The organism is Salipaludibacillus keqinensis (genome assembly GCF_003226325.1).
GTDB lineage: Bacteria > Bacillota > Bacilli > Bacillales > Salisediminibacteriaceae > Salipaludibacillus > Salipaludibacillus keqinensis.
Window position 1 is genome coordinate 288358 of record NZ_PDOD01000004.1, and the last position, 57671, is coordinate 346028.

Genomic DNA, 57671 nt, shown 5'->3' on the forward strand with positions numbered 1-57671 from the left:
AGGAAGTAATGGGAATTTACACACTCATCTCCATATGCAAAATAAAGTCATAGAATCACCATTTGATATTAAAGTCGATGAAACAGAAATTCCATGGATGATTGGCGAAGCATTGGAGAAGAAGGGTTTTTCTAATCTTATTGATTACTTCCGAAACGAGTTTGCTGATCCTGAAACTGGAAAGAGTCCTGAAAATGAAGAAGAATTCAACGAAATTGCCACAAAAATGTATACTCAGCCACTTTGGGATCTTTCCTATGAAAAAGAAGGAGACAAGATCAATGGATGGGAAGAATTAAAAGAAATAGGAACATGGAATTCGATTCCATATCGGTTCCGTCAAAAATGGGATGGAAATTGGGGAACAGAGACCGGGCAGTTTGAATTTTACAGTGAAACGTTAAAAGCGGCATTGCAAGAACATGCAGATAAACATAATGCAACGATTGATGAGGTTATGGAAGCAGCGATGCAAACTGAACGAGGAGAGATGGCTTTCGTTCCTCATTACGAACCGGCTTATCGTGTAGGCGATGATGAAAAAGATAAATATCCATTCATCTTCTCTGAGCACCGTTCAAAATTAAACAGAGAAGCGCGTTCTGCTAATACGTCATGGTATCAAGAATTCAAGGATGTAGATCCAGGAGATGAAGCTTGGGACGATGTTGTAAAAATAAACCCTAAGGATGCTAAAGAATTAAGAATTCAAAATGGAGACAACGTAAAATTAACAACGCCAACAGGTACGATAACGGTCAAAGCTAAACTATGGGAAGGCACTCGCCCGGGTGTCGTTAGTAAGTGTTATGGTCAGGGACATTGGGCATACGGTCATATCGCATCTCTCGATCGAAAAAAACAAATTGCTCGTGGTGGAAACAACAATACAATTTTAGCTCCAGTTCATGAAGCAATGAGTGGAAGCGGAGCGAGACATGGTGGTCAGACGAGAGTAAGAGTCGAAAAAGTATAGTCAAATCTTTTAAAAGGTATGGAGGTGACGGTAATGACTAATAAAAATTATGCCATGACGATCGATTTACAATCATGTATAGGCTGTTCGTCATGTGCGGTTGTTTGTAAAAATGAGAATAATACCGATACAGGGATGAACTGGATGCATTTTATTAAAAATGAATCAGGAACTTTTCCCAATGTGAGTTATGAATATATTCCTGCTTTGTGTAATCACTGCGATAATGCTCCTTGTGTGAAAGCTTGTCCTGTTACCGCAATGTATAAAGACGAAAATGGTTTGACCTTGCACGATGCTGATAAGTGTATTGGCTGTAAAGCTTGTATGGCTTCTTGTCCGTACGGTGTTATCTCCTACAATAAGAAAGATCCTCATGATTACTGGTCTCAGCAGGAATCTTGGAGTGAACTGTCTGCAACACCTGCTGAAGTTCAAGAAAAATCAGGGGCCAAATTGCCATATTACAATCCAGAGCGGGATTACAATTATGAAGCCATTCGCTATCGAGGAATCGTTGAAAAATGTCAGCTTTGTGATCATCGATTAGCCAGAGATGAACAACCTTATTGTGTGACGAGGTGTCCTTCGGAAGCGATGTACGTGGGAGACTTGAATGATCCAGATGACAAAATTCATCAAATCTTATCCGATGATCATAAAACGTTAAAAGATGAATTAGGAACAAAACCGAAAGTATTTTACGTTAGAAATTTTAAATAAGAGTTTAGAGGGTGTGAGTAACGATGGAGCAGCAAATCTTAGGGGAGTTTCATTATAAAGCAAATGTGTTCAAAATTCTAAGTGAGTTATTTAAAAAGCCGGCGGAAGAACATAAAGAGCTCTTTCCTATTTTAGATGAAGCAATGTATTCAATTTACCCAGAGCTTCAAAAAGAAAGTACAAAGTTAGCTGAACTATTTGACCAAAATGAACAGATGTTAATTGATTATGCGAAACTATTTGTTGGCCCTTTTGATATGCTAGCCCCCCCATACGGATCTGTTTATTTAGAAGAAGGAAGAAGGTTGCTGGGTGAGTCTACTGCACATGTTCAAAAGCTTTACGAACAAGCAGGAATCGAAAAGATGGAATCTTTTCATGAACCGGCAGATCACATATCTGTGGAGCTTGAATTTATTTACTATTTGTACTTTAAGTACATTGAAACAAATGAATTGAAATATTTGAATATATTAAAGGAATTTATCGATCGGCACTTAGGACGGTGGATTAGTCTTTTCACAGATAAAATGGTCAAAAACTCAGTTCATAGCTATTACAAGCAATTAGGCATTCTCACAAAAAGTATTTTTGAAGCAGAAAAGAAAGTTTTGCGTCCAGCAACAGTTTAAGACCTAATAGTAATTCCAAAGTGAACTTACAAATCATTCGAGGAGGTGAAGAAGATGTGGCAACGGTTGTTCTATCGCAGAGTGAAAGAAAGATCTTCTATTCGTTTCAATGAAAAAAGTTGTTTGCGAGAAAGGTATAAAAACAGTACTTGTGATAAGTGTGTCGCTGTTTGTCCTAATGAAGCTTTTTCAATTGTAGATAACAAAATCAAATTGGAAGAAGACCGTTGTCACAATTGTCACCTTTGTGTTCATTCATGCCCAACCGAAGCTTTGTACTACGAATCTGAGATGATCAGTAAATATGAAACGCGAATCGCACAAAAAGAGTCTGTCACGTTTACATGCCAGCGCCAAGCGTCAAGCGAGGGGAATGATGTTGCACTACCTTGTTTACAAGCTTTGACGCCTGAATATTTTATGATAAGTGAGTTGTATGATAAGACAAGTGAAGTGTTCTGTGACGGTGATATATGTAAGACATGTGAAATGAAATGGGACCCTTTAGAGGGATTGGTTTGGTTGAAAGATTGGAATGAACAATTGAAAGGAGAAAGAAGAATAACTGTTTCTTCAGATGAAAATATGAAAATAGGTAAGAAAAGAACATACAATCGAAGAGAGCTTTTTAAGATGACTTCTGAAGAGACGAAAAGTCAAATAGGTGACTTTGTCTTAGGTTCGTATGAAGAAATCGCTAGTTTTAAAGATAAAATCAACCACACCCAGAAAAGAAAGTATCTCCTGGGCTTTCTTCGAGCTAACGAACAATACCTTAACCAGGGAGATTTAGGTGTACTTCCACAAAAACTTCAAGCGACAAAAATAGAAGTAGACAACAAATGTACAATTTGTCAAAAATGTTCCAGTATTTGTCCGACGGGAGCGTTAAAAGTAGTTGAGGGGGAAGAAGCGGCGTCTTTGCAGTTTTACACAGATCAATGCATTGATTGTGATATTTGTGAAGCTGCTTGTAAACATGTTTATAAAAAGCCGGTTAGAAGATTGTCAGATCTATTGGAAAGTCATGTGTTACAAATTATTAATCAAGATACATGTCCAAAATGTGGTTTCAAGAAAAACGTTAACCATCCTTCATGTGAAGATTGTGAAGTGAAAGAAGAAAAGAAACGGTCATTATTATCTGACTGGTGAGAAAGATTCAAAGGAGGGAGTTCAAATGGCTATGAAATGGCAGGGGAAAAGTTTAGTAGGCTTAGCTATTTTGCTTATCATTATAGCGGCTGGTTTGTTTGGAATGGGAAACACTTTAATACAAGGTCAAGTGTTGTTTGGTTCAACTGAGCTAATACCGTGGAATTTATTAATTGTCGCTTACGTTTTTTTAGCTTTAATGGCCAGCGGAATGTGTATGATCGCTTCAGCATCGCACGTGTTAGGGTTTAAACAATTTGATTTTCTAGGTAAACGAGCAATTTTTTTAGCATTAGCGGTGCTAATTCCTGGCTTATTAGTGTTATCAATGGACTTAGGTAGACTAGATAGGGCATTAAATTTCATTACGTCACCTAATCTCCAAGCACCAATGTGGTGGATGGGAGCCACTTATGGTGTTTACGTTGTATTGTTGCTGGTTGAATTCATTGCAATGCACACTAAAAATGAAAAAATCATGCATTATGCTTCTTACTTTACTCTAGCAGGTGCAGTGGCGGCAACGAGTATTCTTGGAGGGATCTTTGCTATCGTTGTTCAACGTCCCCTTTGGTATGGCGGAGCGACAAGTGTATTCTTTGTTTTATCAGCAGTGATTACAGGAATTGCTTGTTTAACAATATTTACTTATTTTACTTTTAAATTCAGTAGCGAAAAACTACCTCTTAAAGTTGATAACGCAATAAAGGGGTTATCTAAATTAATGGCTATTTTATTAGCGGTGGCTTTAGGCTTTAATGCTTGGCGGTTAATAACCATGTTCTACACCGCAACACCTGACTTTGCATTGATTTTCAATGGTGAATATGCTGTTTTATACTGGGGTGGGGCATTGGCATTAGGGCTGATTATCCCTTTACTTATGATCATGTTTAAACGTAGTAGTGGTATGGCTGTTGTAGCTAGTATCCTAGTTTTATCAGGCATGTTTTTCGATAAATATGTGACGGTTATTGGTGGACAATTAGTTCAGCCCTATGGGGAAGTGACGTCATATAGTTCGACAATTACTGAGTGGCTTATATTTGTAGGTGCCATTGCAGGGACAATCGTTATTTATAGTGTTGGAGTCAAACTTTTAAAGCTCGATGAATCGACTCATATGGAAGCGGAACAGGATAAAAAGAAGAAACTGCGACCGAGTGCAGTTTAATCATTGAAGAGAGGCTGACTTTTCGGAGTCAGCCTTTGGTGTTTTCTCATCTAAATAAGAGAAGATAAACTATGTGTCAAATTATTCATCAATACATAAAAGAATCATTATATAACGTATTGATTATATAACGACAGAGATATATAATGAAATCGTTATATAGTGTTCTGCAAACATTTTATAAAAGAATAACATAAATATTATGCCATAAGATATTCCATTGGTTGATTTTGGAAAAAATAAGATATGAGGAGTTTTTCTAATGAATAGACTACAACCAAGTGATATTGCAAAGACACGTCATTTATTTTTCACTGGTAAAGGTGGAGTTGGTAAGACCTCCACAGCATGTGCTACAGCAGTAGCATTAGCGGAAGAAGGAAAAAAAGTATTGATTGTAAGTACGGATCCAGCGTCTAATCTGCAAGATGTGTTTGGAATCGAACTGAAAAATGAACCAACGAAAATAGAAGAAATTCCAAACTTATTTGCTGCAAATTTAGATCCTGAGGAAGCAGCTTACCAATACAGGGAGAAAATGATTGGTCCCTACCGAGGAGTCCTTCCCGAATCGGCATTAAGAAGTATGGAAGAACAGTTATCCGGAGCTTGCACGGTGGAAATTGCGGCTTTCGATGAGTTTACAAATTTGTTAGCCAACAAAGAAACGACAGAGCAATTTGATCATATTTTATTTGATACAGCGCCTACGGGCCATACGTTACGACTCCTTCAACTTCCGACAGCATGGAGTGACTTTTTGGAAGGCAATGAAAACGGAGCATCTTGCCTCGGACCGCTTGCAGGACTTGAGAAGAAGAAAGCACTTTATGCAAAAACGGTTGAAGCTTTGTCAAATGGAGAGGAGACCATCCTCGTTTTGGTATCCAGACCTGATTCCTCCTCATTAGAGGAAGCGGAGAGAGCCGGACAAGAATTAGCAGAGATCGGAATAAAAAATCAATCTTTAATTATAAACGGTGTATTTGACCGGCAGTCAGATGACGGGTTGGCCATTAAATTAGAAGGTAAACAGCAAGAAGCTTTAAATAATATGCCTATCGCACTTCAAAAGACGCCTACGTTCTATTTACCATTAGTACCTTTTAATTTAACTGGGATGGATGCAATGAGAAAATTTTTCCAGTCAAACGTTGAATATGACACTAAGTTAAATACACGTAAAGCATCCCATGATCTCCCCTCGATCAAAGCCATTGTGGATGACCTTGAGCCAAGAGGTCATGGTGTGTTTATGACAATGGGTAAAGGTGGTGTAGGAAAAACAACGATGGCTGCAGCCGTTGCTGTAGGCTTAGCTGAGCGAGGTCACAACGTTCACTTGACCACTACGGATCCGGCTGCCCACTTAACTCATGTGTTAAACGAAGAATCTTTCATAGGTACACTAAATATCAGTAAGGTAGATCCAAAAGCGGAAGTAGAAAAATATAAACGAAACGTACTTAATAAGGTAAGCAAGGATTTAACAGAAGATGAATTGGCCTATATTAAAGAAGATCTAGAATCTCCTTGTACAGAGGAGATAGCTGTCTTTCATGCTTTTGCTGAGGTCGTAGACAAAGGTGAAGGGGCTTTTGTAGTCGTTGATACAGCTCCTACTGGTCATACACTGCTCTTGTTAGATGCAGCCGAGTCTTATCATCGAGAGGTGGAAAGAACAGCCGGAGATATGCCAGAGTCCGTGAAGAAGTTATTGCCGCGACTTCGCGATCATGAACAAACTTTGGTCTCATTAGTAACGCTACCAGAAGCTACGCCAGTATTTGAAGCGAGCCGTTTGCAAGAAGATCTTCGAAGGGCTGAAATTGAACCAGCTTGGTGGATTATTAACCAAAGCTTTCAAGCTACCGATACAACAGACCCTGTGTTAAAAGGTCGATCATTTGCAGAGCAGCAATGGATAGAGAAAGTAAACAATGAGTTATCTAAGCAAACGGTTATTGTCCCGTGGCAAGCAGATCAGGTTATTGGCTTAGAAAAGTTAAAAACGCTGGTCTACTAATATTATTGTATAAGCTGTGTATATCAGGTTACCTTTGTAAACACACTTCAAAAGGGAGAGGGATTTCTGTATCCACTCTCCTTCATCTTTAAAGACATTAGAAAACGTATATAATTTAATTGATTTCAAAGTACAGGAGGAACATCATGACATCAGTCGTATTAGCATCAGCTATTTTCATCTTTACTCTAGTTTTAGTTATTTGGCAACCCAAGGGTTTGTCTATTGGATGGTCAGCCTCAATCGGAGCTGTTCTAGCTCTCTTAGTAGGGGTGGTTAGTTTCCAAGACGTCGGTGAGGTAACAGGGATCGTTTGGAATGCAACTTTAACGTTTATTGGAATTATAATCATTTCGCTTATTTTAGATGAAATTGGATTTTTCGAGTGGGCTGCTTTGCATATGGCGAAAGTAGCGAAAGGGAATGGAGTGAAGATGTTTGTCTTCGTCTCTCTATTAGGCTCAGTAGTAGCAGCATTATTTGCTAATGATGGAGCGGCATTAATTCTTACTCCAATCGTGCTTGCAATGGTAAGAGCATTGAAGTTTAAAGAGGCGATGATTTTACCGTTTATCATGGCCAGCGGGTTTATAGCAGATTCCACCTCATTACCGTTAATTGTAAGTAATTTGGTTAATATTGTTTCAGCCGATTTCTTTGGAATTGGCTTTATAGAATATGCCACTTATATGATCGTACCTAACTTTTTTTCCTTAGGAGCAAGTATTCTGGTTTTATATATCTATTTTAGAAAAGACATTCCTAAACAGTATGATATGTCCATGTTAAGAACGCCGAAAGAAGCGATTAAAGATCATAAAATGTTCAGGATGTCTTGGTTTGTATTAGGTCTATTATTGATTGGTTATTTTGTCAGTGAGTTTGTCTATATTACAGGGCCTATTTCAGGAGAACAGATGACCTTTCCAGTTTCTTTCGTTGCTATGACGATTGCGATTTTCTTCTTGCTGATGGCTCGCAGAAGTCCCGCAGTCAATACGGGCCAAGTGATGAAAGGTGCACCTTGGGCAATCGTAGTTTTTTCAATAGGTATGTATGTGGTTGTTTATGGGCTTAGAAATGTAGGATTAACTGATGTTTTAGCAGGCGTACTTGAGAAGTCAGCTAGTGGAGGGTTATTTATTGGTACTCTCTCCATGGGCTTCATTGCAGCTTTTTTATCGTCAATAATGAACAATATGCCTACAGTGATGATCAACGCCCTTGCTATTAATGATGCCGACCTTACGGGACCTATGAGAGATGCGTTTATTTATGCGAATGTGATTGGATCTGACTTGGGACCTAAAATCACCCCCATCGGTTCATTAGCTACGTTATTATGGCTACATGTTTTATCTCTAAAAGGAGTGAAAATTTCGTGGGGATATTACTTTAAAGTTGGTATTGTCATAACGATCCCAACACTATTTATTACGTTAACAGGACTATATTTGTGGATGCTGATTATTGCTTAAAGAAAAACGGTTATTGAAGAATTTCAAAGACTGGACTTAAGAGTTCTTCTCAAGTCCAGTCTTTCAAGTTTAGCGCGAAAAAGAATTTTTTTTTGTTTTCTTATGTTAACTCTGAAATTAAGTAAGTCGAGAAGTCAGTTTATCTGATATAATATAGGTTATTAATGTAAGAGATTGGATGGTAGATATGCTACGAACTGCAATATGGTTTATTTATTTTTTCATTTATTTAATCGTTATTTCCCCGGGGCTAATTAAGGCCAAGCGCTTAAAAGATCAAGGGAAGATGGAAGAATTTCATGCTTACATAAGAACTAAATATCAAAATTGGGCTAGGCGACTTGTAAAACTGGCAGGAGGAAGGGTTCATATAAAAGGTCAGGAACTGATTCCGAAAGATGAACCGGTGCTGATTGTCAGTAATCATCAAGGGAACTTCGATATTCCAATCCTATTAGGCTATCTGGATTTGAAAATCGGTTTTATTTCCAAAAAAGAAGTAAAAAAAATTCCAATGATCGGTAAGTGGATGGAATATATGGGCTGTGTTTTCATGGATCGGAAAGACCGCAGACAAGCAGTCAAGTCGATTATTGAAGGGGCAGACAAACTCCAGAACGGCTATAATCTTGTAGTGTTTCCAGAAGGGACTAGAAGCAAGGGAGGACCTGTTGCCTCATTTAAAAAAGGTACCTTTAAGCTGGCGACAAAATCAAATGTAACGATTCTGCCAGTGACGATCGAAGGTTCATATAATATGATGGAAGCAAACAAAAATAAAATTACTCCAGCAGATGTATATGTAACGATTTCTGAACCTATTCGTATTCATCAACATAGTTCAGTAGATGGGCAAGATCTTGCGGATCAAACTCAAGCACAAATTGTTAGCAAGATGAATAATAATGAATAAAAAGTGAAGTCCCTTGTTTAAAACAGGGGACTTTTTCAGGTCGTTTTATAGTATAATGAATAAATGAATGAACATTCAATCATTTTGAAAGGGTGATGAAACATGTCAGTTGAAAATACGTTTGAGCAATTAACAATGAAAATGAATCAGGATCCAAGTCATTTAGATGGTTTATCTTATGTTTATCAATTTGATCTTAGCGGTTCAGATGAGGGGAAGTACCAATTGAAAGTGGAAAATAATCAAGCGGAGTTTAAGCTAGGTGAGCCATGGGAGCCTCGTCTGACTTTAGCAATGAGTGATAAAAATTTCATCAAACTGGCAAATGATGATTTAAACCCTACGATGGCTTACATGAGCGGTAAATTGAAGGTTCAAGGAGATTTGGGGCATGCCCTGAAATTACAAGCTTTAATTAAGAAGTATCAATAAACTAAGATATACAAAAAAGCTGGACCAGTATTTTTGGAGGTTCAGCTTTTTATGGTTAATATTCGTTCCAATGTAACATGGGCACGCCACTTTTTATGCTTTTTGAAGATTACTACCGTCATATTTTTGATCTATCTTCTTCTCAATTTGACGGAGTGCTTTTTGATCTTCTATAATTGCTTGCTTATTTTCCTTTACTAATTCTTCGAAACTTTTGTGAAAACGTTTTCTCATAACTGACCATCCTTTAATCGAAATTTTCTTACAATTTAATTATACACTTAAATCTATGCCGAAAACACGTGAAAATTGTTACAATTTTGCGAACATTGTAAACAAAATGTTTATAGTATTTATGCACGGGATTAATTTTAAAGTGAGTAACATATTTCCCGTATAAAAAACAAACTTTTGATTTGTTTTTATCCACAAAGTTATTAACATATCATTTATTGTTTAAAGTTTATATGTGAAACTTATCCCCAATGTTAACAACCTTGTGGATAAGTGTGCTGGGGATAAAATTAGTTGAGTTATTTTGAAAGTTTATTTTAATAAGGTACAATAGAATGGAAAAAGTGAATAGCCATTCATTTAGGGGGATCGCAGAAATGAAAACATCTTTAAAGCAACGTTCCAAAGAGATTTATCAGATTACTATACCTACACCGTTTTTAGTAGGGCCAATAAATACATTTCTGATTCGGGGAGATGCATTGACCTTAGTGGATACAGGGCCTAAAACGGATGATGCGCTCACTCAAATGAGAAATAAATTAGCCGAATGCAATGTAAGGACGAGTGATATTGACATTGTCGTGTTGACTCATCATCACCCAGATCATATTGGGCTTGTCCAGGAATTTTTGCCAAATGCTAAATTAGTTGGGCATCCGAAACTTCGTCCGTGGCTTGAAAGGGATGAACAGTTTTTATTGAATACAAGGAATTACTTCTATAATTTTTATGAAGAACATGGGGTTCCAATGAATTGGATAGAGGAAATGGATCGTATTCATAATAATTATTTAAAATACACAACGAAAGTTCCGTTAGACTTAGAAGTGTCGGAAGGAGATACAATCGACGGTTTACCTCACTGGAGAGTCATTGAGACTCCAGGACATGCTCAAAGTCATATTTCGCTTATTCATGAGCAAGATGGTACAGCGATCGCAGGAGATCATCTCATAGCTCATATTTCGTCAAATGCTATTATTGAAGCACCTTATTGGAATGAAGTAGAACGGCCGAAAACATTGATACAATATAGAGAGGCGCTAAAGAAGTGTTTGCATACTTCATTTATCTATTCAGGACATGGGGATGGTATTGAAAACCCTAGAGAGTTGATTGAAGAAAGATTAAAAGGGATGGAAGAAAAGGCTCAAGTATTTAAGCGGAAAATGGGAGAAGAACCAATCCAAGTATTTGATTTAAGTAAAAAACTTTATCCTAAAATTTATCAAAAACAAACAGCTTTAACATTCTCTGAAACATTAGGGCATTTAGATTTATTAGAAGAGCAGGGAGAAGTCACCTCTTTCAGTGAGAATGATCGGACTTATTATCGGAAAACATAATGACGAAGGATAGACATACGACCTAGATAGCCCATTTTTTTATTACAATTTCATGAGTTTTTTTAAAACAATTGTTTGCTTTTTCATTTTACTGGTAAAATGGGTAGAGAGATGTCGAAATTACTATTCGAATGGAGGAACGTGTATATGGAAAATCAAACAAAGAAATGGGCTATAGGTGGATCAATTGTAGGTGTTCTTGCAGGAACTATTTACATCGCTTCTAACAATAAAGCCAGAACAGGAGTGGTGGATTTTGTAAGTAGTACCACGAATCAAACAAAACATTGGGTGAAAGTGATTAACGAAAATCGTGATACAGTGGTCGATCAGATCCGTTCTTCTGGTGAGAAAATCTCAGCAATTGTCGAATCGGCTTCAGATGACATAGAGAAACTCATGGAATCATCACAAAACATGAAGGCCCATGTGTTTGATTTGCTTGAAGCGGTCCAAGATTCTACGAATGAATTGAAAGATTTAAAAAATAAACTTCAGCAAGGAGAGGCTGTGGAAACAGAAGCTCTTCCAACCCCTGATGAAGAATTGCGAAGAATCGAATAGCAATTAGATTATTACATGAGGCTGTTCCCTTTTAAGAGGGAGCAGCCTCATTTTTATACCCAGATTCGTCCGACACTGACTCTATCCACGCGATCTTTAGTTTATTTTCTGGGTAGCCTTTTTATAAAAAACCTTATCAACATAGATATTTAAGAATCTCCATAGCTTTTATAAATTGGACGAATTACCACTTATTTAGAAATTCTACGTTTTAACGATAGATAATTCGGATACAGAAATGTACAAGATATAGTAAGGAGGAATCAGATATTATGGCTTTACAAAATGAGCTTAACTATTTAAAAGACTTCCAGTGTGAAGATGAAAATTGTGTTCTCTCAGTTTATTTAAATACTGATCCAACTGATCCTGATCAACAAAAAGGTGAGTGGAAAATTCGCTTAAAAAATGGACTGAAACGAATTCAAGAATACTTAGATGCTTCAGGAAATGAAGAGCAAATGAAAAGTTATAAAAAGCTGAAGAAAAAAGTCGATGATGAAATCCAATCAAACCGCACTGAGCTTCAAAAAGGCGTCATTATTTTCGCTTCAGAACATGATGATTTATGGTCTGTTCATTATTTACAAGTGCCTGTTGAAACAAGTTTTCATTGGGAAAACCACCCAGTCCTTGATCAATTAACAGATCTTCAAAAGCAATATCCACGCTCAGGAGTCATTTTACCTAACTTAGATGAAGTAAAGGTGATTGATACTTCATTAGGAGAAATTAATGACGAGCGCACGTACACGTTCGATCCTGGCAGCGAAGAATGGACATTTAAAGAAGGTCTTGCTTCAGGTGATAGAACAGCTTCAGGTGCCAGTCACGTGGACAAGATCCAACAACGTTTTGACGAAAATTTAAATCGGTTTTACAAGAAAATGGCAGGTAATGTTGAGCAATTGAAAAAAGATCGGGAATGGAGTGAAATCCACCTCGTTGGTGACACAGAAATGATTCGATCTTTTGAAAGTAGTCTCCGGACAAAACCTGCAGGAACAGTCGGCAAAAACTTAAATAATTCTGAGTCAACGAAAATCCTCGACGAAGTGTTTAAATAAATAGCGAATGACCCTTGATGAGCTGCCAGCTTCTCAAGGGTCATTTTAATAAAAGGGATAAGTACACTATATTGATCGTCTCTTGGGATCAGAATGGATGGAAATTCCATAGATGAAAGCGATAAAGCAATTTAAATTACTATTGGATGAGCTAAAGAATGACCAAAGTTTATGCTGCTTGATTGTTGATTGCATTTTGTTTTTTTAACTGTATTTGAAAGAGCAATCCAGCTGCAAACATGACCGCAAGCATTGCACTTATAGAATAATAGATGGCGCCTTGACCGACTATCTCAATTAAAAACCCACCTACAACGGGTCCAATCATACTTCCTACGGCAAATAAAACTGCCGTCATGACATTGCCCGTTGGGAGGAGATTGGCAGGGACAAGGTCAGCTAAATAGGCTATTCCTAAAGAGAATAATGATCCTAAAAGCATGCCTGCGATGATAAATAAACTTAGGAGAAGTGATGGGATATGTTCGATAAATGACATGAAGAAAAAGATTATCATACCAGATGCCATTAAACCGAGCAGAACTTTGCTTCTACCAATCTTATCACTAAGAATTCCTAACGGTAATTGAGTGATTAAGCTACCGAATACAAAACTAGGAAGAAGAAAGACGGTAACGAATTGAATGTCGATTCCCATTCGTAAGGCATAAACCGGATAGTTTCCGTGTAGGGAAGCTTCTAAATAACCAAAACAAAAACCAGGTAATAAGGCAAACCAAGCAAGCTTAAGAACTTTTTTGTAACGAGTGATGGTATTAAGTTGAGATGCTGTTTCAAAGTCACTTGCTGGCCACTCATTTTTGAGAAATAACATAAATATCCAAGCGATTACGCTGGCAGATGATGCAACGATAAAGGGTAAATAATCATTCACTTCAAGAAGTCTAGTCATCATAGGTCCAAGTCCGAATCCCATCCCGAAGGCTAATCCATATAAGGAAAGTTGCCTTCCTCGTTTTTCAGGGGTACTTGTGGTACTGATCCATACTTGTGTGGAAAAATGGATTAAATTATCGGCAATCCCAACGATTAATCTTAACGCAAACCAAAACCAAAAGGCTTGCCATAGAGGGAAGAGCATTAAGGAGATACAGAGAATGATCAACCCGACTACGATGACTGGTTTGTATCCGTATTTTCGTACAGGCTTTTCAATAAATGGAGAAATTAAAATAATTCCTATATATAATGCTGCAGCATTTAAACCGTTTGCAGAGGAAGAAACACCAGAGCCTTCAAGCATTACGGCTAAAACAGGCAGGAGCATTCCTTGAGAGAAACCGGCTATAAGCACCATTCCAACAAGAACCCAATAGCGGTACACGGGGTTATTTTTTGGATGTTCAGTCATACGTATCATCACTCCTTTCGTGGGGAATTTAAAGGAGAACGCTCTCTCCCACCATCCATTGTAGTTTGTTTTTATAGCTTTGCAAGAAGATAAAGGCGTTTTACGTGACGAGAATAAGTAATACGATTAAAATATAAGAACGAAAATCGATTTCAGGAGGAAGATACAAATGAAATTTCACTTTAACCATGACGAAGGATTTGAAACAGAATTCGAATTCGGAAAGCTTACAGTGTCTGGAAACGAAGAAAAAGGATATCGACCTTTTCAACTTATGGTGAGTTCAATTGCCGTATGTAGTGGGTCTGTTTTAAGAAAAGTTTTGGAAAAACAAAGAATGAGCGTAGAGGATCTTCAAGTTGAAGCAGATGTAACTCGTGACCCTGAAAGGGCCAACAGGTTGACTCATATAAAGCTTCACTATGTTATCAAAGGTGAAGGATTAACAGATAAAAAAGTTGCAAAGGCAGTAGAACTAGCAAGCAAAAATTGTCCTATGGCACAAACAGTCATTGACTCAGTGGAGCTTACGGAAACATTTGAAATTAAATAAGATTTAAAGGAAGGGGTTCCCTTCCTTTTTTTCGATATTTGAAGAATACTCGAGTCGATGAATAAATATATTCTAGATTTTACTATCAGGGGCGATGTTGATACCGCAGTGGCGAGGAGAAGGTCTATATGAGTGCACAACAATATGATTTTACAGAAGGCAGTATCATGAAGAAAATGGTCTTATTCTCTTCTCCAATTTTCTTAACTAATATTTTACAGACATCATACCAGGTGATCGATTCCATTTGGGTTGGAAACCTTTTAGGTGCTAACGCTTTAGGAGCTCTAGCAATTTCTAGTACGGTCGTTTTTACGATCCTCTCGTTCATAATCGGAATAAATACTGCTGCCTTAACAGTTTTGTCTCAACATAAAGGAGCAAAAGATGATGAAGGTCTAAAAAAATCATTAAATGGCTTTGTCGTTGTGTTAGGTTCCTTGACTATTATACTTGGTTTGATTGGCTTTTTTGTTTCTGGTCAAATTCTCCAATGGATGGGTACACCTGATGAAATCCTTCCTTTAGCTACACTTTATTTAAGAATTAATTTTGTCGGGATTTTGTTTTTGTTTGGATATAATTTTATCGCTACCGTCTTAAGAGCTTTAGGAGATAGTAAAACACCTATTCGTTTTGTTTTGCTTGCTGTGATCTTGAATACCGTACTTGACCCTATTTTCATCTCAGTGTTTGATTGGGGAATCGCCGGAGCAGCCTATGCTACGATTGTCTCTCAAGGGACTGCATTTTTGTACGGATTAATTTATTCCGTTTATAAAGCAGGTGTTCCTTTCTCCATTCCCTTTATGCCTGCGATGAAGCAATTAAAACGGATTTTCAAGTTGGGGCTTCCTTCGGGACTGTCTATGATGGTTATTTCAGGGGGAGTATTAGCGATTATGACGGTCGTCACTAGTTTTGGCGAAGAAGTTGTCGCAGGATTTGGAGCGGCCCAGAGATTAGATAGTTTGATCATGCTGCCAGCGTTAACACTGGGTTCAGCGATAAATAGTATGGCAGGACAAAATATTGGAGCGGAGAAGTGGGATCGTGTAGGGGAAATATCCAAAAATGGATTAATCCTGATTGCCACTGTTTCATTAACTATGAGTGCGCTTGTTTTTTTCAACGCAGAACGAGCGGTCTCTTTGTTTGTACAAGACCAGGACACGGTGGCTTTTGGAACGATGTACGTGCAGACAGTTGCCTTTTTCTATCCATTCTTAGGGGTCAACTTCGTTTTAAACGGCGTTGTACGTGCTGCAGGTGCTATGTTTCAAGTATTCGTTCTGAACGTTTTATCCTTTTGGGTGCTTCGGTTTCCCCTCACTTATTTGTTCTCTTTATGGCTTGGCGAACGAGGAATTGGCGTTGGAATGGCGGTAAGTTTAGTACTTAGCAGTGTGCTTGCTGTTGGATACTATCACTATGGAAAGTGGCGTGAAATAAAGGTGATAGAAAACGAAAAATCCGACGAATAATCATTTAATTTATAACATAGCTATTAAAATGGACAAAAATCAGCTAAAATTTACTTAAGAATATTCTCAATGTGCGTCGAAAAAATACAATTTGTGACGAATAGTATGAGGATAATGTTTCATAGAGGTTGCTTGACGAGAAATTATCTCTAAATTTGCAACTTACAGGAGGGAAGAACCATGAACATGGAAGAACACTTTATAAACAAGACTTACTTTCAAACATTAGTGGACGAATCCAGCCTAAAATATCCAGTGAAAGCACTAGGTACATCATATTACCATGAGCAAATGAATGAGGGAGATGATTTATCATCGATTCGCTTTGCTCAAGGTGAGGTTTATTACCATCATAAGGATATGGAAGCGGCTATTTATAAATGGGGAAATGTAAAGGGAGATCATAGTCCTTGGGCGAAGAAAAATATTGGAGACGCTTATTACGATTTAGGGTGGCTAAAAGAAGCAGAAAAAACGTACACTAGCATTCAAACCGACAGTACCACTTTGTCTGTTGAAGTAGCTTTGCAGCTTCTAGCTCTATATTCTGAGCAAAATCAACAAGATAAAGCCCTAAAATATATTGAAAAAGCGTTGACGATTAATCCTGATTACCCAAATGTAACAGACATTGCCCGTACTTTTTATGAAGATCGACAAGATTGGTCTAAAGCAGTTGATCTCGCAGCAAAGGAGGCTGTTCGAACAGAGTCATTAAATTGGTTCATAATATTAAATGAATATGTTGAAAACGGGCGGACACTAGATTTATCTCCTACGTACTTCGAGAAAATCCTGTTATCTCTATATGAGGTGAATAAGCAGCAATTCTCAATCATGGTCAAATCATTGTGGCATAGTTATCAAGAAGGGCCTTCTAGTTTAGCATGGTTAAAAACAATGAATGATATTTTTAACCGTGTAAACGTATCATCAGAAGATGATTGGAAAATCATTGCTCAGCTTCACTATGATAGTTACCTGCAACTTATGAGCGGTCAATACTTCATCTCTGATTTGAAAACAGTTTTACCAGGTCTTGTTCGTAACTGGTTAAATCTCACAACAGGTCCTGCAACATTGTTCCCAGCAACCGCTTCCCTCGCATGGGACGAGTTCTTTCCAAATACGCTAGATGAAGGAACACTACAGAAAGCTGAAAGAATGATTATCCACCGAGCACCTTCGAATGAAAAGACAAGAGAAATGACCGACCTTTTAGATACGATTCTTATTTGGGCTGAAGTGAATGAAGTAAGCATAGAGCCTAAACAGAGTTGGCTATTATCGCAAATTCGTCAGTTCAATAAGAAGTTTTTACTTATTAGAGGTTTGGATGGTAAGAGCTCTCATTCCGTGATGAACGTGCTTCTCGGTGAGGATTTATTGACAAATGATGAATTGACGACCTTTATTCAGCCAGGCGCAGATCGGGCTGAAATGAATGAAATTTCTGAGACAGGAATGCATCCTGTAGCAGATATGAACGAATTAAATAAAGATGCTGTGGTTGAATTAAGCTGGCCAACTTCTTTGTTAAGAGATTTAAATGGAACAATCATCCACGCAAAGTCTACAAAAGAAGCAAAGCTTGATTCTCAAAACATCGCTGATGGAATTCTATATGTTGTTGAAGGTGGGAAATCAATTTCGGACAGAGAATATGATCACTTGAAAAAATGGAAAGAACGAAACAAGCAAACCCCTGTTCATTTTGTTATAAATGAAATGGATAGAGAAATTCAAGGTGCCGGTCTAGATAGAGTTCTATTAGAGCTTTTCCCTTCTGCTAAGCAGTTTATTATATCTTCAAGAAGCGACGGAAGAAAACTGCAAGAATTTATCTTAGCTCATTTCTCCTTTCATCCAATGAAAGCAGAGCAACTACAGCCAGCCAAACTATTGTATTTGATTCGTTCATCATTGACTTATTTGCTACAGCAGCGTGTCACGAAAGAACACGATTATAAAGAAGATGTATCATTTAATGATGAAGTAAGAAATAAATTAAAGGGTTTGATTAATCATCTGGAAGATTCTAAATCAGAAAAAAGTACAGAATTGATGAAATCATATCAATCATTGAAAGAAGAGATGAAAAAGAAAGTGTGGGATGATATTCCGCCGCTTCTTCGTGCTACTTCAGAAGAGTTAGATGAAGAGAGTGATTTCAGGAAAATTCATGCTGAATTAAACGAAAAGATGAATCGTAAAATAGATAATTATCTCTCTGGAGATTTGATCCCTTCTTTTCAAGCAGGTTTAAAAGCGTGGCTACTTTCGTCCAGAACGGAGATGTCAGAGACTCAACAATACTTGAATGAGATGAGTGACGCGTTTAATAAGATGTATGGTGATGCGCGTATGAACTTGCAATGTGATTTTCAAGTGTTGGAGGACTGGAAGCGTGACTTAACGAGGATGATCAATAGAGCAGAAGTGAAAGACATTAATATTATGAACCGTTTGAATCCTTCGCAAATCCTTCTTAAAAGCGCAGGTAAATTACTTGGAAATATGCAATCAAATAAGCAAGTTTTATATCAACAATACCAAAAGTACATTAAAAACGACAGTTTCGATCATGTAGCTCATGACCTTATAGAGCAATTTTTCATTGAGTTCGATATGTTTGAGAAAGCTTTGAAATCAGACATCATCATGGCCTTTGATGAACCACTTGATCAAGTAAGAGAGTTTATTGATGAAGCTGAATCAGAGATTGTTACTGCGAAAGAAAAACTTGAAGTGATGAAGGAAAATCCTGATTCTTTCTACGATCCATTAAAAGTATTTGAAGTTAGATATCTTCAATATGAGATGATGGATGAAGTAAGTGAAAAGCACACAATAAAAGAATATTAGTGATTATTTTTATCCCTGCAATCATGCAGGGATATTTTTTTTGTTTTAAGAAAAACTAACGACACAAAGTGAGTACTGAAGGAGGCGTAAATATTGTGAATTTATTAGTTCGTGGGTGTTTTGTTCTTTTCTGCAGTTTATTTGTCTTTATGGCTCAGCCCGTTTTAGCTAATGATCTTAATGATTCGAATCGTTCGGTGGGGGAGATTCCAGATTCGGCAATGAGTATTTCTAAAGAGAACACTTATCCGAATCCCGCCCAAGACTTGCCTCGATTGCAACCTAGTTCTTTAGCTGAAGAGCTACTGCAATCGACAGAAATAACCATTGATAATCCAGAACTGTTAAGAATGATGAATGAGTCATCGATTCGTGGGTCTAAACTGGCACTCGGAATGAACATGTCCATTTATCTTGGGCAATGGCCTTTATCGTATCAATCAGAAGAAACAAATGTGAATTGGGATTATGAGAAAATTAATACAAACATGGTTGATAATCGTGGAGGTCAAGGTCAAAAAAAGATTCAATACAGTCAACAACAACAAAAACGGGTGAAAGGAGGTTTGACAGCTGAGATTCCTGACCCAGAAATGGTGAAGAAAATGATGTTAATGAAAGCGTCAGAAAAAACCAAGCTGCCATTAAGTTTTTCTACGACTATTGGTTTTGGAACTCAAACGGATCGAATTTATCATGTATCTCCTGCAAAAATGGGTTATTTAAACACATATGCCTCAGCCGTTAATGAAAAAGGGAAAGTGACTTATGGCGAAGTTTATCTAAAGGTAAAGAGGGATAAAGCTTCTTTGGAAGTTAAAAATGTAACCCAGCAAGGCGTAGGAGCTTGGATTCCTGTCCAAGATTATGTCAATTTCAAAATGGAAGCTACGTCTGAACCTAAATCGTGAGTGTAAAACGCCCGCACCTTTATCAAGGCTAACTTGAAAAAGATGTTGGGCGTTCATTCGTTAACTCCCACACGAGATAAGAAAAATCCTCTATTATTTTCATCAATGATCCATAACCAACGTTCCAAGAAGTCAGTCACAAATCGATAAAAAAGTAAACTTTCTCTACTTACGTAGAATTTTTATTATTTCAATATATAGATAACTGTCCTAGGTATATTCTCAAAAAAGTAAGTAATTAGTCGTATATGTAGAATTATGTAATAATAATAGATGAAAATCTAACAAAAACCTTGACTTTACAAATTTGGGGAAAATTCTAAAAACTCTTTGTGAATCGAAATATATTTTGATATAATTGCTTAGAAGTCAGAAAAGATGGTTAGTTAAGGAGGAAGATAAAGAATTTATATCTATTATATGAATAAGTTCAGATGTCTAGTTATCTTATTCATTGTTCTGTTCTAATATAATTTACCAAAAGTAAACTAGTGTTCATCTTTAACATAAGGAGGGATGATTTACGTTGTTGAAATACATATTTAAGCGGTTTTTATGGATGATCCTGACTATATGGATTATCGTTACACTTACTTTCTTCTTGATGCATGCTATTCCTGGTGACCCCTTAGACGTTGCTGACGTGGGAAGTTCAGATGCTGCCAGTGCCAATTTAGCAGCTTATTATAATTTAGATCAGTCTTTACCGATGCAATATGTGACCTATTTAAAAAATGTTGCAACATTTGACTTCGGTCCATCAATGACTTCTAGATCAAGAACAGTAAACGATATGCTTGAGAGTGGCTTTCCAGCTTCACTCCAGCTAGGCTTAGCTACGCTATTTTTCTCAGTAATCTCAGGGGTTGCTTTAGGGGTATTTGCAGCTTTACGACATAATAGAATGATAGATTACGTGACTATGATATTGGCTGTCATTGGTATTTCAATACCAAACTTTATTCAATCCATGTTGTTTATTAATTATATTGCAGTGAATATTGAATTTTTTCCGATAGCAAGATGGGGGACCTATAGGCACGTTATTTTGCCTGCGATCGCTCTGGCTTCTGGTCCAATGGCTATCATTGCCCGGTTGACTCGATCGAATATGTTGGAAGTGCTTACTCAGGATTACATCCGGACAGCAAAAGCAAAGGGATTATCTGCTAGGAAGATCGTTGTGAAACACGCCTTACGTAATGCTTTGTTACCAGTTGTCACAATCATGGGTGCTTTGACGGCAGCAGTATTAACCGGAAGCTTCGTTGTAGAACGGATTTTCGCCATTCCAGGGATCGGTCAGTATTTCGTTAGTAGTATTAGTAATAGAGACTATCCAATGATCATGGCTACAACGGTCATTTACAGTTCGATTTTAGTGGTGATGATGTTTATTGTAGATATTTTGTATGGCTTCATTGATCCAAGAATTAAATTACACGCGAAGGAGGACTAGGATGGCTTTGACTCAGAACCGGACGAATAAACAAAAGATAGATGACAGTTTATTTGTCCCTTTAGATAAACATTCAGCTGAGCTAGACGTTATGGTCCGACCTAGTCTTGGATTTTGGCAGGATGCTTGGAAAAGGTTACTTAAAAACAAATTGGCAGTCTCTGGTTTATTTTTAATCGTGCTACTTACAATTATGGCGATCATCGGGCCGTGGCTCACTCCTTATACATATTCTGAACAAACGCTTAGCAATCAAAATATGGGTCCTTCAAGTGAACACTGGTTTGGGACCGATAATCTTGGCAGAGATATGTTTACAAGAACGTGGTACGGAGCAAGGATTTCTCTATTCATTGGATTTTCTGCGGCATTAATTGAATTTATCATTGGTGTTATTTACGGCGGGATCTCAGGATATAAAGGTGGTCGGACAGATAATATATTAATGAGAATTATTGATATTTTATATGGACTGCCATACTTATTAGTCGTTATTCTTCTCATGGTCGTAATGGGACCAGGGCTGTTTACGATTATTATTGCCTTAACATTAACTGGTTGGATTGGTATGGCGAGAATTGTTCGTGGACAAGTTCTGCAATTGAAAACGAATGAATACGTGCTAGCTTCGAAAGTGTTAGGGGCAAATACTTCAAGAATCATTCGAAAGCATTTGCTACCAAATACAATGGGTCCTGTTATTGTATCTATGACGTTAACAGTTCCAGGGGCTATCTTTGCAGAAGCGTTTTTAAGCTTTCTTGGATTAGGTGTTTCAGCGCCGATAGCCAGCTGGGGTTCGATGGCAAATGATGCTTTAGGGGTACTCAACACTGGATACTGGTGGCGATTATTCTTCCCTGCTTTCTTCATCTCCCTTACAATGCTTGCGTTTAATGTATTCGGTGACGGATTAAGAGATGCTCTTGATCCTAAGTTAAGGAGGTAGACTTATACCATGTCAGGAACATTACTTGAAATAAATGATCTTGCCGTTTCCTTCTCTACTCAAGGAGGAGAAGTTCAAGCAGTAAGAGGAGTCAGTTTTGCAGTTGGACCGGGAGAGACAGTGGCGATCGTAGGCGAATCCGGTTGCGGGAAAAGTGTTACAGCTCAAAGTATTATGAGGCTTATTCCGGAGCCTCCTGGTCGGATTAAACATGGAAGTATTCATTTACATGGGAAAGATCTCGCTTCTTTAACTGAGAAACAAATGAGAAATGTCCGTGGAAAGCAAATCGGAATGATTTTCCAAGATCCGATGACAAGCTTGAACCCTACATTAACAGTAGGAGATCAATTAACTGAAGGAATTTTAACTCATGAAAAAATGAGCCAGAGAGAGGCGAATAAAGAGGCTATCGAATTGCTTCATCTCGTCGGAATCGCTAACCCTGATGAACGTTTAAAGCAATATCCCCATCAGTTTAGCGGGGGGATGAGGCAAAGGCTCATGATTGCCATGGCGCTTATGTGCAAACCAGAATTATTAATCGCGGACGAACCCACAACCGCCCTTGATGTGACGATTCAAGCTCAAATTATAGATTTATTTAAAGAAATTCAGGAGAAAACAGGGGTTGCAATCATTATTATTACACACGATTTAGGAGTGGTAGCGCAGATTGCTGACCGAATTAACGTGATGTACGCAGGTGAAATTGTGGAGTATGGAACGGTAAAAGAAATTTTCTATCAACCAGAACATCCATACACTAGAGGATTGTTAACATCTGTTCCCCGTCTCGATGGAGATCGGAGTCAACCGCTTATTCCGATTGTTGGGACGCCACCAGATCTATTTGCACCACCTGTAGGATGTGCGTTTACTAGCCGGTGTAAATATGCGATGAAAGTATGTCAGGCTCACGATCCAGAAGTGACTGAATTAAGTGAACAGCACTATACAAAATGTTGGCTACAAGATGACCGAGTGGAAAAGCCTTACTAAATCAGTTTAACTATGTTTATCTGCGAATAGGGAGCGTTGACCTTATTTATAACAACTTACAGTACAGCCTACTAATGATTATTTTCATAATAGACATAAAGGTAGCGAATCGTGAGCAATACGTAACTTTTTGAAGGAGGTGAAACACGCCACCTGATCGTTTTCGAAAATCTGAAAGTATACTATAAGGGGGATACACATGTGAAGAAGTCTAAATTATCTTTGAAAGTTTCCACAAGTTTGGTTGCTGCTGCGATATTTGCTGCGGGCTGTGGAGGAAATGACGAAACTACAGGTAATAACAACGAAGGAAATGGAAATAACGACAATAACAACAACTCGAATCAAGAAGCATCAAGTGACGGGGATAAAATCCTTATTTATAACAATGGAGAAGAACCGACCTCCCTTGACCCACCCATCGGTAACGATGAATATTCTTACAGTATTTTAAACAATGTGATGGAAGGTCTTACCCGTTTAGAACAAGGCGAACCTGTACCTGAGCCTGCGATGGCAGAGGATTGGGAAGTTTCAGACGATGGGCTGGTCTATACATTCAACCTTCGTGAAGATGCGTATTGGAGTAATGGTGAACCAGTCACTGCTGAAGATTTTGAGTTCTCTTTCAAAAGACTAGCAGACCCTGAAACGGCATCTCCAGCGGCTCATCACTCTTATTGGATTGCAGGGGCCGAAGCGTTCAACGAAGGCGAAGGCTCTGAAGATGATGTGATGGTTGAAGCATTAGACGACAAAACGTTAGAAGTCACTCTTGAAAATCCAGTGGATTTCTTTGAATCTATTGTAGCTATGCCACAACTTTTCCCGGTTCATAAAGAAACGGTTGAAGAGAATGATGATTGGGCGAACAGTCCAGATACATTTGTAGGGAACGGACCTTTTGTAGTTAGTGAGTGGGAGAATGACGAATACTTATTAGTCACGAAAAACGAAGACTATTGGGATGCGGATACAGTGAACCTTGACGGTATTGAGTACGTTATGGTTGAAGATTCTAATACTGCTTACCAGCTCTATCAAAATGACGAAGTGCATATTACTGGTATTCCATCAGATATGGCCGGAGAGTTAATTGACGGTCCTGAAACGGCTGTATACCCTCGATCAGGGATTGAATTTCAGCGATTTAACGTAGAAGAAGAACCTTTCCAAAACACAAATATTCGAAAAGCGTTCGCTAAAGCGATCAACGCTCAAGAAATAGTCGATTACATTACCCAAGAAAATCAACCAGTGATGACGGGTTATGTGTTTGATGATTTTGCCCATCCAGCTGGCGGAACGTACCGTGAAGAAGTAGGTGAACTTCACGAATTTGATCCAGAGGAAGCGCAACAACTTCTAGAACAAGGGATGGAAGAAGAAGGGTACGACGAATTACCTGAAGTAACATTCAGCTATAACACGGATGATTTGCACCACACGATTGCTCAAGCAGTTCAGGAAATGCTACAAACTAATTTAGAAGTAGACGTAACATTGGAAAATCAAGAATGGGCTGTTTTTCTTGATGCTCAGAGAGATTTGGAGCTTCAATACTCCCGTTCATCTTTCCTAGGTGGATATAACGATCCAATGAACTATTTAGATAACTTCACTACTGGAAACCCGATGAACCGTACTGGATGGTCTAACGAAGAGTACGATCAGCTTGTTTCCGACGCTTTAGCTGAGCCAGATCCAGAACAACGATTTGAGTTGATGGCTGAAGCAGAACGAGTTTTTATTGAAGACGCTGTGATTGTTCCACTTTATTACTACAACAGCACTTTCTTAGAGAAACCTGAAGTGACAGATGTGGTAAGGCATCCCGTTGGATTCGTTGAATTCAAATGGGCTGACCTACAGTAATAAATAATATTATGAGGAGGCGCCTCAGTATGATCTTCTAACTGAGGCGGTTATCTTCTAATTTTTTTAGCATATTGTTCCAGCAGGAGAGAGTTAGTTTCCGAACCAAGGAGTTTTTTCCTCTTGGAACAAAGTGCTGAATATATACATAGTTTATGAATAAACGAGTTGATAGAAAAGGTGTTGAAGATATTATGAAACCAGTGATTGGAATCACATCTTCTTATTTAGATGAACGGACGTTACAAACTTCTTACGACAATGTGGATTCAATTGTAAAAGCTGGGGGGATTCCTCTCGTTTTTCCTAATATTACGAAGGTTGAGGACATTGATACGTATGTTTCACAATTCGATGGCCTGTTAGTGACCGGTGGTGGGGATATTGACCCAACATTGTTTAAGGAAGAACCACATCAGAAGCTAGGTTTGATTCACCCAAATAGAGATGAGTTCGAAACGATTCTAATTAGGAAATGTATGGAACAGGATAAAGCTATCTTAGCCATATGCAGAGGGTGTCAAATCTTAAATATTGCTTGCGGCGGAGATATGTACCAAGATATTTATAGTCAAATAGATAAACGGCTTCTGCAGCATTCACAACAAGCTCCACGGTCTCACGCTTCACATTATATTAACGTTTCAAAGGGAAGTTTATTACACAAAATTACCGATCTCTCCTCATATAAAGTAAACAGTTATCATCATCAGGCTAACCGTGAAATGGCGGCAAACTTAAAAGTATCTGCTAGAGCAAGTGATCAAGTCATTGAAGCAATCGAAGGGACCGATCATTCTTTTGTCGTAGGTGTGCAATGGCATCCTGAATGTATGACGGGAACAGAAGACCTTCCGTCAGTCAAATTATTCACAGCATTTATTGAAGCAAGTAAAAAGGGTCTGACCAAAACGAAATTAGATGAATAAGGTTCCGGTGGAGGTATTAGCAAATGGCGAAAAAATTAGTAGAAGTAAGAAATTTAAAGAAACACTTTGAGGTTGGTAAAGGAAAGATTCTTAAAGCTGTGAATGACATCTCTTTCGATGTTTATGAAGGGGAAACATTAGGTCTAGTTGGTGAGTCTGGTTGCGGAAAATCGACTACGGGGAAAACGATTATTCGCCTTTATCGAGCCACCTCGGGAGAAGTTCGATTTCACGGAGACGACGTTCACCAAATCAGTGGAAAGAATATGAAGGATTTTAATCGAAAAATGCAAATGATCTTTCAAGATCCCTATGCATCATTAAATCCACGAATGAAAGTGGAAGACATTATCGCAGAAGGAATGGATATTCACGGACTATTTAAAGGGAAAGAAAGGCAACGTCGAGTGTTTGAGTTGCTTGAAACGGTAGGACTAAATAAAGAGCACGCGTCCCGTTTTCCACATGAATTTAGTGGAGGACAAAGACAACGAATTGGAATCGCCAGAGCACTTGCTGTGAATCCGGAATTTATCATTGCGGACGAGCCTATTTCTGCTTTAGATGTGTCAATCCAAGCGCAGGTAGTCAACTTATTGAAAGATTTGCAGAAAAAACACGGATTAACTTATTTGTTTATCGCCCACGATTTATCAATGGTGAAACATATTAGTGATCGAATTGGTGTGATGTACTTAGGTGCGATGATGGAGCTTGCGGAAAGTGAAGACTTATACGATGAACCACTTCATCCGTACACAAAGGCGTTGCTATCATCTATACCATTACCAGACCCAGAAGTGGAGGAAACAAGACAAAGGACCATTTTAACTGGTGATGTACCAAGTCCAATTGACCCTCCAAGTGGGTGTCCTTTTAGAACAAGGTGTCCGGAAGCCATGGACGTTTGTGCTGAGAAAAAACCGCAATGGTTGGAAGTGAGGCCTAAGCATTACGTGGCTTGTCACCTTTTTGAGCCGGAATCTCAGTAAATTTGAGAAGTTGAAGATATACGGGAATATTTAGCAGAATATGAGAATGCGCATAGAGTTGTATCGTGTGAAAAGCTCTAGCAGGAAGTGAGGACTCATGATTATTGAGGACATACATACTAAGAGAATGGCAGTGCCACTAAAGAAACCGTTTAAAACTGCTTTGAGAACTCTAGAGGTAGCTGAATCTGTCGTCGTGACTATTCATTGCGATAACGGCATGACTGGCTTTGGCGAAGCTCCTCCAACAGTCGTTATTACAGGAGAGAGTCTCGATAGTATTCAAGCAGCTATTCAACAGACGTTGAAGCCTGCTTTATTAGGTATGGATGTAACAAATTTCGAACATATTTTTCATATACTTCACGGCTCATTGGTAGGAAACACCAGTGCCAAAGCAGCGGTGGACATGGCCATTTATGATTTACTAGCGAAAAAAATGAACGTGCCTCTTTATCAATATTTAGGTGGCTATCGACACGAACTGGAAACGGATTATACCGTAAGTGTGAACTCGCCTGATGAAATGGGTGAAGATGCGGTTCAGTACATCCAAGACGGATTCACTGTTCTAAAAGTGAAAGTTGGTAAAGACGACATCCAGAAGGACATAGAACGAATTGCGGAAATTCGTCGCAGAGTTGGAAGGGGTATTAAGATTCGACTTGATGCAAATCAAGGATGGCAGACGAAAGAAGCGATCTACTCGATTAATAAAATGGCTGAAATGGATTTGGATATCGAATTGATCGAGCAACCTGTGAGAGCGGCTGACCTAGAAGGCCTGAAAATGGTCACTGACAATACAGATACACCTATTATGGCAGATGAAAGTGTATTCTCACCTGAAGATGCTTTGAAAGTCATTCATCGCCGTTGTGCAGATTTGATCAATATCAAACTGATGAAATCAGGTGGTATTTATAAAGCAGAACTGATCAACCGTTTGGCTGAAATGTCCGGATTAGAATGTATGACCGGCAGTATGATTGAATCAAGATTAGGAATATCAGCTGCGGCCCATTTTGCTGCTAGTAAAAAGAACATTACTAGGTTTGATTTTGACGCACCGTTGATGTTAAAAGAAGATATGATTAGTGGAGGAATGGTATATAACAAGAATAAAATCATTCTTCAACGAGAACCAGGACTAGGGATTACAGATGTAACATCGTTTGAGGAGGTTCGAAAATGAAAAAGGAGTATGTTGTTCGAGTCCCTGTTGCAACGATTTGGACAGACCGAGATAAGCCGAGAGAAATTGATCAACCGGCAATCAGTTATCCAGCCTATATTAAAAAATGGCTTGAAAACATGACTACGGCAGACCGTAAATCTTTGACAGATGAAAATTTGGTTCAAACACAAGTGCTTTATGGTCAAGTGGTGACGCTAATTGAAGAAAAAAGTGATTGGCTTCATGTTTATGTGAATGATCAGCCAAGTTCTAAATTAAACGACGGGTACCCAGGATGGTTGCCGAAAAGCCAAGTTATCAAAAGGTCAAAAACAGAGATGAGATACGACGCTCCGTTCGCAGTGATTATCTCACCGAAGGCATGGCTAATTGATGGTCAAGAAAAGTTTCTAGAATTAAGCTATCAAACAAGGTTACCACTGGCGAAAGAACCTAATGAAGATGAGGAGCAAGTCAGTGTAAATACCCCTCACGGGAAACTTAAATTGAATCATGCGGATGTAACGATTTATTCATCAGAATCTAGTATTCCAAAACCAACAGGAGTAGATTTAGTTAAAAGTGGTGAAGTATTCAAAGAACTTCCTTATTTATGGGGAGGAATGAGCGGCTTTGGATTTGACTGCTCAGGCTTCACATACTCGATCCATCGCGCTTGGGGGATTACAATTCCTCGTGATGCTTCTGATCAAGAGAAAACAGGTTCTTCTGTCGATAGAAAAGACTTGATGCCAGGTGACCTTGTTTATTTTGCTAAAGAGGAAGGCAAGGGAAATGTCTATCACGTAGGTATTTATTATGGTAACGGACAGATGCTCCACGCACCGAGCGCTGGAAAAGGAATTGAGATCGTCCCTATAGAACATACCAAGTATGAGAAAAATTATTGCTCGGCTAGAAGGTTTTGGTAAATGAAAAAGGTCCTCAAAAAAGTCTTTCTAGACTGATTGTGGGCCTTTATTGGTTTGAATAAGGAGTGCGTCTCTCGGCAAGGTAATGAAGAAGATCTTCGTTCTGTTCATATGGAAACTATCGTTTTATTCTTCTGAAAAAAACCACAGAGAGTAATGCAGAACTAAAAACCTGAACTTTTTTATGTAAGTTTGAATCAGGTATTGCCCCTTATAAAGGACAGTTAAAAAGGAAAAAAAAGTAATTTAATAAAAATAATCCTAGATAGTATTTCATGTTTTTTTGAAAATTTGTATAATTGAGTTTTAGATTTGGGTCTAGCAGGAAAGGACATAACAGCTAGCAGAACAGCTAGTAATTACCTAAAAAGGAGAGGTTTACATGAATTTTCGTAAATTGTCATTTGCTTTAAGTTTGGTGTTAATAACATCCTTACTGATAGCCCCATTCGCAGGAGCCCAAACTACGGGATCTAAATTTTTAAACAACATTAAAGTTACAGGTGATCTTGAAGATGGCGGAACCTTCGATGGTATGATGAGCATTACAGAACTCAATTATGATGAAGATGAAGGTTTAGTAATGAGCGGTGATCTTAGAGGTAAGGCTACTGATGCTGCTGGTGACCGTAACAATATTCGGGAATCGTTTACAGATGTATCTGCAAACTTAACTGAAGAGAACGGTAGTAATGGTGCATTTGGAACAGCTGAAGAAGGAGATACAGAGAGTGCAGGAACCAACATATTATTCCTTGACCTTGGCCCAATTTTTCTTGATTTACTTGGATTAGAGTTGGATCTGTCTCAAATTGTATTAGACCTTAGTGCTGTCCCAGGACCTGGAAATTTACTTGGGAATTTACTCAGTGCAGTAGCAGGACTCCTTGATGGCGACGGCTTTTTATCAGGCATTGTTCAGTCAGTACTGGATCCTATACTAGACCAGATTAATGACTTACTAGGGTAATAAATGTTAAAACCACCTCTAAGTAAGTTGGCAGAAATTTCATCATATTGGTTGAAATACCTTTAATAGAATGAAAGAAAGTAAGAACCCCTTTTTGTCTTAAAAAGGGGTTCTTTAGTCGTTTATCATCTTAAACTTTTAAATACTTTTGCTAGACGCTTATCGAAATCCACACCACTGTAATACGCCTCTTTTACTAACAGGTTTGGCCCTAGACATTCTGCTGCGGGACAATGACAATCAATGGATTTAGCCAAATCGGTTCGTTGCCATTTATTAAAAGCTTCCGGTAAGGATTGTTCGTGAATCGAACCTAGGAACCCTTCCGATGCGAAATCCGTTACATAAATTCCCCCGTCAAATATATTTACATTTAATCTAGAACGACCGTCTGGATCATTTCGAACCGTCACGTTCTTTGTTTTGAACAAACGATCTAGTAATTTCCGGTCATCATCGCTTTCGTTACACGGATAAAAAGGCAACGTCCCGAAAAGCATCCATGTTTCAGCATCTCGGTGGTCAAGCAGTCTATGGATGCCATCTCTGATTTCAGATAAACTGGCAATCGTTAAATCACTGGCGAAATTACTAGGGTACATAGGGTGCACTTCATGGCGCTGGCACCCCATTCGGACGATTTGATCATGTATTTTTTCGAGATGGGGTAACGTGCGTTTATTTAACATCGTTTCAGCAGAAATCATGACCCCCTTGTTAGATAGAATTTGACTATTTTCAACCATGCGGTCAAAATAAGCTTCACGCTGTTTTAAAGAAGGCTGCCTGTCCATCATTGCAAAACCAATATCGGTAAAATCCTCTACACTGCCATAGTTATGGGAGATGTGTAAGACGTCTAAGTAAGGCATAATAAGCTTATACCGTTCCAAAGGCATCGTCAGATTAGAGTTGATTTGGGTTCGTGCCCCTCTTTCGTGGGCATACTTTAATAGCGGAACGACATATTCCTTCACCGATTTTATTGAAAGCATCGGTTCTCCACCGGTAATACTTAATGCTCGCAGGTTTGGTATTTCGTCCAGTTTATCTATAAAAAGCTGGAGCGGTAGAGTATCTGGATCCTTTGTCATCAATGAATACCCAACAGCACAGTGTTCACAGCGCATGTTACAAAGGTTTGTCGTAGTAAATTCCACATTCGTAAGCTGAGGTTTACCAAATTCTTTTATATCAAGATAAGCTTCCCATGGATCGTACGATGGGGTTATTTTCTCTAGTTGGATAGTTATGTTAATCACTCCTAAATCGGGTCAAAGATGACCGGTCGATTTATTATGTTACATGATCAAGGGGAAAATAGGAATGGATTGCGAAAAAAAGATAAATAGTATTTGAACTCAGGAGTGAATCTGATACAATATGTTCTACAACTAAAAGGCGTCATTTTTCGACAGTGACTTAGATTAACTAGTGAAACATAAGCAGGAATGAAGAGAGGAGAAAAAACATGGAAGATGGAAAGAAAACAAAATTAGAAGTTCTTCACCAACGTATGGAGAACCTTGTTGAATCATTAGATTCGCTAGATCCTGAAAAGACGGGGATTGAAGATATTGACCGAATTATTGCCATGCTAGATGATTTAGAAAATCAATGTAAACAATATCGTCTACAAGGTGAATAAATATAATGATTAAGCTGTCCTTAGAGGCAGCTTTTTGTATGTGGAAGTAAACTCATTTAATCGAATTTAAAGTGAATTTTAACTATTACATATTTTTATAGATTTTTTATTTAGAGCCCCTAAGTATTGCTACAATAGTCATATGGTTATTTCAAGATAATTAAAACTATTCTGAATGATTTAAGATACTTAATATTAGGGTAATAAATTGTTATAATCCAATAGGATAAAATTCACAGAATTTGAAAGGGGTAGTAAGATGAATCTATTTACAAAGACACTTTTGTTCGGGGCAACTTCTCTTGTTTTAGTAGCATGTGGAAATGATGAGAATAATAACAATAATAATTCAGCTGATAACAACGAGAACGAGACTGAACAAACAGATAACACCAATGTCAATGTTGACGACAATAACAACAACATGAATAACGACAACTTGGATAGCAATAACACGAATAATGAAGATAATGAAGGATTGAACGACAACGAAGCTAATGAAAACGAGGAAGGCATGGAAAACAATGCCTCTGTTGAAGAAGACGGAGACGCAGATACTTCTGAACTTCCAGTAACAGTTGACCATGAAGCTGGAGATGACGAACTTGTGTTTGAAAAAGACGGAGAAGAGTACAGCCACTCTGCAGAAGTTTATGAAACAGATTTCGGTAAAGAAGTGAAAATTCTCGAAGGTATGGATGCAGATTATGAAGAAGTAGGAAACCAAACGAAAGCTCACTTCACAGTTGAAGATGAAGACCACGAGATGTATGGTCTTACATTCACAGTACATGAAGCATTTAGTTACGATGGCGATGAAATAATGGTTTCAGACGTAGATGTTGAGCGATCTATGACGTTGGAATCCTCTTTAATTGAAAATGCAGGTCATGTTGAGAGCTTTGAAGCTTATGAGATTGAAGACGATTCAACGCCATTTCACTATTTCTTTGAAGTTGAAGGCGATGCAAGCAAACCAGGTCAATGGTCTGAAGCAATTAGTGGAAATGACTACAAGCAATATAACTTCTTTGAAGTAGTTGAAGAAGGTAGATATATCGTAACTATTCAATTCCCAGCAGATGCAGATGAAGAGTTCGAGGCAACAGCATTAGCCATGGCACTTTCATATGGGCCTGAAGGTACTACAGCAGATCTTGATGAAGAAGAGTTAGTGGACGAAGAAGACGCAGATGGTGACGAATAATAATTGATCTAGGGAGTGCTTCTCAACAGGAAGCACTCTTTTTTTGCATTTAAACACTTTGCGTGAATGTATTAGCATTCCCATTTAAAGGAAAGGAGGTCCTATCTCTTGAAAACATTAAGACAAACGAAGATAATGAAAAGATGAATTGAAGTGAATTGGTCGGGGGAGGTATTCAATAATATGGTCACACTATACTTGATTCGTCATGGCCAGTCCGAGGCAAATTCCAAAGGGATCATTCAAGGACATGCCGAATTTCCACTATCAGAACTGGGAAAAAAACAAGCATCACTAGCTGGAAAGTGGATGGCTGATATACAGATTGATGCTATTTATACAAGTGATTTACAAAGAGCGAAAGCCACAGCGGAAAGTATCGCTCAGTTCCACCCACTTAAAGCTTCTGAATGGAAAATGATTCGAGAAGTCGGTTTGGGACCTTTAGAAGGTAAGACAAGAAAGGAAATGGGTGTTGAATTTCCTGATTTACAACGTGACGCTCTTCTTACGTCTGGAATAGAAGGTACGGAGACTGTAGAAGCTATTACTGAACGTTGTAAATATGTAATTAATCAATTAAGTTCCGCTTATCAAGAGAAAACTGTTGCGCTCGTTTCTCACGGTGGATTTATTAGCATTCTACTTATGTACATCATTGCAGGCGATCACTGGGCAACGTTAAAGAGACCATTTGTTATCGGAAACACCGGAATTACCAAAGTAACAATTGATGAAGATGGATCAACTAAACTGCATTATACGAACCGTACAAACCATTTAGAGTATGATGGATTACAATCATCGACAGTCCTTTATTAGATTATGGCCTCGCATGGTAACATGCGGGGCTTATTGTTTATTTAAGATACTATTTCTGGCATCAGTGGCGCGTTTTCAAAATAGACAGCCAATTGAAAGGGTTTTCGTAGTATAATAGAAACGATTTTAATATGTTGAAGGAGTGTTTCCATGGAAAATTTACGTGAAAGTATGTATAAGTTGATTGTAGAGACATCAACTAATTTACCTTATGACGTGAGAGAAGCGATTAAGCAAGCTAAGGAAAAAGAGAACGAAGGAACTCGAGCGGCATTATCGTTAACGACGATCACAGACAATATAGAAATGGCTGATACGAACGTTTCCCCTATATGTCAAGATACGGGCATGCTCACATTCGAAATAAAAGTTCCAGTGAATCTCAACCAAATAAAAATGAAAAAAGATATTTATGAAGCAGTGAAAATGGCTACAAAAGATGGGAAATTAAGACCTAACTCGGTTGACTCTTTAACAGGTGAAAATAGTGGTGATAATATTGGCCCGGGGACGCCGATTATTCACTTTGAGCAATGGGAGAATGACTACATAGACGCTAGACTAATTATGAAAGGGGGAGGCTGTGAGAATAAAAATATTCAATACAGTCTGCCAGCAGAGATCGAAGGACTAGGGCGAGCAGGACGAGATTTAGATGGAATTAGAAAATGTATCCTTCACTCTGTTTATCAAGCTCAAGGCCAAGGGTGTAGTGCAGGGTTTCTAGGAGTAGGAATTGGTGGAGACCGGATTTCAAGCTACCAGCTTGCGAAAGATCAGCTGTTTAGAGATAACAATGATTTGAACGGGAATGAAAAGCTTGCCGAACTAGAAGAATATATTATGGAGAAAGCAAACACTTTAGGCATCGGCACAATGGGATTTGGCGGAGAAGCGACCTTATTAGGTTGTAAAATTGGTACAGCAAACCGTTTACCTGCTAGTTTTTTCGTATCCGTGGCTTATAATTGTTGGGCTTTCAGACGATTAGGTGTGGAGCTCCATGCGGAATCAGGAGATATACAATCTTGGCTATATCAAGATGGCGAAAAAGTCACTTTTGAAACGGATGATACGGCAGATGTATCATCTGAAGCGAAGCAGACAAGAGAAGTGGTATTAGAAGCCCCCATAACAGAAGAACAGATTCGAGAGCTGAATGTAGGTGATGTGGTCATTATCAACGGTATGATGCACACAGGCAGAGACGCAATTCACCATCATTTAATGGAAAACGATGCACCAATTGATTTAAAAGGACAAATTATTTATCACTGTGGCCCAGTTATGTTGAAAGATGACGCAGGGGACTGGCATGTGAAAGCGGCTGGTCCAACGACAAGTATCCGCGAAGAGCCTTATCAAGGGGAGATAATGAAAAAATTCGGTATCCGTGCTGTCATTGGAAAAGGTGGTATGGGTCCAAAAACATTGAAAGCACTAGAAGAACATGGTGGTGTCTATTTAAATGCGATCGGCGGAGCGGCCCAATATTATGCTGATTGTATTAAAAGTGTAGAAGGTGTCGATCTGATGAATTTCGGAATTCCAGAGGCGATGTGGCACTTGAAAGTTGAGGGATTTGCGGCGATCGTTACGATGGACTCTCACGGAAACAGTCTTCATGAAGACGTTGCTAAAACATCGCTTGAGCGTCTGTCCCAATATAAAGAGAAAGTGTTCGTTTAATAACAATCACGATAAGAACTGGGGTTCACAGACTAATCAACTGTGGATCTCTTTTTTCTTGGAATCTGAAGTTTAATTCTTCTAACATGTATGAAATGGGATGTTTGTAGAAAAATAACTGAAAGGAGATGGAAGAGAGGGATTTTTCATGAAAAGAATTTGTGTGTTAATAACTGCTTTACTTTCTATTTTTCTATTCACAGGTATTTCTGTTTTCGCTGAAACATTAAGTAATGAAGAATTTAATTGGAGCTTCAACCCATCAAAAAATCAGCAACCAGCCACAACAGAACCACATTACGAAGCTCTAATAGAAAAATATGGCGGGCTATATATTGGTGAAACGAGCGAAAAAGAGTTGTATTTAACCTTTGATAATGGATATGAAAATGGTTATACAGCGAAAATTCTTGATGTGTTAAAAGAGAAGAATATCCCAGCAACTTTTTTCGTCACAGGTCATTATTTAAAAGAGGAAGAAGAACTTATTACAAGAATGATTGAAGAAGGTCACATTGTAGGTAATCACTCGTTTCATCATCCTAGTTTGCCTAAAGTTTCCGACGAACGTCTGGAAAAAGAAATAAAATCACTTGAACAAGCATATGAAGAGCAGACAGGTCGTAACGATATGATCTATTTGCGCCCACCTAGAGGCACATTTAGCGAACGGACTTTGGCTAAAACATCAGAAATGGGGTACACGAACGTCTTTTGGTCTCTAGCTTATAAGGACTGGGAAACCGATCAGCAAAAAGGTCCTGATTATGCATATGATAAAATCATGAGCAGAATTCACCCTGGTGCCGTCATGCTTTTGCATTCTGTTTCCAGTGACAATGCAGAAGCGTTGCCTCGGGTAATAGATGAGTTGGAAAAGCAAGGTTACACGTTTAAAAGTCTCGATGAATGGCGGATCAAACAAGAGATGCTGTTTCAGTGATATGTAAAAAGGTAGGCGTGCCTGCAATGGGCACACCTACCGGAACCAAAGTCATCGGAACTAACGAGATTTGTTTAGTTTGCCATGCTCATTTCTCCTAGTGCTTGGGCAATCGTCTCTAGTGTTTTTACGTCGGTCACATCAAAAGCAATCGCTTCTCTGCTTCTTACTACCATGATTCCAACGGCTTCGTTGGAAGAGTTTTTCAAAGGGAATTTCAATTCTCCGTTTGCTTCCCACGATAAATCGTCTTCCACATCGGAAGCGGCCATCAGCCTCATCGTTTCTTCTCTCTCGAAATAATAGATGCCAACCCAATCGATATAAGGAACATCTTCTTGCAACGCCACTGTAGTCATTTGAAGTAACTCGGATAACTCTTTCTTTTTATATACCTCAGACAGAATTTTTAATGAAGCAAGATCTGTAGCAATGGACAATGTAATCTCTCCTATCTATATATAAGAATGCAGAAGTTATTTTAACAGACATGTATGCTTTATGGGGGTTCCAAGTTAAGGAAATCACTGAAATATGGTATGATCTAGAGGCAGAAAGGCGGTGTCTCAATGGATGAGAAGTTCAAGGTGGCTGGGCCATACAATTTTACCCAAGCGCTAAAAAGGTTACAACTAGACCCATTGTTGAAAATTAATATAAAAATAAAAGAGCAACAACTGATCATACCGATATGGGTGAAGGGCCATCCTATCGCTGTTAACATGAAGCAAATAGGCACGTTTGAAGAGCCGTGCTTCCACATTGAAACAAGAGATTATCCCGGCGTTTCACGTGATGAGATTCTTGATCAGCTTTCCCATTTATTTCATTGGAATATACCTTTAGAAAAAGTGGCTGATTTTTTTCAGGACAAAGATTTAGGTCCGTTATTTGAAGAATACCGGGGGACGCCATTTGTATGCGACTTTCAAATGTACGGGTGTTTAATGAAAGTGATCATTCACCAACAATTAAACATGACGTTCGCATTCACTTTGTCAGAGCGCTTTGTAAAAACATTCGGATTCCAGCAAGATGATGCTTGGTTTTATCCAACGCCGGAAGAAGTAAGTGAGTTGGAAGTATCACAACTTCGAGAACTACAGTTTAGTCAGAGAAAAGCCGAATATGTGATAGACACCTCTCGAATGATTGCAGAAGGCAAGCTAGATTTACATGAATTGGCTCAACAGGCAGATGATGAAGTGATTCGAACGCTCGTGAAAATTCGCGGGATTGGTCCTTGGACTGCGGAGAACTTTCTCATGTTCGGATTAGGTAGAATGGACCTTTTCCCTATTCAAGACATTGGGATTCAGAACGGCATGAAGAAGTTTTTTGACTGGGAAGCGAAACCTACCCACGAAACTATGCTTGAAAAGTCGGCGGAATGGAAACCATACCGGACTTATGCTTCTTTGTATCTTTGGGAAAGTATCGAGACGTAAATTAAATTGAGGTGTAAAAAGTGAATCAACCTAAAACGGAATTGAAAATAAATAAAGGTCAAAGGTTCCCATTGACGATCAAGCGAATGGGTATCGATGGCGAAGGAGTAGGTTTTTTTAAGCGACAAGTCGTATTTGTTCAAGGGGCACTTCCTGGAGAAGAAGTTGTGTGTGAAGCGGTAAAAGTATCGCATAAATTCGCCACAGCAAAAATTGTAAAATACCGAAAAAAGTCACCAGATCGAACGACAGCACCTTGCCCCGTGTATGATGAATGTGGAGGTTGTCAACTTCAGCATCTCTCTTACGAAGGCCAACTTCGTGAAAAGAAAGATGTGGTTCGTCAAGCATTTGAACGGTACACGAAAATTGATTTAGAAAAAATCGACTTTCACAACACCATCGGTATGGATGAGCCATGGCACTATCGAAATAAGAGTCAGATGCAAGTAGGTTTAGCGAAAGGGAAAGTCATTGCCGGACTTTATAGTTCCAATAGTCACAAACTGGTCGATATACCGGAATGTATTGTTCAGCATTCACAAACAAACAAGGTTACGCAAACCGTTAAGCAAATTGTGCAGGATTTAAAGATTTCCGTCTACAACGAACGAAAACATAAAGGCTTTCTTCGAACGATTGTCACTAGAGTCGGTTTCAAAACGGGAGAATGGCAACTAGCTCTTGTAACGGCTGAAAAAGAATTTCCTCGAAAAGAACTGTTTCTAGAGGAAGTAAACCGACGGCTCCCTGATGTGACCTCTGTCATACAAAACGTAAACAGTGAGAAAACGTCTCTTGTTTTTGGCGATGAAACCATTGTTTTATCAGGGAAAGAAAAGCTAGAAGAGAAGTTGGGTGAATTTACCTTTCATTTATCTGCACGGGCCTTCTTTCAGTTAAATCCAATTCAAACGGAGAAACTTTATGATGCAGCTAAGAAAGCTGCTGGATTAACAGGAGAAGAAAATGTGGTTGATGCTTACTGTGGCGTCGGAACAATCGGCTTGTGGGTCGCAGACAAAGCGAAAGAATTACGAAGCATGGATGTGATCGAAGAATCGATTGCTGATGCAAAGAAAAATGCAGCAAATCACAATATAGAAGCGGTGTATGAAGTTGGAAAAGCAGAAACGTGGCTACCCAAATGGGAAAAGCAAGGATGGAAAGCAGATGTAGTGATTGTCGACCCACCTCGTTCAGGGCTTGATTCATCGCTCATTGACACCTTGATTCGAACAACTCCTAAACGAATCGTCTATGTATCGTGTAATCCATCCACATTAGCTAAGAACGTAAAGGATTTATCCAAAGGTGGATACAAGCTAAAAAGCCTTCAGCCTGTCGATATGTTCCCTCAAACGGCACAAGTTGAGAGCGTTGCGCTCTTGGAAAGAAATTAATTTTTTCATGATTAGTTAGGAGGAGCTTATGACATTATGCATCGGAATCATTGGTACGGGTTCGTTTAGCAGACTTCACGCAAAGCTATTATCCAACATGAAAGAAGTTCAAGTTCAGTCTATTTGTGGGACAAGCAGGGAAAAAGCTGAAGATATGGCTTCTCATTATGAAGGTGCTAAAGGATATAATCACTTGGTAGAAATGCTCGATTCAGAAAAGTTAGATGCAGTGTATGTATGTGTTCCCCCTATGGCGCACGGTGAAATTGAGCTTGAATTAATTGGCAGGTCTATCCCTTTTTTCATAGAAAAGCCCCTTGGAGTAGATCAACAGACAGCGGACACTATTTTTAATGAATTAGATAAAACCAATCTTATCACTTCTGTAGGCTATCATTTTAGATATAAAGATTCAGTTCAAAAATTGAAAGAATATCTCGAAGATACATCGATCGGTTTAATTACGGGTCAATGGATGGGAGGTATGCCGGAAGTTTCTTGGTGGAGAAAACAAGAAGGGTCCGGGGGTCAATTTAATGAACAAACTACCCATATTGTTGATTTGCTGAGGTATGTATCAGGTGAAGTAAAAGAGATTTATGCCTGTTACGGAAATACGATTAATCATCAAAAATATGAAGGTGTCACCGTACCAGATGTGGGATCAGTCATAATTAAATTGAAAAATGGTGCAATAGCAAACATATCTAATACTTGTATTTTGCCTAGTAGTGTAGGAGAGATTGGTATGACCTTTTACACGGACAAAGGTATAATTAAGTGGGATCCTGACTCTTTTAATATTATAGAAGCAAGAAGCAAAGAAGAGAAAAGAGATGGTATAGAAGATCCATATTTGATGGAGAGCGAAGCGTTTATTTATGCAGTTAGAACCGGTGATACAACTAGAATTCATTCTACTTATCAAGATGCCTATGAAACTCATAAAATAACTTGCTCAGCGTTAGAATCCTCTCTTCAGGGCATCCCGCTTAAGATATGACAAATTACTGTTTTTAATAGGCTTGAGATATATAGATATGAAAGACGCTTGAGCGAAGGAGACAATATTCATGGATCGGTATCAACGAAACATTACGATCGCTTTGCTAATTGCAACGTTTTTAGCTGCGATCGAAGTGACGGTGATTAGTACAGCGATGCCGGGGATCACGCAGGATCTAGGTGGATTGGATTTAATAAGTTGGGTTTTTGCCATTTACTTATTGACGTACGCAGTCATGACACCGATTTTTGGAAAACTGGCAGATTTATTTGGCAGAAAGAAAATATTCATTACCGGAGCAATCATCTTTTTACTTGGCTCAGCATTATGTGGGTTTTCTCAATCGATGGAACAATTGATTTTGTTTAGGGCGGTACAAGGGATTGGTGCAGGAGCATTGATGCCCATGACCTTCACAATTGTGGGGGACATATTCAAGTACGAACAAAGGGCAAAAGTACAAGCGATTATAGGGTCTGTATGGGGCATTGCTGGGATTACTGGGCCATTGGTCGGCGGTTTTTTTGTTGATTATTTAACCTGGCATTGGATCTTTTTTATTAATATCCCATTCGGTTTGTTATCCATGTTTTTAATTAATAAATTCTTAGATGAATCGATCGAGAAGAGAAAACGCTCAATCGATTACGGAGGCGCGGTCACTTTCATAATTGGAGCGGGTGCTTTACTGTATGCGCTCTTATCTGGAGGGAATGAGATTGCTTGGAATGATAGCCTTATGTTTGTTTTGTTTGGAACTGCAATTTTATTCTTGGCAGCTTTTATAGTCTTCCAGTTGAACGTGAAAGAACCGATGGTGCCCTTTCACTTGTTCAGAAATCGTCACTTATTAATTGCAAATGTGTGTGGATTATTACTAGGCTCTATTTTAATCGGGTTAACCGCTTATTTGCCTTTATGGGTGCAAGGGGTTCTCCTTTTAGCTGCTACTTCATCTGGACTCACATTAATCCCCATGTCCCTAGGGTGGCCGTTAGGATCCTATTTAAGTGGACAATTTATTGTTCGGTTAGGTACAAAACCACTCTCTCTGACGGGAGTGATCATCATCGCTCTAGGAACCTTCTCACTGACATTTATTACACCGAGTACGCCAAATGTTTTTCTAGTTGTGATGATGTTTTTCATCGGATTAGGCTTTGGTTTATCCATGACGATCTTCACTGTCATTGTCCAATCTTCTGTTGATTGGGGCTCCCGCGGCACGGCCGCATCTACAAATACATTCCTAAGGACGTTAGGGCAGGCTTTGGGGATTACAGTGCTAGGAACGGTGTTAAACCAATACATTGGCGGCCATACAAATAACGGGACGAGCGTTGCCCCCGAGATTCTTGCTTCTGGACTTCACTCCGTGTTCATCATATTAGCTTGTCTTGCAGCTTTATGCGTTGTTGTAACCATGATGCTCCCAAAGCTCCAACCAGATTATGAAAAAAACGACTCTGCCTAACATGGAGAGTGCATGATGGGTCATGCTAAGCAGGCGCTACCGGGCGGTAACCCCCTCCCCTCTATAAAAAAATGTAGCACAGACCATGTCCATGGTCTGTGCTACTAATTTTAGTATGTTTTACTGTCTAGCTCGATGAACTTTCAATTGCTTGCCTTTAATAGTCTTGTCTTTCATTTCTTGCAGAACGAGAGATCCCTTTCCATTGAGGATATCGACATAGGTGACTGTTTCTTGAATCGTAATGATTCCAATATCATCAGCCGTAATTCCGTCGATGTTCGTAAGTGTTCCTACGAAATCAACAGCTCTAAGTTTCTTTTTCTTTCCACCGTTGAAATAAAGCTTCATAATGTTCTTAGTTAATTGAGCGCTTTTGTCTTTCTTTAAAGCTGCTTGTGTTGTCATTTTTTCATTGAATGCTGCTTTTGCTCTGGATACTTCACTTGAAGATGGTGCTTCTTTCACTGGGATAGAAAAGCCTACATAACGTTCAATATACGAAATGAATTTGGACTCGTGTGGTGTGGCAAAAGTAATCGCTTTTCCTGTCTTTCCAGCGCGCCCTGTTCTTCCAGTTCGGTGTACATAGCTTTCCTTTTCTAATGGAACATCGTAATTAATAACAAGGGAGATATTATCAATATCTATCCCTCTTGCAGCTAAATCCGTAGCCACTAAGTATCGGAACTTTCCTCTTTTAAACTCCTCCATTACAGTGAACCTGTCTTTTTGGTCAAGCCCGCCATGGATTTTTTCGCAGGAGTATTGAGCCAGCTTTAATTGGCTGAAGACGTGATTCACCTGTTCTTGGGTGGCACAGAACACGATGCAACTATCGGGGTTCTCAACCACAGTAACATCTTTTAAGAGCTGGAACTTGTCATCTTTTTTCACTTCATACAGCACATGTTCAATATCTTGAGTTGTTGAACCGGTTCCACTGACTTCGATTTCAACAGGGTCATGCATGTATTTATGACAAAGACTTTCTACATCTGCCGGGATCGTTGCTGAAAACATTGACGTAGCTCTTTCTTGTGGGAGTTCTTGAATGATGGATTCTACTTGATCAATAAAGCCCATGTTTAACATTTCATCCGCTTCGTCAATGACTAAATATTTTATTTTATCTACAAGTAGTGTTTCTTTCTGGATATGATCAAGGATCCTACCAGGTGTTCCGACGACTACATGTGTTTTTTGTTTTAATTCTAATTTTTGACGGTCAAATGGTGATTTGCCGTAAATAGCCGCAGCCTTGACACGTTTGAATCTGCCTATATTAGAAATGTCTTCTTTTATTTGTGTGGCAAGCTCACGGGTAGGGGTAAGAATTAACGCTTGTGGCTTATTTTCTTCCCAATCTACCATGTCACAAATTGGGATGCCGAAAGAGGCTGTCTTCCCGCTTCCTGTTTGAGATCTGACAATAAGATCTCTTCTATCTAATGCTTGGGGAATCACTTGACTCTGGACATCTGTCGGAGTGTGATATTTCAACCCCGCTAGTGCTTGTTTAATGTCGTTACTAATACTCAATTCATCGAAACTAGTTATATTCATTAATTAACCTCTTTTAATTTTGGATTATCAAACATACGATCTCGTTAATTCGTTTTATTCATGGTTGAAAAGTAAAACTGTATATACATATCATACTACTGAATGGATGATGAAGGGCAACTTTCTTGAAATTTCTTCTTACAAATAAAGAGCTGGCCACTTATACATCAATCCTCTCACCAACTATTTTTTGCTTAAGATAGTAAAACTATTCTTGATGGTGTAGTTGGGGTAGTGTCATAGTTAAATTGAAAAACTTAAGGATATCGTAACTGATTTAAATCTTTTTTTCGCTCCTCATCTTTATATTTAGCATACTTCTCTTTTGTTAGTTTCAGCATTTTTTCAGGGTTTTTGTGTTTAACAATCGGCATGGCAAGTAAGGCTGATCTCAATTTTTCCTCGTTTCGTGCCATCTCTAAGAAAAACACCCGATGATTTTGTTTCATGTCGTCCCACAAGCCTTGATTCTTCATTTCTTCAATCCATGCACTTAATACTTCAAAGTTTTCAGCAGTTTCTTTCATAATTTCATACTGAATAATTTCCAATGAGGCACTCGTATGAATGGCAAGGTCCAGTTCCTCATCAGAAATTGGACGTTTCTGTCGTTGTAACCTAGATAAGTGGCTGAAAAAGTGTTCGAAAACGTCTTTAAACTCCGTTTGTTTGTCGTATAAAGTTTGTATCAATGTCTGACCTTCTTCTAAGGCAGCTGCACTTTTAGTAGCTGACAGTTCCAAAGGTGCTTGGAAAAATGACGGATGGATACTGACTCTAGGTTGACCAGTGGAGTGAATATGATTCATCAGTCTGTAAAATAGAAACAAGGGTTGATGAGCTTTTTTTGCTTCCTGAGTAAGGGAATCTTTGTCAGATATAATTGCCTCACCTTGGATATAAGAAGATTTCATATAGGCTACTAGAAAATAAAATCGTTCGTTAATTTCCCATGGGAATGGATTAACTGATATTTTTTCGAACCATTTTTTGTGTTTTTTGGCCTTTTTTCTAACTTTATGGATCGATTTTTCCAAAATGATCACCTTCCTGTCCTCGTTTATTTTCCCAATTTCTATGAAAAAAAGATATGTATATAGTTTTATAGAAATGCGAACAAGTGTTTGCTATAATAGGTATTGCAACTATATAAAGCAAGGTGGCGGCTGTTCCCCTAAATAGGAAGGGGGTGAGGCTTTGACGTCATACGAAGCACTGAGTCTGATCTCGCAATTCAGTCTAGTGCTGATTGCGGTCTTTACACTAGTCGTAACCACTGTCGTCTATTTAAACAAAAAGAAATAGCCACCCTGTCGCCAAAGTAAGGTGTCTATTTCTAATAGTACTTTAAAATGTTGGTCAGCCGCTATCACGGCGGCAATATGGTTGCTTTTACTGGGCGTTGCAGCGCCCAGTCTTTTACGTATGGATGATAGTATTATTATACATGAAAAGAACGATTCAGGGCAATTGATCTTATGATTTATATATTTCCAATCCGAGGGGAAGTCATTTCGTGTGACTCTTATTTGACGGGGCATGACGGAGAATAGCCTAGTGACTATTCTCTCAATAAGGGTGCTAATGCTTACTGGTTGGTGAAGTTTATGTGAAGTTTCTCAACCTAATGGAAAGTGAATACAAATTCATGTATGATTACTTTGCAAACACGTTTAGGATAATAAATTTGAAATCATACATGAGGTGAACAAGATGAGAAAAATAGTGTTATCGATCATTGTTATTAGTTTCATTGCAGTTATGTCTGCATGTGGAGAATCGGAACCAGAGAATTCTGGTGCTACAAATGTGAACGATATTAATTTAGATCCTTTAGCAGCTGAGTTGAACATTCCTGAATCAGCTGAACCGGGAGATGAATTGGATCTTCAAGCTTATGTTACTCAAGGTGAAGAGGTTGTAGATGACGCAAGTGAAGTCATTTTCGAAGTATGGATAGACAGTGAGAAAAGCGATAGTGTCATGATTGAAGCAGATCTTCCTGGAGAAGAGGGAATTTATGAAGTTTCACATGAATTTACTGAAGAAGCGGTGTATATGGTTCAGCCCCACGTAACAGCAAGAGGCAGCCATGTCATGCCTGTGGGAGAAATTATTGTAGGTGACCCGGTTCAAGAAGAAACAGAAGGGGAAGAATCCAACGACCACAACCACAACCATAACGAAGATAATCATGGTCATAACGATGCTAACCAAGATCATGACCATGGAGACCATAGTCATGATCACGGACACCTTCACGAAAGCTTAAGTTTGGATTGGAAAACGAACGAGTCAGCATCGGTTGAAGAGGAAGTGTCTTTGCAGGTGGAAGTTGAATGGGAAGAAGCATCATGGGTGAATGGAGAAGTACAGTTTGAAGTGTGGAAACATGGAGATGACCGGCACCAGTGGATTAGTGCTGAAGAAGTAGAAGACGGTCTATATGAAGCGGTTCATGAGTTTGAAGAGCCTGGTGAACATCATATCATGGTTCATCTTGAAGATGATGAAATCCATGAACATGTCCAATATTTATTAGAAGTAGAATAACAGACTTGAAACCCCCGTCCTGGAAAAGGATCGGGGGTTTTGTTTGTTGTTCCGAAACGATAGATTTTTGAGTTGTGAACGACAAGACTGTTAAAAAAATTGATATCTACACACTCATATAAAATGCAAAGTACGTTCTGTATTCCGTTCAGGGCCTACTGTATCCAGTTTGAACGGTTTTGTAGTCGGTTTGAGAGGGTCTGTAGCCCGTAGGCCGACCGGTAGCCGGTTTGGGTTTACCTGAACCAAGTAAAGTGAGGCAGACTATACCTTGAACTAAAAGGTTGAGTTATGAAAAAACGGGTAGACAAAAAATAAAGACGATCATGAACTTTTCTGTAATTCCTTATCGACTTTACTATCTTGTATATACAAGTTATAATTTAACCAATAAAAGGTGTAAAGGTTTTCCTTAGCACAACTAACGGAGGGATTCATAAAATGAGCGAACAAATGAGTGAATGGTGGAGAAAGTCAGTAGTGTACCAAATTTACCCAAAGAGCTTTAATGATACGATGGGAAATGGTGTTGGTGATATTCAAGGGATTATCGAAAAATTGGACTATTTGAAAGAATTAGGTGTGGATGTTATTTGGCTCACTCCAATATACGAGTCGCCACAAAAGGATAATGGATACGATATAAGTGACTATTACAGCATTCATGAAGAGTATGGCACGATGGAAGACTTTGACCGTCTTCTCTCTGAAGCCCACGACCGAGATTTGAAAATCATTATGGATATTGTTGTTAATCATACGTCTACCGAGCATCGCTGGTTTAAGGAATCTGCTTCAAGCAAAGATAACCCTTACCGAGACTATTATATTTGGAAAAATCCGATTGATGGAAAAGAACCGACGAATTGGCAATCCAAATTCGGAGGGAACGCTTGGAAGTACGACGAAGAAACAGAGCAATACTACTTGCACTTGTTTGATGTGACGCAAGCAGATTTAAACTGGGAGAATGAACAAGTTCGTAATGATGTATACGAAATGATGAATTATTGGTTTGATAAGGGCGTAGACGGCTTCCGACTTGATGTCATTAACCTTATTTCGAAAGATCAGCGTTTTCCTAATGATGATGGTTCTGTAGCACCTGGAGACGGTCGTAAGTTTTATACAGACGGGCCTCGAGTACACGAATATATGCAGGAAATGAATCGTGAAGTTTTCTCTAAGTACGATGTCATGACAGTAGGAGAAATGAGTTCTACAACTGTAGATCACTGTATAAAGTATACTCGTCCTGACCGAAATGAATTAAGCATGACGTTTAATTTTCATCATTTAAAAGTTGATTATCCTCATGGTGAAAAATGGGCGATTGCAGACTTTGATTTTCAAGCACTGAAACAAATTTTATCGAAATGGCAATCGGAAATGCATCAAGGAGGCGGATGGAATGCCTTATTCTGGTGTAACCATGATCAACCACGTGTTGTCACAAGGTATGGGAACGATGGTAAATATCATAAGGAATCGGCGAAAATGCTGGCAACGACTATTCATATGATGCAAGGAACACCGTATATATATCAAGGTGAAGAATTTGGAATGACTAATCCGAAATTCTCTTCCATTGATGATTACAGAGATGTTGAGACATTAAACCTTTATGAATCGAAAAAGCAAGAAGGCATGGATGATCAGGAAATTCTTAAAGTGATTCAAGCTAAATCACGTGATAATTCCCGTACACCCGTCCAATGGAATAATGAACAGCATGGCGGTTTTACAGAAGGAACTCCTTGGATCCCTGTTGCAAACAACTACGAAACGATTAATGCTGAAGCAGCAGTGAAAGACAAAGAATCCATTTTTTATCATTACAAGAAACTGATCCAGCTTCGTAAAGAATTAGATATTATTACTTATGGAGATTATCAGCTAATTTTAGAAGACGATGACCGTTTGTTTGCTTATGTGCGCAATTATAAGAACGAAAAACTACTCGTGATTAATCATTTTTATGAGGGAGAGGCGACATTTAACCTGCCTAAAGACATTGATTTAGCTGATTATGAAGTTGAACTGCTTGTTTCGAATGACCGAGTGGATGCTAGCTTGCAGGAATCGATGTTGATTAAACCTTACGAGTCATTAGTTTATCATTTGAAGAAAGCATGATAAGATTGGTTTGGTGATGCCCATGCAAAATAAATATTTACAAATTTATCGAGAGATTGCAGATAATATTAGAGAAGGTAAGTATCCTGCTCATTCGAAACTGCCATCTGAACATGATTTGTTGAGAGATTATTCTACATCGAGAGAAACGATCCGCAAGGCGCTTAACCTTCTTTCACAAAATGGTTTTATCCAAAAGGTTCAAGGAAAAGGATCCATTGTGTTGGATGCGCGCAAATTTGATTTTCCCATTTCCGGTCTAGTTAGTTTTAAAGAATTGGCGGGGAAAATTGGTGAAAAGCATCAAACTCATGTCGAAGAACTGGAACTTATCACGCCTGATGAAGAAATCAAGCAGCAGTTGCATTTAAAAGATAGTCAACATGTATGGAAAGTTCATCGTGTTCGAGAAATTGATGGAGAGCGCATTATCCTAGATAAGGATTATTTTAATCAAATGTACGTGGAACATTTAACGAAAGAGATTTGTGAAAACTCGATTTACGAATATATTGAAAATGAATTGGGTATGACGATTAGTTTTGCAAAAAAAGAGATTATTGTCGTTGAACCTACAGAAGAAGATCGGCGACTGCTGAAGTTAGATGGATTTTACAATGTAGTCGTAGTAAAGAACTATGTATATTTCGATGATGCCAGTCTGTTTCAATACACGGAATCAAGGCATCGCCCTGATAAATTTAAGTTTGTAGACTTCGCTCGAAGAACTCATGGATAATTTAAATGATAGCCGTTGATTAGGAAGTGTTTCCTGATCAACGGCTTTTTGTAAAAAAAATAGGTTTGAATAGGTGCAAGGATTATCACTTTTCTCATAAGAAAAAGACCTGATATAAATCAGGCCTTCTGTTGAGATTTCTACCTATTTTTTCAAGATTTCTACAATCGTTGATCTAAGAGACTGATCGTGGACGGTTTTATTCAACCACTGTTTAGATGAGTCGTCAGTTTCCCCTTTGGCACGTCTAAATAACTTAACGAGGAGTTGACGAAGTACCGTTGAATAATGAACATGGTCAATCTTCTGAGCTTGCTGCAATATTTTTTCAATGAGGTCTGAATTGTCAATTTCCACATGCTTTACGGCATTAAATAGAAATTCCTCAACAATTCTAGCATGATTAAAGCTTAAGTAGTATTCCGGAACTTCCTCAATAAGTTGCGGATGATCTTGAATATATTCAGCTAACATCGGAATATATGAATCTAACCGATGATGTAACAGATAATGGAAAGATTTCAAAGCATTTGCTTGCTCTAGAGCATCCTTTAAGGCAATCATAATCAATGATTGATCAGATTTACCATCAGCATTCTGAAGGGCAATGAGCCTTGAAGGCCATTGGTGCTTAATATCTTCAAGTAATTCATCCGTTAGTAATTTCATAATGTTTTTATTTTTCATTTTTGCTTCTTCTTTTGGGCGAAGAGCATCTTTTAAATCATCTTGTGTTACTTTATATTGTTTTTTCCGTTCGGCGATTTTTTTGTAACGTTCGAGGATGTCTGTAGATTCAACTGTTGTCTTATTAGACAAATAAAAGGAGTCTAAGAACCTCCCGTTGTAATCTAAAACCGCAAAAATCACAGGTGTTTCTTGGTCAAATAACAAAGCATGAATCTTTCGTTTCCCGCTGAGTTCTTCATATTTTAAAATGTAATGACGCTGGTTGTCTCCGTCTAAAAATACTTTCTTTCCTAAAAAACTAGGTGGTAAAACGGACATATCACTTCACCGTCCCTTTCTGAAATTTGTAATAGTTATGTTTTTTGAAAGATTGATGAAGGATGTTTCACATAAGTATGTAATCTAAACATCGTTCCGAATGATCAAGTAAATAATCAAACCAATCAAGGGGAAAAATAACGTACCGATCAAAATAACAATGCTGAGTTCTTTACTGTTCCCTTTCTTCAATGAATCACGATAAGCCCATATACTTGTAAAAACATTAAGAAGAAAAAGACCAAAGCCGATTAGTAGAAAAAATAAGATCAGACTGCTAAATTCTAACAATGAATAAACTCCTTATTTTTAAGCTCTCCTTCTATCATAACCGTCTTGAGTCTTTTTGTGTAGGTTTCGGTCAAAAAAAATGCTAATATTGAATGGAAAAAGACTAATTTCCCGATAAATAGATAAAAAGTAGCTCTTGTAATCGTATTACAAGGGCTACTTTTAGAATACAGTTATATGTTCTCTTTATTGACACGCTGAGTAGCTGCCTTTGCTCTATTTATTGCTTCACGATCTTCAATATCTGCTAACTCTTCGCTATATTCTACGTCCTTGTTGTCTTCTTTTTTTGATTCCTGTTTGTCCGCTTGCTGGTTTTTTTTCATAAAGCTTCCTTCCTTCTAAATGAGATCTCTGAAAACTGGGGGTTCATACTAAAGGTTTGACTTGGAATTTGAAAATGCTCGGTCTGCAGCTTTAAATGCTGGCTGATAAGACATTTCTTGGGCTCGTGACATTCTTCGTCGTTCATCCTTGTCCTTTCGTACTTTCCTCTCCATTTCATAAGCCTCCTTTAACTTCAGCTATATTTATTGTGACCAAATTCAAAGGAATTTATACGATCTCCAGGTGACGAATATAGAAGAAATAGGCAACGGCTAGTCTTTTAATAAATCAGAAAATGCTTCTTGTAAGTTTGGATACGTGAAAGTGTAACCGTAGTTTTGGAGTTGTTTTGGCAACACTCTCTGCCCCTCTAAAACGAGTACGCTCATTTCTCCAAGAGCAATATGAAGAACCGTACTCGGGACAGGAGCCCAAAATGGACGATTTAATGTGTCAGCTAGTGTTTTACCGAAATCTTTCATTCGCTGAGGTTCAGGGGAAGTGAAATTTACTGGACCTTGTATATCCTTATGATGGATGCAGTGAACGAGGGCTTGAGCCACATCCTCAATATGAATCCACGACATCCACTGTTCACCAGTGCCTAATTTACCTCCAGCAAATAATTTAAATGGAGGGAGCATTTTCTTTAACGCACCGTCTTCAGCATCAAGAACTACACCAAACCGTGTACACACGACACGAACTTCAGGTGGAGCTTTCAATGCTTCTTCCTCCCATTGTTTTACGACATCAGCTAAGAAATCCTCTCCTGGTTCTCGATCTTCTTCTGTAAATGTTTTAGTGTAGGATGTTCCATAGAATCCTACGGCAGAGCCACTAAGAAAAACTGAAGGTTTGTGATCCATTTTTTCAATAATTCGCACTGCTTCTTTTGTAGCCTCAATGCGGCTTTGTAAAATTTCTTGTTTTTTGTCGGATGTCCATCTTCCACTATTTAAGTTCTCACCTGCAAGGTTGATAAGAGCGTCAATGCCATCAAGTTCTTTTTCTGGTTCAGTGCCATCTTTCAGCCATTCTACAAAGGAGACTTGTTTTTCTTCCTGTTTGTTTGATTTATTTCTCGTTAAAATGAATACATGATGCCCTTGTGAAGTTAATTCTTTCGTCACAGCCTGACCGATTAAGCCAGTTCCACCGGTGATTGCTACTTTCATTGGATCGCCTCCTGTTTTAATATGTACTTATGTACTCTTTTTCCTTTTATAAAGGATTGTCAAACGTTTTATAACACATAGGAGCTCCTTGCACGGCAGCAACTCTGAAGATAGCCCGTGTCACCACAACTTAGTTTTTAAAAAAGGATGAGAGATTATGCCGGTTATTACTAAAATTACTGCAGCAAAGAAAACAAAAGGACGTTATCATATTTATCTTAAGCGAGGAGAGGGTGAAGAATATGCCTTTTCTGTGTCTGAAGATGTTCTGGTTAGTGAGCATTTAACGAAAGGAAAAGAACTTACTAAAACAGACATATCTAACTTAAAGGATAAAGACGATGTTGATAAAGCGATGCAGAAAGTGTTGAATTATTTGTCTTATCGGATGCGATCGGAGACAGAGGTTATCCGCTACCTTAAAGATCTAGAAGTGGCTGAAGAAGATATCACTAGGATGGTGAAAAGGTTGAGAGAATTGGATTTCATTGATGATCAACGATTTTGTGAAGCCTTTGTAAGAACGAAAAGGGATACGGCTAAAAAAGGCCCTTTATTAATTGAGCAGGAACTCTATCAAAAAGGGGTAAGTAAAATCAATATAGAACAGGCAATGAAGCAATATTCTGAAGAGCTACAATTAGAACATGCAACTGCCATGGTAGAGAAAAAGCAGTCTTCTTATAAAAAAGAAAGTCTGAAAAAGAAACAGCAAAAATTAATGCAATTCATTATTCAGCGAGGCTATCCTCATTCAATCGCTTCAAAGGCTGTTCAATTAGCCGAAATCGAAGAAGATCCAGAACTAGAATGGGATGCAGTAGATAAACAGGGTGAAAAAGCTTGGAGAAAATATGAGAAAAAAGAATTGTGGGAACGAAAGCAAAGAGTGAAACAATACTTATATGGGCGTGGATTTACAGCAGATAAAATAGACGAATGGATTGAACACAAGCTGGAATCAGATGAATGAAATGATAATTTGACTGAGGAGATTCAAAACAGCAAGCGGAAATCCCTGAGATGGTAGACAAACCTCTACAGGGAACGACTTGAAGAGGCTAGACAAAAAGATTTCATTAAAAAATTTATTGAAAGCGCTTTAAAAATAGAAACAAAATCGCCATCTTTTTATTGTGAAACAATGCACATACAGTGTTAAAATAAACGTATAAAGATTCTTTGCCCACCTTTGAGAGAACAGAAAGGATAATGTTTATGACTACTATTGTCGCCCTTACACCTATTATTGCCGTCATGTTATTTCTAGTTGTGCTAAAAATGAGTGCCGTTAAAGCAATGACCATTAGTTTAGTCGCCACAGCTGCGTTAGCACTTTTATACTGGCAAGTTCCTGTAATTATTATAGCAGCATCTACTATTGAAGGTATTATTATCGGTCTTTCTATTTTATATATTGTGTTTGGAGCCATCTTACTATTGAATACGTTAAAGTTGTCAGGAGCAATCGATACGATCCGAACAAGCTTTATGGGGGTATCGGCTGACAGACGAGTACAAGTTATCATTATTGCTTGGCTGTTCGGGGCATTTATAGAAGGGGCGGCTGGCTTTGGAACACCTGCTGCCATTGCGGCACCGCTGCTTGTAGCTTTAGGTTTTCCAGCACTTGCTGCAGTTGTATTGGCGCTTATTGCTGATAGCTCCCCGGTTTCTTTTGGTGCCGTGGGGACACCAGTGATAGTAGGAGTAGATCAAGGGTTACGTGAAGGAGGAGAAATTTCCCCTGTTGTTCAGCCCTATATAGATTCCAGCGGAGGAATGGCTCCATTTATTCAAGATATCGCTTCACAAATTATGCAAATTGATATCTTTGTAGGGTCGTTAATGCCCTTAATTATGGTGATCATATTGACTCGTTTTTTCGGTACGAACCGGTCTTGGAAAGAAGGATTAGCTGTTTGGAAATTCGCCTTGTTTGCAGGATTAAGTTTTACTATACCCGCTTTAATCGTTGCAACATTTTTAGGGCCTGAATTCCCGTCTATTTTTGGAGGGCTAATTGGACTGGCCATTGTTGTCCCGGCAGCAAAGAGAGGTTTTTTACTTCCAAAAGAATCATGGGACTTTGCCAAGGAAGAGGATTGGCTGGAATCTTGGATTGGGAAAATTTCTACTGATGGAGACGATCAGCAAAGTACAAGGAAACTTTCTTTGATTCGAGCATGGATACCTTATTTGTTAGTAGGGTTAATTCTTGTGCTAACCCGACTTGAGGCGTTGCCTTTTAGGGAAATGTTACAAAGCTTTTCTGTTGGCTGGAATAATATTTTAGGAACGGCCATTAGTGAACAATTGCAACCACTTTACATTCCAGGCTTTGTATTTATATTAGTCGTTTTAATAACCGCATTCGTTCATAAAATGAATCCAAGACAAGTGAAGTTATCTTTTACACGATCTGGTAAAGCCGTTGTTGGTACGGCCATTACGCTATTTACAGCAGTTCCGATGGTTCGTATTTTTATTAATTCTGGGGAGAACGCTAGTGGTCTTGAAAGTATGCCTATTGAGTTAGCAAACACGGTCTCAGCGTTAATGGGCAGTGGATGGCCAATTATGGCCCCACTCATCGGAGCATTAGGTTCATTTATTTCTGGAAGTGCTACGTTTAGTAACATGATGTTCAGCTTGTTCCAATCAAGTGTAGCAGATCAGATTTCAGCAGATCCTAAATTGATCTTGTCGTTACAAGTAATGGGATCAAACGCAGGGAATATGATTTGCGTTCTAAACGTTGTTGCTGCAGCCTCTGTTGTAGGGTTAGTTGGTCGAGAAGGGGCAATTATTAGAATGACAATTTTGCCGATGCTATATTATTCATTTTTCGCAGGGACGATCGGGCTCATTTTATCACTTCTTTGAATCCGATTCGATTTGCTTCGCTAGAGTCATCTACAGAACAGAAAAGTCTAGAATATCGTTCATACAATGAGTAATTAGGTAGTTCCTTTGAGACAGAGGACTACCTTTTTCATTGTCTATGACAACCAGTTAAAAACTTTAAGGATCTACAGATCTCATAGAAGGTGTTAGTAGCAGGAATGGTCTCTTTTCTTTTACATCCAAAGGAAAAACTTTATAATGAGAGTAACAACGATCGTTTGAAAAAGGAGAATGTTTCATGGACCAAAAATTTAGTCGAATGTCAATGGCTGAACTTCAGCAGGAAATTGCGGAGTTAAAAGTAAAAGCACAAAAAGCTGAACAAATGAGTATGGTAAATGAATTTGCTGTTTATGAGCGTAAAATGCTGATGGCTCAAGCTTATTTGATGGATCCAGATGAGTTTCATTCTGGGGAGAAATATGAGTTGAAAGACAGTCCAAACGAATTTTTCCACATAGATTATATGAACGGTGTATTTGCATGGGGATACAGAAATGGTGGAAAGGAACAAGAAGGGGTCCCTATATCCATTTTAGGCGAGAGAATAAAATAGAGGGAATTTCTGGTATTGTATACCATTATTCCCTCTTAAAGGATGCTACGTTCTTTTGCGCATTTCAACTTCTAATATTTGATTATGCAAACTTTGTTCTGTTTCACCATTTACTTGATGGAAAGAACGTTTAGGATTCGCTCTTGGCGATTGGAATGGATCTGCATACAAAGATTTCAGCGCTTTTCGATGGTGAGATTTGACCACTGAAAAAAACCTCCTTAAAAATGAAGTTTCAAGCTTTTTCTAACTGCTATCATTCATGTTGGTTTTTTCCACTTTCTCTCATTCGCTCCTGCGGATGATCTTTAATTGAGCCATTAGGACGCTTAGATGCGAACCTTGCCATTTCTCGCTTATCCTTACTAAGGGAAATTCGAGAAGATAACTCTCTGTTGTTATTACGCAAAAGGTGAACCTCCTTTTTTGATGGGGGAGTCTTAGTATTTCCTGAAATCAACTGAATTGATCTGAGAAATATTTGAAAGGAGTGAAAGTTATGCATGATTATTTTGAAAGATTGACGAATCGGCTATTAGAACAAAATGATAATCTTTCTTATTCAGAAGCACGAACGTGGGTTGAGTTACTATGGGAAGATTTTGAAGCCACATATGCGAAATCAGGTCGGAATTATCAGGGGAAAGAAATGACGGAAAGAATTTTAAATCAATGGATCGATAATCACGGCTCTAGACTGCACGAAATATTACTTGAAAAGCCAAAGTACCGTGAATGGTTTGATAAAAAGAAGTTTTACCATTGATCCTCACAAATTATCCTCGGAAAAAAAGGTGCCATGCGAACTGTGTTAACTGTTCTCATGGCACCTTTCCATTACGACTGGTTCGCTGGTACATGTAATTTCCGTTTAAGTGTATCTGTATTGTATATCCAGCCTGTATAGGAATTTAAGACCGATAAATTTTCATCTAGACGTACGATTGCTACGAAAGGGTAGTATCCTTTGCTACGGTACCGTAAATCAACAAATTTCACTGAATATCCATGTCCTTCAATAGAGACGGCCCAACGATAAGCAGGGGAAAAGGATAAAAAGGCCGATAAATTTTTATCTTGTTTTGCAGCTTCAATGATTTGATCATTAGGGATCGGTTCAAATGGATAAGATTCAAAATAAGTGATCGTGCCTTTTCTTGATTCTGCAACGTACATCATACTCTGAGTTCGGACGACGACATGCCATAAATTCCACTTAAATGTAGGAGAGGTGAAAATATGAGTAGCGTCAGGATGAAATGATTTAACTTTCTTATATACCTTCCTTTGAACGCTGATTCTCCATAAATAGTAAAGGATGATGACGCCAAACATCCACAAAAATGTCCAACCGGGATTATAGCCGAACCGCCAAAAGGTGATAGCTACAATATGGGCGAGGAAAATAAACGGGTCAAATATATTTATGATACCTAGTGCTAGCCATTTTGGGTAAAATGGTGAGAAAGCTTTTGTACCGTATGCATTAAAAATATCTACAAATACGTGGATGAAGACAGCAAAGAAGGTCCACGCCCATAAATGGTATAAGTTTAAATTCGGCATGATTAAATAAAGAAACAATGTAATCAATGTTGGCCAAATAAACCAAAAAGGAATAGAATGTGTCACTCCTCTATGGTTTCGAATATAAGTAGCATTGTTCCGTAATTTAAGAACAGTGTCAAAGTCTGGAGCTTGTGACCCAATAAGAACCCCTATCATGGCAGCTTGAGTCATTTCCGGATTCCCGGCAACAACAGGGTCAAGAGTTGCTAAACCACCTATGGCTATTCCCATGACGACATGGGTTCCAGTGTCCATGTATTTCCCTCCTAGCCAACATTTGAGTATATAGGTATGATAATTTATAGTATCATGTGTATTCACTCGTTTCAAAAAGAAACAACCTTTATCCTATTCATACCCTATTAGACCCTCTTTCAAAAGGAGAATATTTCATGAAAACAAAAGATAACCATAAATTTCAACAAGATCTACTTGCATGGTACGACGAAAATAAACGGGACCTTCCTTGGCGAAAAGAAAGGGATCCTTATAAAATCTGGGTTTCGGAAATTATGCTCCAACAAACAAGAGTTGATACTGTCATTCCCTATTTTCAACGGTTTATGGATTTATTTCCGACTATACATGATTTAGCTGAAGCGGAGGAAGAGACAGTGTTAAAGGCTTGGGAGGGATTGGGGTATTATTCTAGAGCAAGAAACCTCCATCAAGCAGTGAAAGAAGTTAGTCAATCATATGGTGGACAAGTTCCTAAAACCGAAAAAGAAATAGGGGATTTAAAAGGTGTAGGTCCTTATACGGCTGGAGCTATTCTATCGATTGCTTATAATATACCCGCGCCAGCAGTAGACGGAAACGTGATGAGAGTCCTATCAAGAATTTATACTATATACGATGATATTTCAAAAGCTTCAACACGAAAAACATTTGAATCCATCGTTAGGGAACTGATCTCTCAAGACCGTTCCTCAGACTTTAATCAAGCATTAATGGAGCTAGGTGCAATGGTTTGTTCCCCAACGAACCCCTCCTGTTTGTTATGTCCTG

At 38.5% G+C, this 57671-nt stretch carries 57 protein-coding genes (2 of these 57 only partly in view); 43 read left to right on the top strand and 14 right to left on the bottom strand.

Annotated elements, in window-relative coordinates; all coding sequences use genetic code 11:
- The 9 genes from CR194_RS16205 to CR194_RS16245 form a co-directional block, all read left to right on the top strand.
- Positions 1 to 976, top strand: partial view of a molybdopterin-dependent oxidoreductase gene (locus CR194_RS16205; RefSeq protein WP_110611130.1) — the 3' end only. Its footprint begins 1583 nt before the window's first position; the window shows 976 of its 2559 coding nt (coding positions 1584-2559); its start codon lies off the left edge, out of view; it ends in the stop codon at positions 974 to 976.
- A 33-nt stretch (positions 977 to 1009) separates the two neighbouring features.
- Entirely contained in the window at positions 1010 to 1699 is a 690-nt protein-coding gene (locus tag CR194_RS16210) for a 4Fe-4S dicluster domain-containing protein (protein WP_110610945.1), read from the top strand.
- 23 nt (positions 1700 to 1722) lie between these two features.
- A complete protein-coding gene (locus CR194_RS16215) occupies positions 1723 to 2331 on the top strand; it encodes a TorD/DmsD family molecular chaperone (RefSeq protein ID WP_110610946.1) in 609 nt (202 codons plus the stop codon).
- Between the two features lie 54 nt (positions 2332 to 2385).
- A complete protein-coding gene (locus tag CR194_RS16220) occupies positions 2386 to 3486 on the top strand; it encodes a 4Fe-4S binding protein (RefSeq protein ID WP_110610948.1) in 1101 nt (366 codons plus the stop codon).
- A gap of 25 nt (positions 3487 to 3511) precedes the next feature.
- Entirely contained in the window at positions 3512 to 4660 is a 1149-nt protein-coding gene (gene nrfD / locus CR194_RS16225) for an NrfD/PsrC family molybdoenzyme membrane anchor subunit (protein ID WP_110610950.1), read from the top strand.
- Between the two features lie 262 nt (positions 4661 to 4922).
- The gene (gene arsA / locus CR194_RS16230) at positions 4923 to 6686 is read left to right on the top strand and encodes an arsenical pump-driving ATPase (RefSeq protein WP_110610952.1); all 1764 of its coding nucleotides are present in this window, start codon (positions 4923 to 4925) and stop codon (positions 6684 to 6686) included.
- Positions 6687 to 6832: 146 nt separating this feature from the next.
- Entirely contained in the window at positions 6833 to 8164 is a 1332-nt protein-coding gene (locus CR194_RS16235; RefSeq protein ID WP_110610954.1) for an arsenic transporter, read from the top strand.
- A gap of 187 nt (positions 8165 to 8351) precedes the next feature.
- Positions 8352 to 9077, top strand: coding sequence for a lysophospholipid acyltransferase family protein (locus CR194_RS16240; RefSeq protein WP_110611132.1), 726 nt, complete (start codon positions 8352 to 8354; stop codon positions 9075 to 9077).
- A 102-nt stretch (positions 9078 to 9179) separates the two neighbouring features.
- Positions 9180 to 9509 (top strand): SCP2 sterol-binding domain-containing protein, encoded by a 330-nt coding sequence (locus CR194_RS16245; RefSeq protein ID WP_110610956.1) that lies wholly within the window; start codon positions 9180 to 9182, stop codon positions 9507 to 9509.
- 93 nt (positions 9510 to 9602) lie between these two features.
- Here CR194_RS16245 and CR194_RS16250 read toward each other — a convergent pair whose 3' ends face one another.
- Positions 9603 to 9743 (bottom strand): FbpB family small basic protein, encoded by a 141-nt coding sequence (locus tag CR194_RS16250; protein ID WP_110610958.1) that lies wholly within the window; start codon positions 9741 to 9743, stop codon positions 9603 to 9605.
- Between the two features lie 377 nt (positions 9744 to 10120).
- Here CR194_RS16250 and CR194_RS16255 point away from each other — a divergent pair, with 377 nt between their 5' ends.
- The 3 genes from CR194_RS16255 to CR194_RS16265 all read left to right on the top strand — a co-directional run bounded on the left by CR194_RS16255 (position 10121) and on the right by CR194_RS16265 (position 12723).
- Entirely contained in the window at positions 10121 to 11092 is a 972-nt protein-coding gene (locus tag CR194_RS16255; protein WP_158282299.1) for an MBL fold metallo-hydrolase, read from the top strand.
- Between the two features lie 147 nt (positions 11093 to 11239).
- Complete coding sequence (locus CR194_RS16260) at positions 11240 to 11656, top strand: hypothetical protein (RefSeq protein ID WP_110610962.1); 417 nt, start codon at positions 11240 to 11242, stop codon at positions 11654 to 11656.
- 272 nt (positions 11657 to 11928) lie between these two features.
- Complete coding sequence (locus CR194_RS16265; protein ID WP_110610964.1) at positions 11929 to 12723, top strand: VLRF1 family aeRF1-type release factor; 795 nt, start codon at positions 11929 to 11931, stop codon at positions 12721 to 12723.
- A gap of 169 nt (positions 12724 to 12892) precedes the next feature.
- Here CR194_RS16265 and CR194_RS16270 read toward each other — a convergent pair whose 3' ends face one another.
- Positions 12893 to 14095, bottom strand: a complete 1203-nt coding sequence (locus CR194_RS16270) for an MFS transporter (RefSeq protein ID WP_233254400.1) — start codon at positions 14093 to 14095, stop codon at positions 12893 to 12895.
- Positions 14096 to 14264: 169 nt separating this feature from the next.
- Here CR194_RS16270 and CR194_RS16275 point away from each other — a divergent pair, with 169 nt between their 5' ends.
- The 13 genes from CR194_RS16275 to CR194_RS16335 all read left to right on the top strand — a co-directional run bounded on the left by CR194_RS16275 (position 14265) and on the right by CR194_RS16335 (position 30193).
- Positions 14265 to 14648: an OsmC family protein gene (locus CR194_RS16275; RefSeq protein ID WP_110610968.1), complete on the top strand. Its 384-nt coding sequence runs from the start codon at positions 14265 to 14267 to the stop codon at positions 14646 to 14648.
- Positions 14649 to 14776: 128 nt separating this feature from the next.
- Entirely contained in the window at positions 14777 to 16132 is a 1356-nt protein-coding gene (locus tag CR194_RS16280) for an MATE family efflux transporter (protein WP_110610970.1), read from the top strand.
- Between the two features lie 180 nt (positions 16133 to 16312).
- A complete protein-coding gene (locus CR194_RS16285) occupies positions 16313 to 18997 on the top strand; it encodes a hypothetical protein (protein ID WP_110610972.1) in 2685 nt (894 codons plus the stop codon).
- Between the two features lie 149 nt (positions 18998 to 19146).
- Positions 19147 to 19908: a YfkD famly protein gene (locus CR194_RS16290; RefSeq protein WP_110611134.1), complete on the top strand. Its 762-nt coding sequence runs from the start codon at positions 19147 to 19149 to the stop codon at positions 19906 to 19908.
- 526 nt (positions 19909 to 20434) lie between these two features.
- Entirely contained in the window at positions 20435 to 21367 is a 933-nt protein-coding gene (locus tag CR194_RS16295; RefSeq protein WP_110610974.1) for an ABC transporter permease, read from the top strand.
- Position 21368: 1 nt separating this feature from the next.
- Positions 21369 to 22316: an ABC transporter permease gene (locus tag CR194_RS16300; RefSeq protein WP_110610976.1), complete on the top strand. Its 948-nt coding sequence runs from the start codon at positions 21369 to 21371 to the stop codon at positions 22314 to 22316.
- A 9-nt stretch (positions 22317 to 22325) separates the two neighbouring features.
- Complete coding sequence (locus CR194_RS16305; protein ID WP_110610978.1) at positions 22326 to 23318, top strand: ABC transporter ATP-binding protein; 993 nt, start codon at positions 22326 to 22328, stop codon at positions 23316 to 23318.
- Between the two features lie 201 nt (positions 23319 to 23519).
- The gene (locus tag CR194_RS16310) at positions 23520 to 25193 is read left to right on the top strand and encodes a peptide ABC transporter substrate-binding protein (RefSeq protein WP_110610980.1); all 1674 of its coding nucleotides are present in this window, start codon (positions 23520 to 23522) and stop codon (positions 25191 to 25193) included.
- Between the two features lie 155 nt (positions 25194 to 25348).
- Positions 25349 to 26122 (top strand): gamma-glutamyl-gamma-aminobutyrate hydrolase family protein, encoded by a 774-nt coding sequence (locus CR194_RS16315; protein WP_332888678.1) that lies wholly within the window; start codon positions 25349 to 25351, stop codon positions 26120 to 26122.
- Positions 26123 to 26145: 23 nt separating this feature from the next.
- On the top strand, positions 26146 to 27114 hold the full coding sequence (locus CR194_RS16320; protein WP_110610984.1) for an ABC transporter ATP-binding protein: 969 nt from the start codon (positions 26146 to 26148) through the stop codon (positions 27112 to 27114).
- A 97-nt stretch (positions 27115 to 27211) separates the two neighbouring features.
- The gene (locus CR194_RS16325; protein ID WP_110610986.1) at positions 27212 to 28309 is read left to right on the top strand and encodes a dipeptide epimerase; all 1098 of its coding nucleotides are present in this window, start codon (positions 27212 to 27214) and stop codon (positions 28307 to 28309) included.
- The gene (locus CR194_RS16330) at positions 28306 to 29223 is read left to right on the top strand and encodes a C40 family peptidase (RefSeq protein WP_110610988.1); all 918 of its coding nucleotides are present in this window, start codon (positions 28306 to 28308) and stop codon (positions 29221 to 29223) included. Before CR194_RS16325 ends, CR194_RS16330 begins: the two co-directional genes overlap by 4 nt.
- A 382-nt stretch (positions 29224 to 29605) precedes the next feature.
- Complete coding sequence (locus CR194_RS16335) at positions 29606 to 30193, top strand: hypothetical protein (RefSeq protein ID WP_110610990.1); 588 nt, start codon at positions 29606 to 29608, stop codon at positions 30191 to 30193.
- 125 nt (positions 30194 to 30318) lie between these two features.
- On the opposite strand, the gene yfkAB is transcribed toward CR194_RS16335, so the two are convergent.
- Positions 30319 to 31452, bottom strand: coding sequence for a radical SAM/CxCxxxxC motif protein YfkAB (gene yfkAB, locus CR194_RS16340; protein WP_110611136.1), 1134 nt, complete (start codon positions 31450 to 31452; stop codon positions 30319 to 30321).
- A 212-nt stretch (positions 31453 to 31664) separates the two neighbouring features.
- Here yfkAB and CR194_RS20450 point away from each other — a divergent pair, with 212 nt between their 5' ends.
- The 5 genes from CR194_RS20450 (at position 31665) to pdaA (ending at position 36502) form a co-directional block, all read left to right on the top strand.
- Positions 31665 to 31841, top strand: coding sequence for an SE1561 family protein (locus CR194_RS20450; RefSeq protein WP_199228192.1), 177 nt, complete (start codon positions 31665 to 31667; stop codon positions 31839 to 31841).
- Between the two features lie 259 nt (positions 31842 to 32100).
- A complete protein-coding gene (locus tag CR194_RS16345; RefSeq protein WP_110610992.1) occupies positions 32101 to 33048 on the top strand; it encodes a hypothetical protein in 948 nt (315 codons plus the stop codon).
- Positions 33049 to 33231: 183 nt separating this feature from the next.
- A complete protein-coding gene (locus CR194_RS16350; protein ID WP_110610994.1) occupies positions 33232 to 33870 on the top strand; it encodes a histidine phosphatase family protein in 639 nt (212 codons plus the stop codon).
- A 150-nt stretch (positions 33871 to 34020) separates the two neighbouring features.
- Positions 34021 to 35559, top strand: a complete 1539-nt coding sequence (locus CR194_RS16355; protein ID WP_110610995.1) for a fumarate hydratase — start codon at positions 34021 to 34023, stop codon at positions 35557 to 35559.
- 148 nt (positions 35560 to 35707) lie between these two features.
- A complete protein-coding gene (gene pdaA / locus CR194_RS16360) occupies positions 35708 to 36502 on the top strand; it encodes a delta-lactam-biosynthetic de-N-acetylase (RefSeq protein WP_110610997.1) in 795 nt (264 codons plus the stop codon).
- 74 nt (positions 36503 to 36576) lie between these two features.
- Here pdaA and CR194_RS16365 read toward each other — a convergent pair whose 3' ends face one another.
- Complete coding sequence (locus CR194_RS16365; RefSeq protein WP_110610999.1) at positions 36577 to 36942, bottom strand: GAF domain-containing protein; 366 nt, start codon at positions 36940 to 36942, stop codon at positions 36577 to 36579.
- A 129-nt stretch (positions 36943 to 37071) separates the two neighbouring features.
- Here CR194_RS16365 and CR194_RS16370 point away from each other — a divergent pair, with 129 nt between their 5' ends.
- The 4 genes from CR194_RS16370 to CR194_RS16385 all read left to right on the top strand — a co-directional run bounded on the left by CR194_RS16370 (position 37072) and on the right by CR194_RS16385 (position 41833).
- A complete protein-coding gene (locus tag CR194_RS16370) occupies positions 37072 to 37950 on the top strand; it encodes a DNA-3-methyladenine glycosylase family protein (RefSeq protein ID WP_110611001.1) in 879 nt (292 codons plus the stop codon).
- 20 nt (positions 37951 to 37970) lie between these two features.
- Positions 37971 to 39353: a 23S rRNA (uracil(1939)-C(5))-methyltransferase RlmD gene (gene rlmD, locus CR194_RS16375; protein WP_110611002.1), complete on the top strand. Its 1383-nt coding sequence runs from the start codon at positions 37971 to 37973 to the stop codon at positions 39351 to 39353.
- A gap of 28 nt (positions 39354 to 39381) precedes the next feature.
- Positions 39382 to 40356 carry a Gfo/Idh/MocA family protein gene (locus tag CR194_RS16380; protein WP_110611004.1) on the top strand — a complete coding sequence of 325 codons (975 nt, stop codon included), beginning with the start codon at positions 39382 to 39384 and terminating at the stop codon, positions 40354 to 40356.
- Positions 40357 to 40426: 70 nt separating this feature from the next.
- A complete protein-coding gene (locus tag CR194_RS16385) occupies positions 40427 to 41833 on the top strand; it encodes an MDR family MFS transporter (RefSeq protein ID WP_110611006.1) in 1407 nt (468 codons plus the stop codon).
- A 120-nt stretch (positions 41834 to 41953) separates the two neighbouring features.
- Here CR194_RS16385 and CR194_RS16390 read toward each other — a convergent pair whose 3' ends face one another.
- Together CR194_RS16390 and CR194_RS16395 are read right to left on the bottom strand one after the other, a co-directional pair.
- Complete coding sequence (locus tag CR194_RS16390) at positions 41954 to 43399, bottom strand: DEAD/DEAH box helicase (protein WP_110611008.1); 1446 nt, start codon at positions 43397 to 43399, stop codon at positions 41954 to 41956.
- A gap of 257 nt (positions 43400 to 43656) precedes the next feature.
- Positions 43657 to 44445, bottom strand: coding sequence for a hypothetical protein (locus CR194_RS16395; protein WP_233254401.1), 789 nt, complete (start codon positions 44443 to 44445; stop codon positions 43657 to 43659).
- Positions 44446 to 44596: 151 nt separating this feature from the next.
- On the opposite strand from CR194_RS16395, the gene CR194_RS20605 reads away from it, so the two are divergent.
- From CR194_RS20605 to treR, 4 genes are all read left to right on the top strand, one after another.
- Positions 44597 to 44704 carry a putative holin-like toxin gene (locus tag CR194_RS20605; protein WP_233254402.1) on the top strand — a complete coding sequence of 36 codons (108 nt, stop codon included), beginning with the start codon at positions 44597 to 44599 and terminating at the stop codon, positions 44702 to 44704.
- A 408-nt stretch (positions 44705 to 45112) separates the two neighbouring features.
- Positions 45113 to 45952: a FixH family protein gene (locus CR194_RS16400; RefSeq protein ID WP_110611014.1), complete on the top strand. Its 840-nt coding sequence runs from the start codon at positions 45113 to 45115 to the stop codon at positions 45950 to 45952.
- 441 nt (positions 45953 to 46393) lie between these two features.
- Positions 46394 to 48088, top strand: coding sequence for an alpha,alpha-phosphotrehalase (treC, locus tag CR194_RS16405; RefSeq protein WP_269845726.1), 1695 nt, complete (start codon positions 46394 to 46396; stop codon positions 48086 to 48088).
- A 22-nt stretch (positions 48089 to 48110) separates the two neighbouring features.
- Positions 48111 to 48827, top strand: coding sequence for a trehalose operon repressor (treR, locus tag CR194_RS16410; protein WP_110611016.1), 717 nt, complete (start codon positions 48111 to 48113; stop codon positions 48825 to 48827).
- A gap of 144 nt (positions 48828 to 48971) precedes the next feature.
- On the opposite strand, the gene CR194_RS16415 is transcribed toward treR, so the two are convergent.
- The 5 genes from CR194_RS16415 to CR194_RS16435 form a co-directional block, all read right to left on the bottom strand.
- Positions 48972 to 49835, bottom strand: coding sequence for a hypothetical protein (locus tag CR194_RS16415; protein ID WP_110611018.1), 864 nt, complete (start codon positions 49833 to 49835; stop codon positions 48972 to 48974).
- Between the two features lie 84 nt (positions 49836 to 49919).
- Entirely contained in the window at positions 49920 to 50126 is a 207-nt protein-coding gene (locus CR194_RS16420; RefSeq protein WP_110611020.1) for a hypothetical protein, read from the bottom strand.
- A 173-nt stretch (positions 50127 to 50299) separates the two neighbouring features.
- On the bottom strand, positions 50300 to 50452 hold the full coding sequence (locus CR194_RS16425) for a YfhD family protein (protein WP_110611021.1): 153 nt from the start codon (positions 50450 to 50452) through the stop codon (positions 50300 to 50302).
- A 48-nt stretch (positions 50453 to 50500) separates the two neighbouring features.
- Positions 50501 to 50626, bottom strand: coding sequence for a YfhE family protein (locus tag CR194_RS16430; protein WP_110611023.1), 126 nt, complete (start codon positions 50624 to 50626; stop codon positions 50501 to 50503).
- 99 nt (positions 50627 to 50725) lie between these two features.
- Entirely contained in the window at positions 50726 to 51631 is a 906-nt protein-coding gene (locus tag CR194_RS16435) for a TIGR01777 family oxidoreductase (protein WP_110611025.1), read from the bottom strand.
- 157 nt (positions 51632 to 51788) lie between these two features.
- Here CR194_RS16435 and recX point away from each other — a divergent pair, with 157 nt between their 5' ends.
- The 3 genes from recX to CR194_RS16450 all read left to right on the top strand — a co-directional run bounded on the left by recX (position 51789) and on the right by CR194_RS16450 (position 55094).
- Positions 51789 to 52604 (top strand): recombination regulator RecX, encoded by an 816-nt coding sequence (recX, locus tag CR194_RS16440; protein ID WP_110611027.1) that lies wholly within the window; start codon positions 51789 to 51791, stop codon positions 52602 to 52604.
- 245 nt (positions 52605 to 52849) lie between these two features.
- The gene (locus CR194_RS16445; RefSeq protein ID WP_110611029.1) at positions 52850 to 54517 is read left to right on the top strand and encodes an L-lactate permease; all 1668 of its coding nucleotides are present in this window, start codon (positions 52850 to 52852) and stop codon (positions 54515 to 54517) included.
- Between the two features lie 259 nt (positions 54518 to 54776).
- Entirely contained in the window at positions 54777 to 55094 is a 318-nt protein-coding gene (locus CR194_RS16450) for a YfhH family protein (RefSeq protein ID WP_110611031.1), read from the top strand.
- Positions 55095 to 55139: 45 nt separating this feature from the next.
- Here the strand turns inward: CR194_RS16450 and CR194_RS16455 are convergent, their stop codons facing one another.
- Both CR194_RS16455 and sspK read right to left on the bottom strand, forming a co-directional pair.
- Entirely contained in the window at positions 55140 to 55301 is a 162-nt protein-coding gene (locus tag CR194_RS16455; protein WP_110611033.1) for a YpzG family protein, read from the bottom strand.
- Positions 55302 to 55350: 49 nt separating this feature from the next.
- A complete protein-coding gene (sspK, locus tag CR194_RS20815; RefSeq protein ID WP_332888679.1) occupies positions 55351 to 55503 on the bottom strand; it encodes a small acid-soluble spore protein K in 153 nt (50 codons plus the stop codon).
- A gap of 90 nt (positions 55504 to 55593) precedes the next feature.
- Between sspK and CR194_RS16465 the strand changes: the two genes are divergently transcribed.
- Positions 55594 to 55860 (top strand): YfhJ family protein, encoded by a 267-nt coding sequence (locus CR194_RS16465; protein ID WP_110611037.1) that lies wholly within the window; start codon positions 55594 to 55596, stop codon positions 55858 to 55860.
- A 71-nt stretch (positions 55861 to 55931) separates the two neighbouring features.
- Here CR194_RS16465 and CR194_RS16470 read toward each other — a convergent pair whose 3' ends face one another.
- A complete protein-coding gene (locus tag CR194_RS16470; RefSeq protein ID WP_110611039.1) occupies positions 55932 to 56918 on the bottom strand; it encodes a metal-dependent hydrolase in 987 nt (328 codons plus the stop codon).
- 137 nt (positions 56919 to 57055) lie between these two features.
- Between CR194_RS16470 and mutY the strand changes: the two genes are divergently transcribed.
- Positions 57056 to 57671, top strand: the 5' portion of a protein-coding gene (mutY, locus tag CR194_RS16475) for an A/G-specific adenine glycosylase (RefSeq protein ID WP_110611041.1). 470 nt of this gene lie beyond the right edge of the window; 616 of the gene's 1086 nt are visible here — the first part of the coding sequence; its start codon is at positions 57056 to 57058; its stop codon lies off the right edge, out of view.

Excerpts from the sequence above, each read along its gene's own strand:
- CR194_RS16210 (WP_110610945.1), top strand. The coding sequence starts at position 1,010 with ATGACTAATAAAAATTATGCCATGACGATCGATTTACAATCATGTATA.
- CR194_RS16215 (WP_110610946.1), top strand. The coding sequence starts at position 1,723 with ATGGAGCAGCAAATCTTAGGGGAGTTTCATTATAAAGCAAATGTGTTC.
- CR194_RS16220 (WP_110610948.1), top strand. The coding sequence starts at position 2,386 with ATGTGGCAACGGTTGTTCTATCGCAGAGTGAAAGAAAGATCTTCTATT.
- nrfD (WP_110610950.1), top strand. The coding sequence starts at position 3,512 with ATGGCTATGAAATGGCAGGGGAAAAGTTTAGTAGGCTTAGCTATTTTG.
- arsA (WP_110610952.1), top strand. The coding sequence starts at position 4,923 with ATGAATAGACTACAACCAAGTGATATTGCAAAGACACGTCATTTATTT.
- CR194_RS16235 (WP_110610954.1), top strand. The coding sequence starts at position 6,833 with ATGACATCAGTCGTATTAGCATCAGCTATTTTCATCTTTACTCTAGTT.
- CR194_RS16240 (WP_110611132.1), top strand. The coding sequence starts at position 8,352 with ATGCTACGAACTGCAATATGGTTTATTTATTTTTTCATTTATTTAATC.
- CR194_RS16245 (WP_110610956.1), top strand. The coding sequence starts at position 9,180 with ATGTCAGTTGAAAATACGTTTGAGCAATTAACAATGAAAATGAATCAG.
- CR194_RS16250 (WP_110610958.1), bottom strand. The coding sequence starts at position 9,743 with ATGAGAAAACGTTTTCACAAAAGTTTCGAAGAATTAGTAAAGGAAAAT.
- CR194_RS16255 (WP_158282299.1), top strand. The coding sequence starts at position 10,121 with ATGAAAACATCTTTAAAGCAACGTTCCAAAGAGATTTATCAGATTACT.
- CR194_RS16260 (WP_110610962.1), top strand. The coding sequence starts at position 11,240 with ATGGAAAATCAAACAAAGAAATGGGCTATAGGTGGATCAATTGTAGGT.
- CR194_RS16265 (WP_110610964.1), top strand. The coding sequence starts at position 11,929 with ATGGCTTTACAAAATGAGCTTAACTATTTAAAAGACTTCCAGTGTGAA.
- CR194_RS16270 (WP_233254400.1), bottom strand. The coding sequence starts at position 14,095 with ATGACTGAACATCCAAAAAATAACCCCGTGTACCGCTATTGGGTTCTT.
- CR194_RS16275 (WP_110610968.1), top strand. The coding sequence starts at position 14,265 with ATGAAATTTCACTTTAACCATGACGAAGGATTTGAAACAGAATTCGAA.
- CR194_RS16280 (WP_110610970.1), top strand. The coding sequence starts at position 14,777 with ATGAGTGCACAACAATATGATTTTACAGAAGGCAGTATCATGAAGAAA.
- CR194_RS16285 (WP_110610972.1), top strand. The coding sequence starts at position 16,313 with ATGAACATGGAAGAACACTTTATAAACAAGACTTACTTTCAAACATTA.
- CR194_RS16290 (WP_110611134.1), top strand. The coding sequence starts at position 19,147 with ATGGCTCAGCCCGTTTTAGCTAATGATCTTAATGATTCGAATCGTTCG.
- CR194_RS16300 (WP_110610976.1), top strand. The coding sequence starts at position 21,369 with ATGGCTTTGACTCAGAACCGGACGAATAAACAAAAGATAGATGACAGT.
- CR194_RS16305 (WP_110610978.1), top strand. The coding sequence starts at position 22,326 with ATGTCAGGAACATTACTTGAAATAAATGATCTTGCCGTTTCCTTCTCT.
- CR194_RS16315 (WP_332888678.1), top strand. The coding sequence starts at position 25,349 with ATGAATAAACGAGTTGATAGAAAAGGTGTTGAAGATATTATGAAACCA.
- CR194_RS16320 (WP_110610984.1), top strand. The coding sequence starts at position 26,146 with ATGGCGAAAAAATTAGTAGAAGTAAGAAATTTAAAGAAACACTTTGAG.
- CR194_RS16325 (WP_110610986.1), top strand. The coding sequence starts at position 27,212 with ATGATTATTGAGGACATACATACTAAGAGAATGGCAGTGCCACTAAAG.
- CR194_RS16330 (WP_110610988.1), top strand. The coding sequence starts at position 28,306 with ATGAAAAAGGAGTATGTTGTTCGAGTCCCTGTTGCAACGATTTGGACA.
- CR194_RS16335 (WP_110610990.1), top strand. The coding sequence starts at position 29,606 with ATGAATTTTCGTAAATTGTCATTTGCTTTAAGTTTGGTGTTAATAACA.
- CR194_RS20450 (WP_199228192.1), top strand. The coding sequence starts at position 31,665 with ATGGAAGATGGAAAGAAAACAAAATTAGAAGTTCTTCACCAACGTATG.
- CR194_RS16345 (WP_110610992.1), top strand. The coding sequence starts at position 32,101 with ATGAATCTATTTACAAAGACACTTTTGTTCGGGGCAACTTCTCTTGTT.
- CR194_RS16350 (WP_110610994.1), top strand. The coding sequence starts at position 33,232 with ATGGTCACACTATACTTGATTCGTCATGGCCAGTCCGAGGCAAATTCC.
- CR194_RS16355 (WP_110610995.1), top strand. The coding sequence starts at position 34,021 with ATGGAAAATTTACGTGAAAGTATGTATAAGTTGATTGTAGAGACATCA.
- pdaA (WP_110610997.1), top strand. The coding sequence starts at position 35,708 with ATGAAAAGAATTTGTGTGTTAATAACTGCTTTACTTTCTATTTTTCTA.
- CR194_RS16370 (WP_110611001.1), top strand. The coding sequence starts at position 37,072 with ATGGATGAGAAGTTCAAGGTGGCTGGGCCATACAATTTTACCCAAGCG.
- CR194_RS16380 (WP_110611004.1), top strand. The coding sequence starts at position 39,382 with ATGACATTATGCATCGGAATCATTGGTACGGGTTCGTTTAGCAGACTT.
- CR194_RS16385 (WP_110611006.1), top strand. The coding sequence starts at position 40,427 with ATGGATCGGTATCAACGAAACATTACGATCGCTTTGCTAATTGCAACG.
- CR194_RS16390 (WP_110611008.1), bottom strand. The coding sequence starts at position 43,399 with ATGAATATAACTAGTTTCGATGAATTGAGTATTAGTAACGACATTAAA.
- CR194_RS16400 (WP_110611014.1), top strand. The coding sequence starts at position 45,113 with ATGAGAAAAATAGTGTTATCGATCATTGTTATTAGTTTCATTGCAGTT.
- treC (WP_269845726.1), top strand. The coding sequence starts at position 46,394 with ATGAGCGAACAAATGAGTGAATGGTGGAGAAAGTCAGTAGTGTACCAA.
- treR (WP_110611016.1), top strand. The coding sequence starts at position 48,111 with ATGCAAAATAAATATTTACAAATTTATCGAGAGATTGCAGATAATATT.
- CR194_RS16415 (WP_110611018.1), bottom strand. The coding sequence starts at position 49,835 with ATGTCCGTTTTACCACCTAGTTTTTTAGGAAAGAAAGTATTTTTAGAC.
- CR194_RS16425 (WP_110611021.1), bottom strand. The coding sequence starts at position 50,452 with ATGAAAAAAAACCAGCAAGCGGACAAACAGGAATCAAAAAAAGAAGAC.
- CR194_RS16430 (WP_110611023.1), bottom strand. The coding sequence starts at position 50,626 with ATGGAGAGGAAAGTACGAAAGGACAAGGATGAACGACGAAGAATGTCA.
- CR194_RS16435 (WP_110611025.1), bottom strand. The coding sequence starts at position 51,631 with ATGAAAGTAGCAATCACCGGTGGAACTGGCTTAATCGGTCAGGCTGTG.
- recX (WP_110611027.1), top strand. The coding sequence starts at position 51,789 with ATGCCGGTTATTACTAAAATTACTGCAGCAAAGAAAACAAAAGGACGT.
- CR194_RS16445 (WP_110611029.1), top strand. The coding sequence starts at position 52,850 with ATGACTACTATTGTCGCCCTTACACCTATTATTGCCGTCATGTTATTT.
- CR194_RS16450 (WP_110611031.1), top strand. The coding sequence starts at position 54,777 with ATGGACCAAAAATTTAGTCGAATGTCAATGGCTGAACTTCAGCAGGAA.
- CR194_RS16465 (WP_110611037.1), top strand. The coding sequence starts at position 55,594 with ATGCATGATTATTTTGAAAGATTGACGAATCGGCTATTAGAACAAAAT.
- CR194_RS16470 (WP_110611039.1), bottom strand. The coding sequence starts at position 56,918 with ATGGACACTGGAACCCATGTCGTCATGGGAATAGCCATAGGTGGTTTA.